Here is a 56,359-nt window from a genome sequence, read left to right as displayed (position 1 = left end):
GCAAATGAGCTTGATGACGAGTCTATCCTAAATTTTTATATTCAATCAAATGAATATGATAAAATTCTTTCTAAAAAGAATATCTTTGTAATTGGTCAGCGAGGATCAGGGAAAAGTATGATTCTAAAATATAATACACTTTCACTTCAACTAATGCAAAGCAAAAATAAAATCCCTGATATTATTGGTATTTATGTTCCCTGCAATAGACCTTATTTTAGAAAACAAGAATATATGCTTCTAGAAAGTACTTATGAAAAAGCTATAGTTTCTGAACATTTTCTAGTACTCTCAATTGCCAAACAACTTATAAATACTCTATTAGCTCATCAAAATATTTTACTCACAGAAAACGATATGATAGAAATTGCTGATGAATTAAATTTTCTCTTTGATATAGAGTGTACCGCCAATAATTGTTTAACTCAAATGAGACGATACCTAACAAAAAAATTTAAAGAAATGCAAGAGTTGCTTCTGACTCATCCAGAAAAACTTAAAATTAATGCTCTTTCTTTTGGAACATTAATTTTTCCTATTATTGAAATGATTAATAATTGTGAAAATCTACAAAATAAACATATTACATTTCTTATTGACGATGCCCAACAACTCAACCAAATGCAAATGCAAACCCTAAATACTTGGATTTCCTATAGAGATAACAGTTTGCTCAGTTTTAAAATTGCAATTACAGGCAAAGAAGAATATCTGTTTCACACTGAAACAGAAAATTCTATCATGGAAAATCATGATTTTCTCGAAATTCTTCTTGAAGAAAATATGTTCGGGAGCAAAGCAGATTTTAACCAATTTGCTAAAGAAGTTGTTCAAAAAAGATTAGAACTTGTACAATTTGGCATTACTGATCCAAATAAATATTTTGCTGCAGATAAAGATATTGCCAAAGAACTTCAAACAATTAAACAAAAGTATATAAAAGGTCAATACCCTGAGTCAAAAAAATTTCAACCCGAGCAAAGAAGAAAAAATGCCAGCAAAATACATCGAGCTATATATTTTAGGGAAATACTATCAAAACATAAAGCGAACAAACCTAAAAAAATATATACTGGATTTGATACAATTACAGGAATATCCACTGGTGTTATTCGAAACCTTTTAATCATGTGTTCAGAAATGTATAGCCGAGACGATGAACACTTTGAACGAAAATCAAAAAACAAACCACCTCAGATTCGTACATCAACCCAATATGAAGCAATACTTGACTTAAGCAAAAAAAAATGGATGGATCTTAAGACTATAGACAGAAGAGTTAGTCATTGCAGTAAAGAGGATGCAGAAAAACTTCATTTATTTTTTGAAAACTTTGGCAATATGCTTTTAGAAAAAATATTAAATCCAGAAAGTACAGAAAAAAGAATATTATCATTCTATATTACAGATACTCAAATTAACAGATCCTATGTACAAGAAATGGATAGATTATTTTCTATTGCAAAACAAGATGGTTATTTATATACAAGGCTTGGACCAGATAAGTCTGGAGGAAAAACAGTTTGGTATACCCCAAATAGACTTCTTTGGCCAAATCTTGGGTTAGATCCTCTTGGAGAAAATGGAAGATTTTCTTTAGGTATAACAACGATTCAAAGTATGTTTGAAACAAAAATTTCATCAACAAAGTTTCAAGACGGAGGATTATTTAATGTCACATAATACTTATATCACCTGTGCAAGCTGGGAAGAAAGATTTCTACAAAGTATTTATGATGATTATGATAAATACAAATTTGACAAAATAATTCTTTTTTATTTTCAAGAAGATCGTTTTTTTAGTCTTTCTTCTAGCAATATAGAAAAAATTGAAACTTTTGCAAAAAAAAACCATATAGAAATAGAAAAAATAGCTTTAACATTTAATGATCAAATTACAATTTATAGTGAAGCTGAGCGTATACTTTCAACTTTAGGTAAAAGCAATCATTATCTTAATATTGCGACAATGCCAAGACATCTAATATATATTTGTTTAGACTTACTGACCACTCATAAATATACATTTGAAGTTTTATATTACATCCCAGATAGCTATGGAAATGAGATAGCAAAAAACCCTGATATCCCCCAGCTCCTAATTAAGCATTCTGGTATTTTTGAAGCAGACAAAGAAACGCTTCTTATAGTTTCTGCAGGTCTTGACAAAGAACGAATCTTTCAGCTGTATTATTATTTTGAGCCCTATAAGACAATCATTTTAGAAGAAAAACAAAATTACTCTGAAATTAAAAAAGAAGAGCGGTTGGATTTTCAAAAAAGCTTATCAGAAATTCATAATTTAGATTTTTTTGAAATTGATTCTTTTACTGAGAACAATATATTTAATTTTATGGAAACAAAGTTAACTTCAGATATTGAAGAGTATAACACACTTTTATGTGCAATTGGACCAAAAATTGCCTCTTTGGAGTTTTTTAAATTTAACAAATTACATCCAAATACAGGAATTGTTTATGCTCTTTCCCAAGATTACAGCAAAAATTATTCAGTGGGAATAGATAAAAAACATGTTTTTTCAAGAACATCAAAATTTTTTAATTAACTAGTTACTCTCTAATCAACCGTGATACTTGTGAATAAATTGTCGTAAGCAGAATATCTTTATTCTGTCCATAATGTAACTCTCTATGGCAGTTAGGACATATTGCTATAGCATTTGTTATACTATCTGATCCATCATCTGCCAACCTTCTTAAATGGTGTACTTCCAAAAAAGGTACTCCGTCATCTTTAACAAAAGGAGCTTCTTTATTGCAACATTCACATATTCCTTTTGCATTCATCAAAACCCAAGCAACAATCTGAGGATCCCTGTCATATTTTGTTATAGCAATATCGTACCGCTTTGGCTCTAAAACAGCTTTAGGCTTATCCTGTAATTTTTTATGAACCAACTTATCAACTTCAGCCTGAAAAGAAACTGGCTCAGATAAAGCTTGATTTTCTATTTCTTTAATTATCTCTTCAATTTCTGATGCTACCCTTGTCCCAACATTTTTTGCAGGTCTCAATCCTTTCAGCCAATCTCTGCCCATTAGCGAATACACATAAGAAATATTCTGCATTCTATACTCATATGACTTTATAGTTCTGCCAAATCTGTGTGATAAATCTTCATAATATTGTTTTTTCTTGAAGCTTTCTCCATTAAGACTTTTTGTCCTCATTTCTATATATGCAATTACGGCTGCTTTCAACTCTTCTTTTGTCCAATTGTTTTGCATTAAATTCCCAGTCCTATTTCTTCAAGATTATGCAATGCATTTACAATAATCAATGCCTGTTTTTCCGAAGGTATTTTATTGGGTATTGCACAAGCCAAATCCATTAAATCTGCTTCCAAAGGAGAGAACATATCATTCTCTATTCCAAACTGTTTAATCTCACACCATTTCTTTTTTTCAGCCAATTCAAATACAAGTTTTTGTGCTTCAATACCATTATCGATTCTTTGAATTTTTTTTGCCTGCTTTTTTTCAGTATCCATATCCTGCTTTTCCAGAAGTTCATCATAAAATTCCTGGGGAAGATCTATCTTTAGCTTTTGGACAGCAAGCCAGCATCCTTCTTTTTTTGCCCATTGACCAACGTTTGTAATACCCGCAGGAGGATTGGTTAGTTCTCTATATACCTCTTCTGTAATAATATCCAATGCCTCTTGTGTGGCAGGAGAAACCTTTTGGTGATTCCAGACATATAAAAAATTAAAAAACTTTTTTTCATCCTTTATCATCTGTGCCATATATGATATTGAGTATGCTACAGCCTGAGCCCTGTAATCTCGAATAAACCAGGAAGAATTGGAAATGGTGGACTCTGTAGTTTTAAAAATGATGGCTTTTGCAATGGCACTTTTATAATACAGTTCGTTATACTCTTTCTCGTATTTTTCCCATCTTTTTCCAATCTCTCTGGCATATTCTATGAAACTATACTGGGCTCCTTTGGCTACTGTATGAGGAATGCATTCCCATACATTTTCAAACTTGGACAAATCTGTTTTGGTAATTAACTGCTGCTTTGGATATTCAAGCTGAAGTTTCTTTTTTTCTGCTTTAGTTTTATGTGCCAACATATCCTGATACTGTCCCCTTGCACGTTCATAAAACCATTTGCTCTGTTTGCCCATTTCATCTGCCGGAGCATATACTCTTCTTGAGAAGTCTTCTATCCGGATATGAAACGGATGGTTTGAGAAAAAGTCTGCTGCATTGACTTTATTTTGAGTATTTGCATATTCTGAAATCTTTGGTACCAGATCATTTACTTGTTCCGGTGCTACTATCGTCAATTTGACCTGTACAAAAATTTTACTGAGATCAGCTTTGTCTTTTCTCATTGCACTGTAAATAGAAGCTGTTGTTTGACCACCATTGACTATCTGAAGATTTTTTAAGGACTTAATTTTCAACCCATAAGATGTCTCTTCCAGCTCAATATCTTCTGCCGTAGTTGTCAGTCCGTTATTGTATGCAAAAAACTTTTCCGGCTGATTGATAATGGTGTTTCGAAGTCCCTTATTGACCTTTCCTCTTGCCTGCAAAAAAGTCCTTACGTTTTGCTCCAGAAGTCTTGCTCCATATTTATGATAAAGCATTGCCAGCAAAGTACCGGGAATGACAAGGAGATAGGACTTGTAATCCTGAGTATCCAGATGTGCAGGGAGGCAGTATAAAGATTCCTTCGAAATCTCATCAAAATTTATAAAAATATCTTCTTTCTGCTGATTGGATGCATCCATTCTGAACAATCTTGATATATCCCAGATATTATAGGTAAAACTGATTGTTTCGCCTTGCTTTGGAGGTATTGCTTCAGCACGGTCACTCAGTATCTTGTTGCTGAGAAGGTAATATTTGACTGTAGATATATTTGATTTGTTTTTATGTATTTGGTATGCAAGATCATATACTGGTGTTGACTCTTCAAGTTTAGAATAATAGGTCTTTGAAAAAGATCTTTGAAAAAAGTTTTCTATTCGTTTAAATGCCTGATTTATTTCTGTTTGCGTCAAGCTCTTATTCTCTATATCCGCAGAGAAAACTGATACAAACAGATTAAGTATTCCATCATCTTCATTATAGCTGTATCCATCTACTTTAATACCGGTTTCACCCCAGTGGCAAAGTTCAAGTTCATTGTCAATCTCTCCGGACTCAAGAAGATCTTTCGCATACAATTCTATAAATGACGATTCATAAAAGTTTTCTCCTGCTTGTGCTGCGGTAAATACTTCCTGTAGAAAACTCTCTCTGAAACTTTCCAAGTGTTCACTCATTGTTTAGCCTTGTATTAAAATCATCCAATGTAATCTCAAAAGGCTTGCATTCTTTGAGTTCTATTTTGTATTGTACAGAAACAACGCCATTGGGTACGCTGTCCCCAAGCAGTCTAGGGAATTCGTCCCTAACCTCAAACATAGATTCTTTTGATATCAGATAATGTTTCTCGTCATATTCCGGAAGATCCATATATCCTGCCTCTGCCAGTAAGTTTTCAAATATATCAACCTCATTTGCATTCAGTAACAATTCTTTGATTTCATGGATAATTGTATTAAGGCTTATTGTATTTTCTGCACTCTTGGGTGCCGCATTGAGGGTGATTACATACAAGAAACAGCTTTCTGTATTGCAGCTAAGCTGATCTATTGAGCTTATTTGTATATACGGGGCAGAAGTTCCCTGTTTGGACTTCACTTCCACAGCTGTATCCCCAATACCAAAATCCTGCTGTTCTCCAAAAGGTCCCTTCCAAAAAGAGAGTGCTTCATTTGCAGAAAAGATATTTAGCAAATGGTTCTTTAAAAAATACAATTCCCCCATTAAGCCTTGTTGTTCCTGCTCAGTCAAAAGTTTTTTACCAAATTTTCTAAACAGTTTTTGCCATCTTTGAAGTCTATTATGAATAATCGAGAGCATAGTTTTCTGTGTTGCCGCCTCATCTGTTGCCTGAAGAAGGTCATGGCATAATATGTAAAAAATATCCCAGTCACTTGGCTCATTCAGCATCAAAGAGAGACGATAGCCTTTTGATGTCTGAAATTGTTGAATATCAATACCAGACAAGGCAATTTTTTTTGTCGGCCAGTCTTCAATATGGTCATGCTCTATAATAAATAGATACTCTCCGTTTTTTCCCAAAGCCCAAAAAAAATCAAACGGATTATCAGGATTTACACGGACTGAATCAATTCCCTGTTTATTATGAGGTATAGCTGCCCAGGGATTATTCTTCATCATCTTCAAACTCCTGATAATAGTTTTTCACAAAGGTAGTATTCACTGCATATTCAACCGGTTCAATATATATATCATCTCTTTTTGGGAAGCTGATACCGTATGCAGGAAGTTGACTCTCAACAAGTGTTGCTTCATCTTTAATATCTTTATAAGCATTCACAAGATGCAGCATTAAAAGCGGTCTTCTTCTGGCTCTTCTGAGATATCGTCCGGGAATACTGCTTATTTTTAGATCCTTTTCCAAAATCTCTTTGGCTTTTTCACTATTTCCATTTTCTTTTTCTTTGTCAGCTTTTCCTTGTCGTTCTCGTTTCCATCTTTCCAAAGCCTCCGCTATTTCATCTTCAGCCATTCCGGCACGTTCAGCATCATTTGTACCTGATGCGACTCTTCTTCTGGTACTTATTTCTATATAGTTGTCTTTCTCATACTGTCCCTTGGGATTGCATGTTCTTTTTTGAATCCCAATGTCAATATCTCCATTGGCTGCAGAATATCTCTCTTTTGAACTTCTTGAACTAATAAAAACAATATCCCATTTCGGGAAATGTTCCGAGGCTCTTTCCAGATAGCTCAAAATAGGTTTAGTTTGTGTCATTTGTGCACGCGGATGGTTATCAAATCTTTTAACAAACTCCTCCACAATGTTTGCAGAAACATATTTCCATACATAATTGTTGCTGCTTGCTTCACTGTATTCAGCTTTTTCTATTTTCTGAAGTTTTTCAGAAATTTCATTAAACAAGTCCAAATTGTTTTTTCTATGTTCTGGTTTTAGATCTACAACATACGTTTCGACTAATCGACCGCTTAAATCAGTCCTGTGAAGCAGTGTTTCAGAAGCTCTCATTTTGTTTCTTGCTGTAATCAGCAATGATCCAGGGTGTGTCCTGACCTTTAATCCAAACTCCTTAGGTGTCAAGTTGGCAGCAAACATTTCCTTGAGTTCTTCTCTAAGCTCTTCCACAGCATTGGAAATATGTGCAAAGTAGCTTTCTGTCATCGGTGTTAGATATATTCTGCAAAGATCCGCAAAACCATCTCTGTATCCAAACCAGCGTCCCATCTGCATCAAAGTATCATACATCGAAGTACTGCGATAAAAATAGCTCGTTGCCAGCCCTTCCAGCGTCAAACCTCTTGAGAGTTTATCCCCTCCTACAGCAATAACATTCAAGCCATTTTTATAAGCTTTGTAATCCAAACTATCCGGGGAATCCCCGTTAATCAGCATAACCTGCATTGAGGCAGCTGCCTCCAAAAGTTTTTCTTGAATATCACTCCACTCGGAGTACATAGCAGCAAAATCGTTCTCCCACATAGAATATAAGTCTGCCATATAGGGATTATTTAATGCTTCTTCCTTCTGAAGCTTATAGTAGTACCTTACTCCTTTTTCTATATCCTGTCTAAACTGGACAATAAGATCAAAAACCTCTTTTTGTACATCTTTATATCGGGAAAGATGTACCAGCATAGAATGATGTTTGTTAGACTGTCCTCTTAATATCCTTATAGCTTTTGAAATAATATGTGAATTAACAGCTTTTTTCAGACTTTCTGGCAAACAAGAGATTGTCTGATCTTTCTTATGTTTTAGTGGTATGATATCTTCAATATCACCTATATCTCTGACAATATCAATTGCCTCATCGTCATTGCCAAAAATTTTCTCAGACCCAACATAATTGCTTGGTGGATCCAAGCTGATAATAAAGTCTTTGGGAAAGAGGTTATCCTTATACATATCATCTTCACTAGAAGGATCAATAAAGATATTAGCAAAAGGTGTTGCTGTATATGCCAAATAGCATTTTCGGTGAAACAGATTTAAAATTTCTCTGATTCGTTTATTGATTGTTGTTGGATCCTTGTCAGAATCATTTGTATTCACTGAGGCATGATCCGCCTCATCATCTATCAACAGAAGCGGTAAATTAGAAATTGTTCCATCTATACTGGAATTATTTTTCTTGAGCCAGTCTCTTAGTTTTTCAAGAACCCTCGCATTCTTCTTCACAACCAATACGGTAGCATCATCATATTTTTTTACTACAAAATTACTTCTGTCATCAAAATCTTTATGCTTTGTTGTAAAGGAATAGGGTATCTTGTCGTGGTTAAGGTTACCTACCCCTATTAAAGACTCAGCAAAATCTACCGAATTTTTTTTACTGCTGTCTTGCCCAATATATCCTTCATCAACACGTTCTTGGGTTTGTGATCTTAGGGTTTCCTGCATTCCGGCAAGAATAACAATAAGTTCATATCCAACATCTGATGCCTTATTGACAACCCCAATAAAATTTGCTGTTTTACCTGACTGTACATGTCCTACAACCATGCCTCTTCTGTCCCAGGGGCCTTCTTTGTCTGGATCTTCCAGCCTTGCAACAATTTTATTTGTAACATTATCTATAGAAGAAACGACAGGAGGAGCAAAACCATTTTGCAACAACAATGTTTCATATCGGTTCCAAAAGTAAGGTTCGAAATTTTCAGAAGATTTTTTATTATGAAGCCATGGTTCAAAATTTTCATCATCAACAATAAGTGTTCCTTCTTCCATAGTTAGACCAAACTGATGTTCTACTTCTTTTGCAATATGTTCTATCTGATCTGAGGTAAGTATTACCGGCTCAAGAGGATTAGACGATTCGAAGGCTATCAACTGTCTAATAGTTTCTGGAGTTTTATTCTCAGGTTGCTGAGAAAGTTTGTAAATCACATCATTGGTTATTTTTTCAATTATTTCCATCTTATACCGCCTTTGTTTTTATAAAAGATTCGCAAAAATCTGTAAATTTGCTAAATGGTTCTGTTTGCCTAAATTTTTCAGCTACTATGGCTGCATCATTCCCCATATTCACCATTATTTCCCAATACTGTTCTGCATAATCTTTTAACTTTTCCTCTGTTACTCCGTCCTGTTTTACATTTTCAGGCTCGGTAGCAAGATCTGCAAAAATAGAATCCAGGGGCAGTGCACTCTCAACAAGAGATAAGATTTCCTTAACTTTGCTTTCAGTTTCTGTATCCAAAGAAGTCAATAAAGAGCTGATTAAAGGATTTTCATAATTAATTCTATAGCTTTTTTCATTATGCTGATGCTGTTCTGTCCAAATCGGTACATAATTTTTTTTGGAAATACGGGCGCCTCTGTTTTTATATACCATTGTCGAAGAGGAGGTTATTTTGTCAATGGTTCTTTTTAGTTCTGTTCTAATTGCTTCCGGAGGAGTAGCTCTCGATTTTTTAACATCAATAGACCATAAGAAATCTTCAGAGTTTGGCAAATCTATTTTTACTCTGGCAAGCTTTGTAGCTTCAGTTTGTTTTGCAAGCCTGAACCATGTGCCGTGAATCATTAGCCTGCTATTTCGATATACATAAAAACCCTGGGATTTCATGTACCCATTTCTGCCTTCAAGCTTTTTGTACTGTTCTGCTGTTGTTTTGCTCTGATGAGGCAAAAGATACGCTTGTATTTTAATCTTTCCAATCGTCTCTTCCGGGAAATGCTTTCCTGCTCCTTCAAAAGGATCAAATGGTATGATAGGATCCCCATTAACAAAAATAGACAGTTTTTTTAGTCCAGCTTCACCAGAAAGATATCGATGAAATACTAAGCCCAAGTGTTCCCTTGCTGCATCTATTTTTTCCCAAAATATATCTTCCGGATTTCGCTTACCCCCTGTATCAATCAATCGATCTAGTTTCTCCCACAATACAAGCGTACCAGTCTTTTCCAATGTATTTATTTTTGGTATCTGTTTAGCCTGCTCGGAACTATATACTGCAACTTCCCATTTTTTAGCATTGGAGACATGCTCCAAATCCCAGCATCTTGCATTGATTTCTTTTTCTTGTTTTGATACAACTGTTAATTTACTTGACTGAGAAAAAGAAGCTGTCTTAAGTCCCAAACCAAATCGCCCAAGATCTTTATGCTCTCGCTCAAGCAAAGGATCAAAAGAACCAAGACTCATAGCATTGCGAAGATCCTCCTTGTTCATCCCAATTCCGTTATCAACAATTGCGATATAGCTGTCCTGCATTTGAAATGAAATATAAATATGTACTTCTGAAGCTTGCGCAGTGATACTGTTGTCAACAATATCTGCCAATGCGGTTTCCAAAGAGTAGCCTATATCACGCAATGCATGAATCAAATTCTTTGGATTTGGCAAAGTAAGTTCGTAGTTCGTTTGGGACATCAGAAAATTCTTTAAAATAGTTTAATTATTATAATGAATACTGACTGTTATACATCTTTAATACTTTATAGTCTTTTTAATGCACCTTCTATTATGTCAGCACATTTTTTTGTACTCTTTCTAATATCTGATTCCCAAAAACGAAGTACTGTCCACCCTTCTTCTTCCAAAAAGGAAACAACCTCTTTGTCCCGTTCAATATTTCGTGTAATTTTTTTCACCCAATATTCTGTATTAGTTTTTGGAATATACTTTTTTTCCATTAAATATTTTCCATGCCAAAACTCAGAATCTGTAAAAACTGCCAGTTTTTTACCCTTGAAAACGATATCAGGTTTGCCAAAAACATCTTTTACATTTTTGCGATAACGCAATCCTCTCTTCCAGAGCTCTTTTCTGAGAAGAATTTCAATAGATGTATCTTTTGATTTTATACGGCGCATATTTTCTGAACGGCTAATAGGTTTCTTATTTTTCATACTTTAATTGTATCAAAATATAACACTACTCATTTAAGAAAATCCTCAAGCTGCTTTATTTTAGAATCTGTATCTGCCGTCCACTCTCTAAGTGGTTTTTGTCCTTGGGGTACAGCAGTATGAGGTTGTATATACACAAAGGCTCTCACCGTACCTCTATGCGTCTTTACAAGGATCTTTTTTCTCTCGTAGTATTCAGGATACCCTTCAAATCTATCCAGCTTCTCTAAAAGCTCTTTTCGGTGAAGCTCATAAAGTTCTCCATGTATCCTTATCTGTGGTACCGGGATTAAATAGGGATAGTTCCCGAAGCTGTCTTCGAACATCCCGAACTTACTTATGGTAATAGCTTTTCCAACCCTTTTGGCATGTTTACTTAACAGATGATGGTTGTCAAAACCTTTTTTGAGAGAGCCGTAAACAAAAAGCATTTCCCTAAAAGGCTTTATGCGCTTAAATTCTCCTCGCCCAGTGATTGTAATAATCCCTCTATCGTGGAGGCGGTGCAGTATCTTTCTAAGGGTATCTGTTGAAACATCTTTTGTTTTCACCCTGGAAAAAGGCACTATAGTATTTATAGAAAGTCTATTTATTTTTCGCTCAATCTTCTCTATGTACTTGTTTATAGTGCTTTCTCCTTTATAGTATCGTGACAATATTATAGCATTTTTTTATAATTTTGTCACGATATATTCCAAAACTAGATTCTGAGGCTGCAAAAGCTTGTTTTTTCATGATATATCAAAGAAGTGTTACTTTTCGTAAAAAGGTCAAAAAAGAGCCTCTTCTTTTTTTCATAGCAGTAGATATTTTTCTCTGTCAACTGTTGTCAAATTGTGTCAATTCATACTTTTTCATTTTTGACAAAAAACAATCTTTGGAGAATAATCTTAGTAATGATTTTTCGTGTGATTTTCAATAATACGGAAAGAAGTAGCAAGCCAAAGATGCACCTGAATTGATACCTCAATCATCTTTGACTTACGTTGAAAGAAGTATAGCAAAAAAATACTTCTTAATCAACACCTTGTCACTGTTAAGTTCTACTTCATCAAAATTCCAAAAAAATTACATAACACCCTCCGGGGGTTCAGCCTTATCCGGATCTAAGTCAAAGATATGATCCGGGCTGGCATTGTGAGCGTGAAAGCGTTCTAGAGTTGATAGCACATACGCCGTGTTTTCAGCCGAGTCTATCAGGGGACTCTTTTGGGTTACCAGAATGTAATAGCTTAACACAGATTGAAACGCATCCCATCAAAAAGCCGACTCAAGACCTCTCAAGAGGCGAAAGCCCTCTCTAATCAAACCGGAACACCTGAACTAAGAGACCTGTAAAGGATAAGGAGTTGTATATCAGCTATCGATCGATATACATCTGATGATAACCGACATGTGACGGATCGTTCAATCAGTGTTTTGAGCCCTGTGTTTCTACATAGGGCTCAAGTGCTCTTCAAATTTCACTCGATGCTCTGGATTGTACTTTGGTGTGGGGAATATGTGGGGAGAATGAGAATAGTAAAATCGTTGAAATGCTCTCAAGTTACGCTGTCTTGGGACTTAGTTTGGATTGTTTAAAATGTATGGCCGGGAGAGGGGGATTCGAACCCCCGGAGGTATTACCCTCACCGGTTTTCAAGACCGGCACATTCAACCGCTCTGACATCTCCCGACAGTATGTAGAAATAGAATTCTATCCAAAAAAGATAAAACCTGGATTTAATGGAGGAACCAGCCGGACTCGAACCGGCGAATAGCAGCTTTGCAGGCTGCGGCCTTACCAACTTGGCGATGGTTCCATTAAATATAAGTGGTACCCGGAGCCGGACTTGAACCGGCACGGTCACAATGACCGGGGGATTTTAAGTCCCCTGTGTCTACCATTCCACCACCCGGGCATTGTAGGTACCATGTTTATTAAATATTTAGTTTTTATTTTTTATGGAGCGGGCGAACGGGATCGAACCGTCGACCCTAACCTTGGCAAGGTTATGCTCTACCGCTGAGCTACGCCCGCGCATCCATACCATTAAAGAGTTTTACCCTGAAATTGGAGTGAGATTATAGCTAAAAAAGTTTTTAAAGTAAAGAGGAAGTAGGATTTTTGAATATAAAAGTGCTATAATCTCTTAAAATAAAAATAATTAATTTCTCAATACTGAGAAATATAAAAGGGATTTGTCCCTTTTGAAGGAGAACTGTATGATGAGAAGTGACGAGATAAAAAAAGGGTACAATCGTGCTCCACATAGAAGTCTACTGCGTGCCACCGGACTCAAAGATGAAGATTTTGATAAGCCGTTCATTGGTGTTGCCAATTCTTTTATTGAATTGATCCCTGGGCACTATTTTCTGAATAAAGTAGCCGAGGTTATTAAAAATGAAATCCGTGCCAATGGGTGTGTCCCTTTTGAGTTCAATACCATCGGTGTGGATGACGGGATCGCTATGGGGCATGACGGGATGCTTTATTCTTTGCCGAGCCGTGAGATCATCGCCAATTCTATAGAAACGGTGATGAATGCGCATAAACTCGATGCAATGATCGCTATCCCCAATTGTGACAAGATCGTTCCGGGGATGATCATGGGAGCGCTGCGTGTAGATGTACCTACAGTATTTGTCTCAGGCGGGCCGATGGCTGCCGGACATATGGATGACGGTACACCTATCGACCTTGCTACTGTCTTTGAAGGGGTAGGGGAGTACGAAGCGGGAGAGATCACAGAGGAAACGCTCGCGGAAATGGAATGCAATGCCTGCCCGAGCGGCGGATCGTGTTCGGGAATGTTTACGGCGAACTCCATGAATACGCTCATGGAAGCGATGGGGATTGCTCTGCCGGGTAACGGTACGATCCTTGCTTTGACCCCGGAGAGAACGGAACTTTACAAGAAAGCGGCAAGACGCATCTGTGAAATTGCAAAATCCGAAGCGGCAGAGCGTGAAAAATTCCGTATGAGAAATATTCTGAATGAAAATGCTGTAAGAAACGCTTTTGCTGTGGATATGGCGATGGGAGGAAGCTCCAACACGGTACTTCATATGCTTGCCATTGCCAAAGAGGCCGAAGTGGACTTCAATCTTGAAGATATCAATATGATCAGTAAACGTGTTTCTCATATCGCCAAGATCTCTCCATCACTGACAACCGTTCATATGGAAGATATCAATACAGCCGGCGGCGTCAGTTCCGTGATGCACGAAATGCATAAACGCGGAGATGATATTCTAATAGACAACCCTACCATAACGGGGGAGAGCCTTTATGAGCGCATTAAAGATGCCAGGATCCTCGATACGAATATTATCCATACGATAGACAACCCTTTCTCTGAAGTAGGAGGTTTGGCGATCCTTTACGGAAACCTTGCAGAACAGGGTGCGGTTATCAAAACAGCAGGGATCACGGGGGACAGAGCCTTTACAGGGACAGCCGTCTGTTTTGATTCGCAGGATGAAGCTATTGAAGGTATTTTGAGCGGTAAAGTTAAAGCCGGGAACGTAGTGGTCATTCGCTATGAGGGCCCCAAAGGCGGACCGGGTATGCAGGAGATGCTCAGTCCTACCAGCCTCATCATGGGTATGGGTCTAGGCGATAAAGTTGCACTGATCACCGATGGTAGATTCTCGGGAGCAACCAGAGGAGCAAGTATCGGTCATGTGAGTCCTGAAGCGGCAGAAGGTGGTTTGATCGGCCTGCTTGAAGACGGTGATGAAATTCATCTCGATGTAGACAATTATATCCTGGAAGCAAAACTTACGTTTGAAGAGATCGCAGAGAGGAAAGACAAATTCAAACCAGTCGTTAAACCGCTCAAGAGCAAGTGGCTCAGACAGTACAGAGCATTGGTGACCAATGCCAGCAATGGAGCGGTTCTCGAAGCGGAATAAAAAAAGGGGGATTCCGGATCAAGTCCGGAATGACGTAGTTAGGGAACTGTCAGGGTTTGACAGTTTATTTCTTCAGTGGTGTAACATACATATTGATATAGCGGCCTTCCTGCTTGGCAGGAGATTCAAGCTGTGCGATATCTTCAAGCATCGGCCAGACGCGGTTGAGCACTTCGACACCCCATTCAGGGTTTGCCATTTCCCTTCCTCTAAGGAAGACTCTCAGTTTGACATGTTTCCCTTTTTCAAGGAACTCACGTGCATGTTTCACTTTGTATGCAATGTCATTGTCCGCGATCTTGCAGGAGAACTTTACCTCTTTGACCTCGATCTTCTTCTGGTTCTTGCGCGCCTCTTTTTTCTTCTTTTCGAGCTGGTATTTGTGCTTACCGTAGTCCATTACTTTGGCAACAGGCGGTTTGGCATCAGGTGATACAAGTACCAGATCCAAACCTTTGTCTTCCGCGATCTTCAGTGCTTCGTCCCTGGAAATGATACCGTACTGTTCACCGTCATCTCCCAACACTCTCAGTTCGCTCGCTCTGATGGCATCATTCATAATAGTGCTGTCAGCTTTCTTTCTACCCCTGTTGTTTCTGTCGTTTTGTCTACTCAAATTTTTCCTTCTTGAAGTTGTTTGGTTAATTCTACCATAAATTCGTCTTGTGTAAGATTATACTGTTCGCGGGTCCTTCTGTTCCTAATGGCCACGGTATTGTTCTGTACCTCTTCATCACCGATGATCACAACATACGGAACACGCTGCTTTTCAGCCGTTCTGATACGCTTGTTGAGTGAGTCGTTCTTGTCGGACACTTCGGAGTCGATCCCTTCAAGCATCAGCTTTTTCTTAAGCCCGTAGGCATAACCGGCATGGCCTTCGCTGATAGGAACGAAGATGACCTGAGTCGGTGCGATGAAGAAAGGGAACTCTCCTGCATAGTGCTCTGTCAGGATACCGATGAAGCGCTCGAACGATCCGAGGATCGCACGGTGGAGCATTACCGGGCGTTTACGGCTGTTGTCTTCTGCAACATACTCCACGTCGAAACGTTCGGGCAGGTTGAAGTCGACCTGAATAGTCCCGCACTGCCATTTTCTACCGATCGCATCGGTGATCTTAATGTCGATCTTCGGCCCGTAGAACGCTCCGCCACCCTCGTCGATGGTGTAGGGAAGGTCATTGCCCTTGAGCGCGTCTTTCAGCCCCTGCGTTGCCGTTTCCCACACCTCATCGTCACCGATGGCCTTTTCCGGTTTGGTGGAAATTTCCATTGTATATTCGAATTCAAAGAGTTTCATAACAGAGTCTACGAATTCCACTACCTCGAGAACTTCCGAAGCGATCTGCTCCGGTGCACAGAAGATATGTGCGTCATCCTGGGTGAATTCCCTTACACGCAGCAGTCCGTGGAGTACACCCGACTTCTCATGTCGGTGTACCACACCGTACTCATAATATTTTACCGGCAGGTCACGGTAGCTTTTCTGTGTCTGTTTGAAGATCTGGATATGCCCGATACAGTTCATCGGCTTGATGCCGTACTCCTGACCGTCGATCTCTGTAAGATACATATTCTCGCCGTAGCAGGCATAGTGCCCGGAAGTCCGCCACATGTCGGCTTTGAGGATCTCTGGACCGCGTACAGGTTCGTAATCTCTTACCAGGTGAGCCTTGTGAAGTATCTGCTCAAGTTTATAGCGGAGCTTGGCTCCCTGGGGCATCCAGAAAGGCAGGCCTGCACCGGATTCTTCGTTGAACATGAAGAGTTCCATCTCCGTACCGATCTTTCTGTGGTCGCGCTTCTTGGCCTCTTCCATCATTTTGAGGTAACTCTTCAGCGACTCTTTATCTGCAAAAGCGATACCATAGATACGGGTAAGCATCTCCGCATTCTCGTCACCGCCGAGATAGGCACCTGCCACCCTTGTCAGTTTGAAATTGTGCAGAAATCTGAGAGCGGGTACGTGAGGCCCTCTACAGAGGTCTTCGAAATCACCCTGTTTGTAGATGGAAACGGTCTCGTCTGGTATTCGTGAAAGTACCGCCTGCTTGAGGTCGTCATTGGCGAACTTTTTCAGTGCTTCGTCCTTACTGATCTCATATTTTTCGATCTTGTATTTCTTCTTGATGAGCTCTTTCATCTTCTTTTCGATTGTTTTAAGGTCTTCTTCACCGATCTTCTCATTGACCCTGAAGTCGTAATAGAATCCCTCGTCCACGACCGGCCCGACAAAGAACTGTGCATCAGGGTAGAGCTCTTTGATCGCTTGTGCCATGAGGTGCGCGGTGGAGTGCCTGATGATCTCCAGTGATTTCTCCGAATTATCAAATTCTATCGGTCTCGCCGTACAGTTCTCTCCTGCACTCTGTGTGTCTATGATGTTACCCTGGTCGTCTATGTAACCAATTAGATTTTCACTCACAATAACCCTTTTCTGTCATATGCGACCAGTCTGATCATGCTGAAATGCATAGAATGGCCGTGTTAAAAATGGGCATATTATACCAAAATTAACTTGCATTCCCACGATAAAAGAGATGGTGAATGTTTTGTTTCTCTTTGACCGCATGCATGGCTTCATCGGCACATTTACCGATAGCCATTTCATTTTGACCATCTTCAGGATAGAGTGCTATACCGATATTGGGTTCAATATGGACATTTCTGCCGTTGACCTTGTGTGTAGAAATAATAGCATTCTCAAGTTTCTGCAGATATTTTCGGAGGAAAGCACGTGGTTTTTTACTGATAATAGCAAATTCGCTACCACTCAGTCTGACAAAGAGATCATCTTGATCAAGAATCTTGTTGATCTTATCTACTATATCCTGTAGGAGCGTTTCGTTAACATTCTCCTCTTTTTTTCCGTCAAAGTTTTGCTGCAGTGAAATGAAAAGAAGGCTAAATGTTGCTTTTTCTTTCACAAGCTCTTTGAGGGTATTTTTGTAAGTATCTCTGTTTTCTATACCAGTGAGTTCTATATTTATATTCTCTTCGAGTTGGTCCACATAAGCGATCTTCTCTTCAGCTTCATTGAGTTTTTTATCCAGTCTGAGTTGCGTTTTGATATAGAAAAGCGGTACAAGCAGTGTGGTGATACCAAAAGCCACAATGATATCATATTGTCCCTTCCAGTAGGAGGAAAAGGTTACGAGATAGGCCAATGAGGCTATGGCAATCACGGCACCGCTGACATAGTAGTTCAGACCGTAGCTTACACTGCTCTGCATAACAATAATCGCATAGAGTGGCAGAAGATAGATGCCGTTCTCTCCCAGTGCATCTATAAAGAATGTCAGTATGAAAAAGTCCATCAAAAGAAGAAGATTTTTCCTGATAATAACAAAACGATCTGGCATATAAGTGATTAGTGCATGGTAGGCCAAAGAAATAATCATTAGTGTACCAAGAACCAGTTGTAGGAGCTGTATCTTTGGTATGAAATTTGGACTGATAAAAAAACTTAAAAAGGTCAATACCAACAGAACACTCATTCTCATCATACTATAGAAGTGTTCTTCCTGATACTCCAGTTGTGATTCCAGTTGTGATTCCGGCATATATATCTCCCTTTTTGGCAATAGATTATAATTCTACCATATAATTTTAATAGTTATCCGATAATGATTGTCCCAAATCGCGAAATAGAAATTCACCACTCTTCACAATCATCGCATTCATGGGCTTCGCTTCCTGCTCATCACCGCACCTACGGGTACGCCTCAAACATGAAAACAAACCCCATGGACACGAGCATGGCAAAGATTACAAGAATTCTATTTCGAGATTTGGGATTGTTTTGGAAAAGTGAAGTAGGAATTTGATTCGCCAATTCAACCAAAAGTGCAATTTCTGAGAGAGTTACGTGAAAGAGAGGGTTAACCGATCATAGGTTATCCTTTTTTCACCACAAATCCAGGAAAGCACTATGAAATACAAACAATTAACCCTCAAAGAACGATACCATATTTCGATTTTATTGGGGAGAGGATACAAACAAAAAGAAATTGCGGAACATATCGGAGTTCATCCTTCAACGATAAATAGTCAACCCTGAAAAATCTACTTCTCAGACAGACCAACTATTCTATACCATCAATTCTACCACAACCTGTAAAGTATCAGATAAAGATCAGCATATTTTCGTCTTTCTTCGGCTCTGATATGCAGCATAAAGTAAATGACATATGCAATTTTGACTAAAAAAAGCACCACCGAGAAGTTATTCATCCACTTCTTGAGATTGAATGCCGTTGCAGCCAGTAAAAGGTTGATCTGATCTTCCACAAATCCTTTCAAATAGTTCCTTTGCAACCTATGGTCTGATTTTATGTGACCAATGATGGGTTCAATGGCAGCCCGTCTTCTGAACTTCTTTCGTTTTTGTTCTTTCTGGTATTTGGTATCCCTTTTAAGGGGTGTACCCGGAATGCAGATTTTTGTACCGTCTACCTCTTTTGATTGATCACTTTTGTATAGAGATCAAATGCTTCTTTATGTTTTTCAAGTTATGCTTCATCGAGGTTTCTTGAAATATCCCTGATAAGAATACCAACAATGGTTCCAAGTTTTTTCATGGCAGCTCTGGCTTTCTTGATCTTCTTTGGATGTCTGAAAAATCTAAGGGAAATCCTGTGACCTTTGATCTCTTTGACATAGGTTCTTCTTAATTGTATGCATTCTTCTTTTGCAATGTTGTGTAAATGATGGATCATCTTGATAGCCAGTTTACCATCTGTGGGGTATGTAATATTCTTTTCCTGTACAGTGGTATCGATGATGACCTGTTTCTCCTGGGCATCTTTACCATGAAGTGCAACACTCATTGCAAAGATTGACTCTACCCCTTCTGTTCCGATACGCTGACGGAACTTGACAAGTTCTGTTGCATCACAAGGCAGTGCCGGAACATATTCTGTCATACCGCAGAAGTATTGGTAGTAAGGGTTACGTTTCCATTGTAGAACCACATTCTCATCAGAGAGATTCTCCAACTGTTTTAACAGCAGCAGTCCGACCATCAGGCGGATCGGCTTTGCCGGTCTGCCTTCATCACTGTAGTATTTGGCAAAGGACTCATCGAAGAATTCCCAGTTTATGGTATCTGCAAGGGCAATGAGAGGATCATTGCTGTCAAGCATATCTCGAAGCTGTGAATGAAAAAGATTGGGTTGTGTATTTTTTGGAGTTTGTGGAAGCAATTTTAACACCTGTTTCGACCAGGAAGTGACCTGTTTTTACTATGTTTATTGGTTGAAATTATACCCTTTTATCGCTTCCAAAGTGCCTGTTTTAAGGAGGTGTTTGGGTTTTTAAGGGGTGACTAAGTAGAGAGATCAGAAGAAACTGGGATAAGCATTCCAACAGATATGAATATTCTACAGCACATTTGAATACCAGACAGAGGCATCAGTTCAAACCAAAGTATACAGTTATTAATCAAGGTGTAGAAAAATATATTCGAACCAAGCTCAAAGTAGGATGGTCTCCCGAGCAGATCGCAGGGAGAATGAAACATGATGGTATTGGCACCATTCCCCATGAAACGATCTATCAATTCATTTACCGAGACAAAGCCCATAAAGGCAGACTCTACAAATACCTCAGACACAAGAACAAGAAGTATCATAAACGATCCGGAAATTATCAGCGCAGGGGCATGATCATTGACCGTACCATGATTGACAAACGTCCAAAGATCGTTGAGAAGAAGAAACGTATAGGAGACCTTGAGATCGATACGGTTATCGGTAAAGACCATATTGGTGCTTTGGTGACAGTGGTTGATAGAAAGTCAAAGTTCACTCTGATAAAGAAAGTTTCATTTAAGCATACCCAGATAGTAACCCATGCGCTCATTGAGATGCTTGAACCCATCAAATCGATTGTAAAAACAATTACATCAGACAATGGAAAAGAATTCGCCTACCACAAAGAAGTATCTGAAGTACTTGATACAGATTTCTATTTCGCCAATCCATATCACTCATGAGAAAGAGGCTTGAATGAACATACAAATGGTTTGATAAGACAGTACATTCCTAAGAAGAGTGACTTTACGCAGATATCTAAGGAGGAAATCATTACCATACAAGAGAAGCTGAATCACAGGCCGCAAAAAGTACTGAACTACAGAACACCGTATGAAGTATTTTTCGAAGAATTTGCTAAGGAATTAACTGCCTGATTGAGGTGGAATTGCACTTATGATTTAATGGGTGGATGATAAATATGCTTTAAATCCCATATTTAAGGGGCTTTGTTAGGTTTTACTGGATTGGGTTAAATTGTGGAGTGGTGATCACGATTACTCTCGAATGAGCCTATTTTATGGGGTCATAAAGGCATAGTCTTTAAAGTTATCCCTAAAACTATCCCTAAAATCTAAAGGTAAGTGCTGTCTTGGTGCTGACTATTTACCAGTTTTCAGCTACCCGGTTTATGCCTCTCATATTTTCCCAATTTTTTTGTTAGATTTTTTATTGTGCCACAGATTGGCTTTATGATAATTTGCTACATAGTCATGCAATCTCGTGCCAACTTTAGTTAGGTCGATATTTGTTAGCAGATCACAGAAACTCTCTTGCAACTTATTTAGGGGGTATGGCTATAAAATAAATCCTTTGCCGGTTCTATTAGCTCTATTACTGCATCACATAGATGTTCTATCTCATCCTGGGTCAACGCAACATGCTCATTGTATTGGTTCCCTATCGCACTGTATTTCACCGCTTTGAGTGCTGCTGTAGCCTGTTCAAGCTTTTGCACCCTTTTCCAAAACTCGTTATGCTCTATTTCCATGATCTCTGTTTTCATCTTCTACCCTTTCATATTTTTTGTGTGTTGAGGTCAAACGACCTCATATCTTACACCGCCCACCTTGAGCGTGAGCAGCGTTTCCAAGTTCACCATACGATAGCCATTTGCTACCATATCCCACACGGTGATTAAGCTGTTCTTTTCACTTGCACCATTGTTACCTCCTTTCAAGTCTTTTTGAACCCCTAATCGGGCTAACATCATTCTAAGCGTTCCGTCTTTCTTTGTGAACTGCACCGCGAATATTTTACCGTTCGTGTCGTTGATGATCTTCAATACTTTAAACCGTGATACCTGCATTATGCTACCTCTCTTATGTCATACGCTTCTATCTCATCATCCAACATCATTAACGTGTCATTCATAAAGCTATTGGCTTCCTCTTCACTCATGCTGTTTAGTATGGCTTGTAGCAGCAATGTTTTACCGTACGCATCGCCTGTGTTTTCAATTCCATTGTCTAATGCGATTAAGTCTAACTTTTTCATCTTATGCCTTTTTACATCTTTATGATGTTTAATATTAGTAATTATACATCATATAAATATAAAAGTCAAGTGATAATGTATTATTTAGATGTTTTTATGTAAAATATTACATCATAAAGATATAAATATAAGGTTATTAATGAATAAGGAACAATTAACAAGTATGCTTAAAGGCATAGGATTAAGCAAAAAGGATTTTGCAGAATTAGCAAATATTAGTTACAACACTGTGAACAATTGGAATGATGATAATAAGCCTATCCCATCATGGGTGGAGTCGTGGCTTGATCTATACATAGACAATAAAGAGTGCAAAGAGTTGAAGCAGCTATTGCAAGAAACAGTGTGTCAAAAATAGGGTAGACCTTTTACACTTTGGGAAAACTTTAAAAATAGAGGTACTTTGGGGTTAGCACCCCCCGTTTATGCGCAAATATCACAGCAGAACCTATCGATTTTATTCACAGCAGCCTTTAGTGAAACCTATTTTAGGTTTTTTGAAATTGGTACGCACAAAATCAAGGCTGGGGCATCGGTGTACGGCTATGAGGATTGTAGAGATGTGAACGCCCCCGTTACTTGTCTGAAATATCATCCACCTCATCCAATGCTTTATCCAACCACTCCGGTATCTCTATGGTTTCTCCTGCCTTGAGCTTTGCCCTAACGATCTTCTGTGCTCTCTTAGCACTCGCTAAAGCCTCGTTAACGGCTTCTTTTGGCATATCTGACATAGATACTGTCTTTGTAATGCTTTTGCCTTTATCATCCATCGTAAAACCTCCTGTATTAAGATGAAACACCATTATATCTTTTTAATACCCTTTGGGTTATATGATTGGCCATTTCCTTACTGTTTTCTTTAGTGTCTGCATGGTGTGAAAAAACTCTTTTAAATGTCAACTTTTATCAACATCTAAATGCTAAGTTTTGCTAAGGTTCATACCTTGAAAAACCTTGTCACTAAATCTAAAAAGTGGGTAGTTAGCTGTTGTATAACACTATCCTGTTTTTTGCCACTTTTGCACTTCTCAACTTTACGCTGTGGCGGGGCTTTGTGAGAAAGTGGGTAGTTAGCTGTTGTATCATGGTAAGAGGTGGAGGGCTACACATATTTGGCTACTGTCTTTCGTGTCATATTCATAGCTTTAGCAAGAGCGGTCAGATTGGCTTTTCCGTTAGGTTTCAAGAAGTCACCACTCTTTAAAAGTTGCTGCACTCTCTCTTTCGTTTGCTGCACTCTTTGATCTCTCCTAAGTTGTCCACCTTTTGAGTGAGCTTCTTTTAATTGAACATCATTAAGTCTGACTCGAAACCTGTCTCTATTCTGATCGATGAACATATAGGCACCCAGTGCTTTTTTATGCAGTTCTTTGGGTTGATACTTTTTATCTAACTTGTCATTCATCTGTAGAGCTGCTGAGGTCATAGCCTCTTTGGTAAATGCTCTTTGGTGTATTAGTCTTTGACCATACCAACATAAACGCTTATAAAGCTCTTGTTTCGTTGAGGGGTACATTATATCAGGGTAGATGATCATCGGGGCTTTAAATGCCTTTGAGAGTTCGGATATGGTGTAGATATTGCCTCTAACTTCTGTCGTGTCTGTGATATGGAATTCATCAACATATTTAAAAGCCACACATAGAAATGCTTGAAGCCCTAATTTGATATTGCTTATCCATCGGTACTGATTTGGTGAAGTGATGTAGCCTTCTATCTCATAGATCAATATAAGGGTTTGTGAGTTTCTTGAATAAAGCGTATCAGTATAACTTGGTGATGGGAGTAGCCCCTTTACCTTGCTGTAGTCGCTTTGGCATATACTTATACCGATAAAAGGACGGTGCAAAGGTTCAGGGGTCATTTAGCCTCTATGCAGCTTGATCTTCGTAGGATGCTATGATGAGATTGATGCTCTTTTTTGCATTCTCCCAGCTCAGGTTTAGGAGATAGTCCCGTATCTTAGCTCTGTCTGCTTCGTCTGTGACTACTGTAGCGATACGCTCGATCTTATCAAGACTCAGTTTTGTATGCCTTTGCTCTACAATAGTGGCAACTGAGGGGCTGTTTTGTTCAGCGATATTGATAAGCTTTTCTTGCTTATGCTCGGGTAGCTTTCTCCAGCCTCTATAATAAGCCATTGCTGTGAAGAGTTTAATCCATTGCTCATTGATCGGTAATGCCTCGATGATGTTGGCTATGGTTTCCATCTCTTTGGTACGTTTTTCGTATAGTTCGTGTTGTTCTATTGTCATTGTGAACTCCTTGAATTTGACAAAAATCAGAGTGAGCTTTATCCTCCTGCATTAGGTGCATTTTTCAAAAGCCCAAAAGTGGGTTGAGGTCGGTACTTTAAGAGGAATAAGAGAGTGAAGTGTGGTATAATTGAGTTCCTGCACTCGATACCTCATCACCTCTTTACTCTGTTAAAGTTTTGGTGAATGTATCCTACATATTACACCTCCTGGGAGAGATAACCATTATGCGGTTATTCCAAGATTGTCCAGCTCATCTTTTTTGAATACTGTAATGCGTGGGGATAGTTTGATAGGTGTTAAGCGTCCTTGCTTTGCATATAGCCAGATCGTCGATAGGGCTACTCCAAGATACTCGGCTGCTTCTTTGGCTCTGTAGTTTTGTTTACGGGGTTGTTCTTCTCTCATTGTCTTAACCTTTTAATATTTGATATAGGGTTTTATAACGTTATATGAGAGAATTATGACATAGATATAAGTGAGTTAAAATACCATAAACTGGGCTTTTGAAGAGAGGTATTAGCTTAATATTTTAGTAGCATTTTAATAGCACAATATTAGTAGTAAATTAATACCTTTTAAGTACTTACTTAATATCTTTTTAGTACTTAAAAGGGAATTTCAACATTTTCTTCAAGTTTTTTTATTTTTTCTTTCACATCCTTTTTGTCCAAGAAAACATCATTAAAAAGGTAGTAGTATATTTTCAATTTTTCTTGAGTATAGTTTTCCATATGCTCGTATATTGTGGAGTAAAGCTCCTCGTAGCCACTCCAGCTTGTAGTTAACTCTATCCCTACAAAATTTTTATTTGCATCATATGTCTTTAAATAAATTTCATATGCTCTTAAATAATCTTGTTTTGCTTGTTGGTAAAAAGCATTCTTATGATTTTTCACTGTTGCGTCTGATGTATCCCTCTGAATACTAATCTCAATAATTGCATGGGCTAAATCATATTCACCGCTCATAATCAGATTATACACATCAATAGCTACTTCATCTTTTTTATTACCTTTTTTTTGTTTTCTCCTTGCTTGTTTATTATAAGATTTGAGGTATTCCCGGATAACATCAATGCCATATGTATTTACTATTGCATCCAGCTCTCTAATAGCTTCTTCATTGTTTGTATTAGCATTCATTTATTAATCCTTTCTTTAATTTTTACATTTTCCAAATAATCAGCATACCACTCAACGATCTCTCTTTTTTCCGCATCATATGCTGCACGGTTGTATGCTTTTTTGACTTGGTTCGCTTCTTGGTGGGCTAACAGATCCTCGATCACTTCACTCCTGAACTTACCACTCTCATAAGCTAATGTACTGAACATAGCTCTAAATCCGTGTGAAACTATCTCACCGCCAAAATCAAGGCGTTTAAGTGCCATATTGAGCGTGTTCTCCGAAATAGCCTTTAAACGGCTTATAGGGCTGTGGAATACATACTTTGCATCATTGGTATAAGGGTATATCTCTTTAAGGATTTTTACCGCCTGTGGTGCAAGTGGTAGCTTATGTTCCTTTTTCATTTTCATTTTTTCTGCTGGGATAGTCCATATCCCATTTTCGAGATCAAACTCTGACCACTCAGCATAACGGATATTGTGAGGTCGGACAAAAGTAAGGGGTAGTAACCTTAATGCTGATTTGGTTGTAAACTCTCCAGTGTAATTGTCAATAGCATTCATAAGTTCACCGATACGCACCTCATCGGTTATGGTTTTAAAGCTTTTATTCTTATAGGATCGCAATACATCCTTTTTGGAAATATCGCTGACAATGTTATGACCTACTTTGTCAAACTGTAAGGCATACCGCCAAATACGGTTACATAATCCTAATGAACGGTGGGCGGTTTCTACTGCACCTCTGTCCTGTATGACCTGAGCTATGGTGATGAGGTCGTGACGGGTGATGTCATTCATGCTCTTATCTCCCAGAGGAGCATAAAAGTCTTTCTCCAGAGTCCTTTCATACTTAGAGAGTGTGGCTTCTGCCATTTGTGGACGTTGAAGCTCTATCCATTCAAGGCAAATGCTTTTAAAGGTGTTCCGGCTCTTGAAAACCTCAGCTTTGACCGCTTCCTTTTTCTCTTTACGTTCTCGTGATGGGTCGATACCTTTAGCTATTTGTGTTTTAAAATCTTCTCTTTGCTGCCTTGCATCCTGGAGAGAGGTATTAGGGTACACTCCTAATGAGATACGCTTCTCTTTTCCATCAAAGCGATATTTCAAACGCCACCACTTCTGACCTTTTGGAGTAATTGATAGGTAAAGACCTCCTCCATCAAAGAGTTTGTACTCTTTTTCCTTTGGTTTCGCAGCCTTGATCTCTTTGTCTGTCAGGGGGTTAGTGATACGTGCCATAGGGATAACTCTCCTTTAGGGATAACCCTATTTTAGCACTTGTCCCTATAATTATCCCTAAAATTATTAGTTGTCCCTAAATTGTATTGGAGTGTATTAGATGATAAATATGCTTTAAATCCCGTATTTAAGGGGCTTTGTTAGGTTTTGTTAGATTGGGTTAAATTGTGGAGTGGTGATCACGATTGGACTTGAACCAACGACCACTACCATGTCAAGGTAGTGCTCTACCAACTGAGCTACGCGATCACATTTTGTAGGGTGAAATTATAGCCAAGAGATACTTAAAATATCTCTTAATCGTTTTGGCAGGCCCAGTTGCTCTCTTTACAGAGTCGCTCAAGGTAGACAGAGGCTTCTGTCTTACCCTGTTTGAGTGCCTGCTTCAGATTCTTGTAGGCTTTGACCTTGTCATTGGGGATTCCCTCACCCCAGGCATACATCAGCGCAAGATTGATCTGTGCCGAAGTATCACCCAGTTGTGCGGCTTTTTTGAAAAGCTCGAAGGCTTTGCGTTTGTTTTGTTTGACGCCATTACCTTTCAAATAGAGTAGTGCAAGGTCGTTCATCGCCTCTTTTTGGCCTCCCTCGGCAGCTTTTTCATACCAGTATATTATCTGTTCATTCACATGGGAATTTTTCTTGTCAGTTTTTTGTGCGATCAGTTTTGCCAGGTTGTACTGTGCAGCAGTATTACCCTGCTCCGCAGCTTTCTTATACCACTCCTTTGCCTGATAGATGTCTTTGTTCACCCCTTTGCCATTGGCATAGATCAGCCCTACATTGAACTGTGCTTTGGGATGTCCCTCTTTTGCCAGAACATAAAAGGTATCGAGTGCCTTGATATAGTTCCCCTGGTTATATTCAGCTACAGCCTCCTCAAATTCACCTGCAGTAAGTCCGGCAGCAAGCAATATGATCCATAATAATTTCATTTTTTCCTCCTATATCAGTGTTTCGGCGATGAACGTTTTGGTAACCTTCCCGCCAAAACGGTACACGCCATTTTCATAGCTTACATAGAGTTCGTCACCGCTTTTTGGGTGTACTTTGACCTGGTCAGGTACTTTCCCTTCTTTGTGCAGACGGATGTAGCAGGCGACCATTCCTGTTCCGCAGGCCAGTGTTTCGTCTTCCACTCCGCGTTCATAGGTCCTGACATAAAGGGTGTCACCGTCCAGACGACAGATATTGACATTTGCGTTGTACTTCTCTCTGAGCCTGCGTGCCTCGGTGAGATCGAAGCTGTCGATGTTCTCTTGGATGGCGACCAGGTGAGGGACACCGGAATCGATAAGCCACCACCTCTCCCCGTTTTCGTCGATGTCATCACGCTGGATATCGGGTTCGACCATATCGCTGACGACATAGAGGCCGTTGATCGTGGCACGAATAACTCCTGCTCCGGTCAGGAATTCCGCTTTCCCGTCCTTGGAGATGCCTTTTTCATGGGCAAAATGGGCCACGGCACGGCTGGCATTGCCGCACATGTCTGCTTCGGAACCATCGGAGTTGTAGAACTCCCATTCGAAATCATATTTTTTGTGCGGCAGGACCACTACCATACCATCGGCACCAACGCCATTCTGGCGGTGACAGAGTTTTTTGGCAAGTTCGGACCTGTCGGCATGCTCCTGTGCAATGAAAATGACAAAGTCGTTCCCGTTGGCGGAATATTTGGTCACGGTCATGAAAAATCCTTTTGTATCTTGTAGATGACCCGCATCGTCTCCTGACGAAGCTGTGATTCATCCCGGCTATTGTCTATGAGGTAGGTTGCTTTGGTTTTCTTTTCTTCTATGTCGATCTGGGCTGCGATACGGTGCTCCACCTCCTCTTTGGGGAGAGCGTCTCTTCGTATGGCCCGTTCGATCTGTTGTCTTTGCATAGCGTAAACCACAATGACCTTGTAAGTATTATAGCGAGCTGTCTCAAAAAAAAGAGGTATGTCTATCAGATAAGGCTTCTTTTTTTTATCCTCTATCTTGGAAAGCCGCAGGATCTCCTCGTAGATAAGAGGATGCAGCAGTGCTTCAAGGGCTTTGCGTTTTTGAGTATCTTTGAATATGATGGCACCCAGCACTTTTCTGTCTACCCCGTTTTCCAGAAGCAACTCTTTTCCAAAGAGTTCGGCAACCTCATCGGTGGACGCATCTAAAACCTGATGGGCAATCTTATCTGCATCGATGACGGTAAAGCCTTCCTCTTCAAAGATCTTTGAAACGGTACTTTTACCGGTAGCGATCCCTCCAGTGAGGGCAATGGCGTATTTGAAGGACATAAATTACCATCTACGTACTGAAGCGATCATCAGTTCGTCGTATTTGTAGACATCATCCCTGAATTGCAGTTTCCCGTCGTAGTCGACCCAGGCGGTGAGGTAGACCACATCGATGGGGATGGTGTTCTCCAGAGAGAAATAGGTGTTCTTCTTGCTCTTGAGGATCTTGTACGCTTTGTCCAGTTCGAGACTGGGGTTGAAAGAGGCGATGGTCTCCATCATCAGCTTGGGTTTCTCCAGCCGGATGCAGCCGTGACTGTAGGACCTTTTATCCCGTTTGAACAGGTATTTGGTCGGTGTATCGTGCATGTAGACATGGAACTGGTTGGGGAAGAGGAACTTGATGCGCCCCAGGGCGTTCCTGTTTCCGGGTCTCTGGGCAAAACGGTAGGGAACGGTCTTGCTGTAGCGGTACTGCGCCCAGTTGACCGAGCCTCCACTTACCTTTTTGGCATCTTTCCCCCATCCGGTGTAAATGTCGATACCCTGCCCCGCCATGGCATGCGGATTTCTCAGTAGTTTGGGGATCATCTCTTTCTGGATAATACTCTTGGGTACGTTCCAGTAGGGATTGAGTACGACGCTTTTGACACGGTTTGAGAAGATCGGTGTGGGGTTCTTACGTTTTCCTACAATGACCTTCATCGTCATTTTCAGTTTCCCGTTCACTTCATAGTAAAGCCGGTAATCGGGGATGTTGATGATGATATGCCTGTTGTCCGGACGCTCATGCAGCCATTTGATCCGGTCCAGGTTAATTTTAATGATGGTAATACGTTCATCTACGGTTTGGTTGAGTGCTTTGAGCGTGTTCTTGCCTATGACACCTTTGGCGCTCAGCCCGTTGCGTTTCTGAAAGCGTATGACCGCCTTTTTGAGACAGTTGTCATAAAGGTCGCTCTCATCACTCTCATCGCAGGGAATGTAGTCCCCGGTGATCAGCAGGCGTTCTCTGAGGTCCGGTACGGCGGGGTTCCTGTGGCCCGGTCGGAGAACACCTTTGATGTTGACGGTCGGCCAGCCGCCGTTCTCTTTGATGGCGATATATTTGTCAAGATATTTCCTGAGGGCTCTGTAATGGTACTTTCGGGGTTCTGCTTCCTGAAATGCTTTCTTCAGGCTTCCCATAAGCACGGCATTTTCCGCAACTTGCAGAGGACTGCTGTCGGGTTTGTAGGTGATCCACCCCGCAGTGATGGCGGAGACACGCAGGTTTGAGAGCCTCGCCTGCAGGGCACCCCAGTTGATACTGCCGTAAATGACGTAGTTGGCATACTCTTCATAGAGCTGGCTCATCTTGAACTCCCAGTTGATCTTCTGCACGATACTGCTTGGGTAGTCGTAGAGCTGATGCATCTCTTCTTCGAGGGAGAGGGCATTCTGGTAGAGGTTCGTCGTTCTCTCCAGGGATCTGTCAGATTTGATGATGTCAAAGAGCTCCTGGCTTACTTTGGAGGGCTTGTCTTTTTTGATCCAGATGGGAAGGTAGAAAAGCTCTGTATAGAGCTGCTTGAGAAAGCTTTTGTCGGGTTCCGGTTTCAGTGCCTGGATCATCATGTCCGAAGCCTTCTCGCTGAAAGCGATATCCGCCGTTTTGGCTGCTGCACTTCCTGAAAAGAGAAAAAGGGAGATGACGGCAGTGCCGAGCAAGAGATGAATCAGTTTTTGTAAGCGTTTCATGGGCAGATTCCAAAATAAAAAATATTGATCAGAGTATAGCAAAATTTTTACAGATTTTCTTTGAGAGAGAGCATACGGACGCTATATAACGCTTTATCTGGACTTATATTCATATTTAACCTCCTGTTAACAGAGTGCTGATAAAATCAATGTATGCATTTTACATTCGGCTCACCTTTTTTCCTCTTGTTGCTGTTGCTGCTACCCTGTTTTCTGTGGTGCAGAGAGCATAACAGGACCTATTACTTTCCCAAGCTTGAGTGGGCAGGCAGGGAAAGTGCCCTGCTGAGCTGGGAGCCCTGGCTGAAAATGCTGATCTATACTTTTCTTGTGGTTGCCCTGGCAAAGCCTTTTGTCTACGATGCCGCTGGAAACCAGCACAAAAAAGGACGTGATCTCGTTCTGGCGATCGATGCCAGCGGATCGATGGCGCAGAGCGGCTTCGATGAGAAGGACCGCTTCAAGACCAAATATGAAACGACTCTCGATCTCTCGGCAGATTTCATCAAACACCGCTTCGACGATAATATGGGTGTCGTGATCTTCGGTACATTTGCCTATACGGCTTCGCCTCTGACCTATGACCTCGAGGCGATGGAAAGTATGTTGAAGATGACCACGGTAGGCATTGCGGGAGAGAGTACGGCCATCGGGGATGCGTTGATGCAGGCGATGCGTACACTTTCCTACGGAGAAGCACAGAGCAAGGCGATCATCCTTTTAACGGACGGGTACCACAATGCCGGAAGGTCCTCTCCCAAAGCTGCCGTAGCGAAAGCAAAAGAAAAAGGGATAAAGATCTACACCATCGGGGTGGGAAAGTCGTCGGACTACGATGCGGCACTGCTGGATACCATCGCCAAAGAGAGCGGCGGGAAAAGTTATGCCGCTGCATCAGCTGCACAGCTCAAAGAAGTCTACAAGGAGATCGACAAACTGGAGCCCAGTCCGGTCAGGGGAGAGAACTACCTCAACCAGAGACTGTTGATCTTCTTCCCTCTTCTGGCGGCATTCCTGCTGCTGCTGGGATGGGTACTCTACCCAAAAAGAAGCGTGCTTCCGGGAGGTGAAAAATGAGTATACTCCATCCCGGTTTTCTCTGGCTGCTCATTCCTCTGGGCATTCTCTTTTTTTACAGAGAGAAGAAGCTTACCGAGACAGTGCATCTGATCATCCTTTTCCTTATCGTGCTGGCACTCAGTCGTCCCGTTTTCATACAGGGGGTGGAAGAGAGTCTCATTGAGGCACAGGAGTATGTCATCGCACTGGATGTCTCCTATTCCATGCGTGCGAAAGACCTGAAGCCTGACCGTTATATCTTTGCCAAAGGGACCATCGATTCACTGCTGAAAAAGAATGAGGCGGATAACATCATGCTGATCGCTTTTACAAGCAATCCTCTGCTGCTCTCCCCTCCCACGACGGACCACAGGATGATAGAGGTCGCACTCAAGAGCCTGAACCCGGAGTATATCCTGACCAAAGGGACCTCCCTTAAAAAGCTTTTCAAAAAAGTTGCCTCGATGCCGGAAAGCGAGAAGAATCTGCTGCTGATGACAGATGGCGGGGAAGAAAGTGACCTTGAGGGGCTTGCCGAACAGGTCAGGCGTTCGGGCATAAAGCTGACGATACTGGCACTGGGTACCAAGGAGGGTATGACGGTGGAGAACCCTGACGGTTCCCTTCTGAAAGACAAAGAGGGACACCTGGTCATTTCCCGTATCAATCCGATACTGGAAACTCTGGCTTCCGAGACAGACGGAACGTATCTGACCGCTGCTTCCACCCCGGAAGCCACGGCTGACAGGGTATACAAAGCCCTGAAAGCACAGACAGAAAGTACAGAGATGATCACGAAGAAACAGCATCGCTACACGGAACTCTATCAGGTTCCGCTCTTCCTTGCTGTAGTGCTCTTTATGATGCTGCATACTCGCGCTGTGCGTTTTCTGGTGATCGCCCTGGCCCTTTTGGGTATACATGCGGAAGCTTCCATGCTGGACGGATACCGTTTGAACAAGGCATACAGCAGTTACCGTGCAGGAGACTTCAATGCGTCGAAAGCCTACCTCAAAAATGTGGAGACACCTTCTCTGCAGAGCCGTTTTGCTCTGGGAAATATTTATTACAGAGAGGGGGCGTATGACAAAGCACTGAAGGCCTATGCCTCTATCCGAAGCACTTCCGTACAGGTGAAACAGAAGCTGTATTACAATACGGCCAACTGCTATGCCAGGAAACAGGCGTATGAAAAAGCCAAAATATACTATACTAAGGCTTTGCAGCTTGGAGACGATAAGGATGCCAAAGAGAACCTGAAACTTGTGGCCCTGCTGGCGGACAAAAAGTCCGCCGGTCTGGGTATTGCCCATCCCAAGTCGCAGAACAGCGGAGCCTCCAAAAGCGGAGAGCAGGAAGAGAGTAGCAAAAAGAGCCGGGATGAGGACCAGCCCAGTTCAGGCAGCGGCAGCGGAGGAGAGAACAGCAAGAGCAAAAAAGAGCAGGCGAAGCGCAAACTGCTGCTCGATTCCAAGGCAGAACAGCAGCCGCTGAGTTCCAAGGTCTATGAGCTTATCAATAAAGGATACATTCATGAAACACATCCCTGGTAGGGCCGTATTCCTCTTTCTGTCCGCTTTCGTGCTGCTTCATGGAGAGAACTTCGTTTACGACTTTCATATCAGCAAGCAGAACGCGTATGAGAAAGAACCCCTGCTGCTCAGTATCGACCTAAACCAGACCAATGAGGATGTGGTACTTTTCTTTCATTTCGGCATTGAAAAGAACGATGCCTTCCTCGTGGAGCAGATCGACTCGACACAGGACAATACCCTGCACCATGCCAGGATACACTACCGTTATATACTCTATCCGTTAAGGACAGGGGATATTAATGTCTCTTTCGATCTTGTCGAGCGGGTGACCGATGAGGAGAAAGTGGCCTACTCCTTTTCCGGAGACCGTGACGATTTCAAAAAGCTCGAGACCAAGGACCGCAAGGTCGATGTGTCTCCGATCGCGCTACATGTCAATGCACTGCCAAAAAGCACACAGCTTGTCGGTGATTTCAAACTTTCCTATGATATCAAAAAACATCAGGCACAAAGCTATGAACCCATTGCGATGAAAATCATTTTGGAAGGCGAGGGGTACCCTCCCGTACTGGAACGGCTCTATCCGGACGGAGATGACTTCACACTTTTTACGCAAAAACCCCTTGTGCAGAAAATACCGCTGAAAGATCATCTGAAATACAGGGTCACTTATATTATGGCACTCTCCCATGATAAAAGTTTCGACCTTCCGCCGCTCCAGCTTCATGCCTTTGACCCGAGATTAAAAAAAGCGTATCAGCTGACCATACCCAAACAGCATTTTGATATCACTCCGGCAGAGGTAAAGGATCTGGTTGACAAAACAGACAATCCCCAGCCCCTGCACTTTGACTTCTCCTGGCTCGGTTCTCTGCTGGGGTACATCGTGGTCTTTTTTGCAGGCTACATGACCGCCATATCACTGAAATGGAAACGTAAAGTCACGGCTGAGAAGATTGATCCTCTAATAGGGAAGGTGGAAGCCTGCAAAGATGAGAAAGCACTGATGCAACTGCTGATGGCAGTGGACAGTAAACGGTTTGAAAAGGCTATCAATGCTTTGGAAAAAAGCCTGTATGGCAAAGGAAAGACCAATTTCAAACAAATCAAACAGGAAGTATTGGAGAGCATGAAATGAATAAAAAAATAGCATTACTTAAAACAGAACTGGGCAAAGCAGTCATCGGTCAGGACGTCATGATAGAAGGGCTGCTTGTCGGTTTGCTTTGTGACGGGCATATCCTGGTCGAGGGGGTACCTGGACTGGCGAAGACTACTACGATCAATGCCCTTGCCAAGGCGATCGGCCTCGACTTCAAACGGATTCAGTTCACGCCCGACCTTCTTCCCTCGGACATCATCGGTGCACAGATCTACAACCCTCAGGACCATACATTCAGTATCAAGAAAGGCCCGCTTTTTACCAATCTTCTGCTTGCCGATGAGATCAACCGTGCTCCGGCCAAAGTGCAGTCCGCTCTGCTTGAAGTGATGCAGGAACGCCAGGTGACCATTGCCGAAGAGACTTTCAAACTTGAATCTCCCTTCCTGGTTATGGCGACACAGAACCCCATCGAGCAGGAGGGTGTCTATGCGCTGCCCGAAGCGCAGCTCGACAGATTTATGATGAAGATCGTCGTGCACCATAACTCCGAAGAGGAGGAGCTGGAGATTATGCGCAAGGGTGCCCAGAACGGTTTTGGAGAAGTGCAGCAGGTAATTGAGAAAGCGGAGATCTCCCAGCTGCAGAAAGCTATCTATGACATTCACATAGACAAAGAACTGGAACAGTACATTGTCCAGCTCATCTCTGCGACCAGGGCCCCAAAGAAGTTCGGTCTTGAAAAAATTGCAGATGATATTATGTACGGTGTCAGCCCCAGGGCCTCCATAGACCTTTACAAAGCCGCCAAAGCGAAAGCCTTTCTGCGCGGGAACGATTTCGTTACCCCTGCAGACATAGGATACATGATACACAATGTCCTGCGTCACCGCATCGTACTTTCCTACGAGGCAAGGGCCAAAGGCGTGAGTACGGATGAGGTTATCAGTGCGATCGTTGAGACACTGCCAATACCTTGATGGAGATTTTCATTAAAAAGGTATTCGCATGAATACCGCGTTAAAGGCACTCCAGCTTAAAGCCCGTCATCAGGTCTATACGCTTTTGAGCGGTAACAATCTCTCCAAACTGCATGGGGAAGGATATGATTTCTCGGAACTGCGTGAGTATCAGATGGGAGATGATATCCGGAAGATCAACTGGACCATTACGGCTAAACTGGGAAAGCCCTACATTAAAGAGCTGCATGCCAACCGTGAACTCTCTGTGGTGGTAGCTGCTTTGATGGATGGTTCGCTCTATTTTGGAACGGATAACGACAAACAGAAGAAACTTACCGAGACAGCCGTCCTGCTTTCCTATGCGGCACAGGTTAACGGGGATATCTTTACCGGTATCGGCTATACCCAGAAAGAGACCCTGCTGACCCCTCCGACTAAACAGCTCTTTCACGTGGAACACTTTTCCGAGAGACTGTATGAAACTCCTCTGCTCGGTACAGAAATAGATGTAGAACATGCTCTGAAGGATCTCTTTGCCCGTCTGCACAAAGCCTCCTTGGTATTCATACTGGGAGATTTCCTCGAAAAACTCGATCTTTCTTTACTGGCACAGAAACATGAAGTGATCGCTGTGATCATACGACATCGAGAAGAGGAATTCCCCAAAAAGCTGGGAGAAGTGACCCTGCGTGATCCCAAAAGTTCGGAACAGACCGATACCTATTTTGGCAGAAAAAGCATTCTGCGTTACAGCGCAAGACTGGAAGAGAACGATACAAGACTGGCGGAACATTTTGCCCGTTACGATATACGTTCAGTGAAAATCTTTACCGATGAAGAGCCTTTGGGGAAACTGATGACACTTTTCCGATAAGGCTTGCTTTAGAGGTTCCCTTTAGAAATACCCTTTATACGAACAGCAAAAAGACAAATACGACAAAGAGGATGAAGTGCAGGAATCCTTCCAGGACATTCGTCTCTCCGTCATTGAAATTGACCATGCTCACCAGAAGGGTCAGTGCTATCATCATAGTCTGTACCGGGGTCAAAGAGAGGTTGAGTTCCAGACCGAGGTATTTCGATACGATGATGACGGCAGGAATGGTCAGAAGCACGGTAGCGAGAGAGGCACCCAGGGCAATGTTGATGACCGTCTGCATGCGGTTGTCGATGGCGGCCCTTACGGCGGTAATCAGTTCCGGTGCCGCCGAAATGACGGCAACGCCAACGGCTCCGATAGCCATGGGAAGGCCAAACGTATCGAGGGTGTTTCCCATGAATACGGAGAGTATTTCGGCCAGGATACCGATGACGATGATGGAAATGACCAGATTGACGGAGTGATACCATGCATTTATTTCGGGGTGCACTTCACATTCTTCCCCCTCTTCACAGTGACCTTCTCCTTTGTATTCAAAGAAGTACTTGTGTGACATAAGCTGTACACGGGTAAAGATGATATAGAGGAAAATGAAGACCACGACATTGAACATCATGAATCTGTTGTGGTATACAGGGTCAATGAACTCGGGCAATACCATAGCCACACCAATGGCGGTCAGGAGCATGGCGAGGTAGGAGTTGGATGAGTCGACATTGTAGGGCTGTTCGCCGTACTTGAGGCCTCCGATGATAGCGGCAAGTCCCAGAAGTCCGTTGATGTCAAGCATCATCGCCGAGTAGATGGTGTCACGGGCAAGATCCGGGTTATGTGCATGCATCATCATTATGACAATGATGACGATCTCCACGATCACTGCCGACATGGTCAGGATAAGCGTACCGTAGGGTTCTCCGAACTTCTCTGCAAGCATTTCTGCATGGTGTGCAACTGACATGGCCGCATAGATGATGACCACAAAAAGGATACCAAATCCGATGAGGTTGCCTGCCGTGCTCTGTACCAGGGTGTGTTCGAAGTGACTGATACCTATGAAAGTGACTATGGCAAGAAAGAGGCTGTACTCTTTGGAGAACTGCTTGAGAAGCTGCATCAGTTTATTAGATCCCTGTAGTCTACAGCAGTGTTGATCTTGATCTTGCCTTTCTCTTTGGCCAGACGTTTATCGCCTTTCTTATAGGCTTTTTTCAGTGCTTTTGTCATTTTTTCCTGCTGTTTCTCTTTGGTGATACCCAGCTGTTTGAAGAACTTCTTGATGCCGATCCATGCTTCCTCTACTAGAGATTCCTCAGGGGTGGCTTCATGTTCTTCAACATCAATGGCTTCACTGTTCTCTGTATGCCCGAGCTGGTGGACATAGAGTGTACGCATTTCATGGAAAGCTTCCTTGAGAAGGTCGATCTCGCTTCTGAGAGTGGTCGAGATCTGCTTGTTGCTCTCTTTGAGGTCTTTGACCGTATCTTTGAGTACAGCGATCGTTTCATCTTTGGCGTCAAGCAGTGCCTTATAGTCCGTTTGCTTGTCTGCCAGATTTGCTGTGGCAGATTTGGAAGTTGTCGTTTTTTTGATTTCGGCAGCTGCAGGTGTTTTCTCTTTTTTGGCTTCTTTGTCAACAACGATGTAAAGTTTACCGTCAACATTCTTCGCTGTCAGTATGCCCCGTTTGATCTTTGCGTAAACCGCCTGTCTTGAAATACCGAGTTCTTTGGCATACTCCGCAGGTTTCATCAATTTTTCCATACGCTTCCCTGTTTACAGTTTTATAAATCATAGCATAATTTTTATGAAAGGTTGACATTTAGAGGTGCCCTATATTTTATCGTGTAAAGGGAAAGTCAGGGGAATGTTTACTTCTGTGTACCGTCAAGTACGGGTACAAAAAGACAGGGTTCTATGGTTTCGGAAGTGATGCGCCCGTTCTTTTTGTAGAAACGTGTAATGATGTGGTAGTCCGGCCCCTGTTCTATAGGTGCAATGAGTATGCCGCCTTCTGCCAGCTGTTCGAAGAGTACTTCGGGGACCTCTTTTGCCGTTGCGGAGAAGAGGATGCGTTCAAAAGGTGCATACTGTTTCCATCCGCGCTGTCCGTCGTCGAAACGGGTGAAGATATTGTGAATTTCAAGCTGGGAGAATTTGGCTTTGGCTTCTTTGAGGAGTTCATCGATACGTTCGATAGTAAAGACCCTTCGACAGATCTTGCTGAGGATTGCCGCCTGGTAGCCGCTCCCACAACCGACCTCAAGTACGGAGTCTACCCCTTTGAGCTCGAGATGCTGTGTCACTTTTGCAACGGTCAGGGGTGAGGAGATCCACTGGCTTGCCGCCAGAGGGAGGGCATCAAGATTGTAGGAAAGGTGTTTGAACTCTTTGGGTACAAAGGCTTCTCTGTCTACATTCAAAAATGCTTCTTTGACATGTTCATCCAGTAGAAAATGTTTATCTATTTCCGAGACAAGATGCTGCCGGTTCCTTGCTTTGATCATTTACTCTTTGTCCTTAGCCCTAATAATGTGCGAATTTTAGCCAAAATGTGATTAGAGGAGCCCTTAATCCATTACGATGTATCGGCGCATCTTCTTTATTTCCCTGAAATCAACGGTGCCTTCGACGGCTTCTTTGCTGTCATCCATGACCACATTGCCGTTGGGAGCAATGATGGCAGATGATTTTGCCATATCGCTGTCGGCACTGTTGGAGAGGAGGACATAGCACTGATTCATCACTGCCAGGGCCCGTGAAAGTATCTCGAGGTGTAGTTTGCGCTGTTTGCCCCATCTGGCAGTTACCAGCACAATATCGGCACCCTCTATGCGTTTCCACAGATCCTTGAAACGCAGTTCAAAGCAGATCAGCAGGGCATATTTCACCCCGTCGATCTCAAAAGGTTTGATCTTCTTTTCTCTTCCGGCCTGAAGATAGAGGTCTTCGTCTCCAAGTTTGAAAAGTTTGACCTTGTTCTGTCTGTGTACGACTTTGTGTTGATGGATCACCACGGCCTGATTGACATACTCGTCACCCTCTTTGAGGATCAGTGTGAGTACAAGGATCTGTTCATTGATCTCTTTTTTCAGTGTTTTAAGTGCCTTGGCAGAGAACATGGCTGCTGTTTCCAAATGTTCGTAATCATAGGCGGTGAGACAGACTTCGGGCGCTACAATGATCTGCTTGTCGTGATGCAGGCCGATCAGTTCGATCAGCTTGTCAAGATTTTCCTGATAGCGTTTTTTACTGGGAAGCTGTAGGACAACGGCTTCCATGGTCTTTGGTATTCTGCTGAACATAGGTGTTTCCTAAAAGTCGTCCAGATCCAGACTTCCTTTGGAGTAGTTGGTTACATTCCCCTCAAAGAAGTTGGTCTTCTGGTCATTGAATTGCGAGAAATTGTCAACCCATTTGATGGGATGTTCCACATTATAGATCTTTTCAAGCCCCACGGCATGCAGTCTTTTGTCGGCAAGGTACTGGATATACTGCTCGATGATCTCATTGGTCAGGCCCAGTATCTGTCCCTGAGTGATATAGGTGCCCCATTCGCATTCCAGCTTGACAGCATCTCTGAACATCTGGTACACGTCGTCTATCAACTCTTTGGTGAAAAGTTCAGGGCGCTCTCTTTTCGTTGCATTGATCATATTCTGGAAGAGCAGCAGGTGTGTCACCTCATCTCTCTGGATGAAACGGATCATCTGAGCGGTTCCGAGCATCTTGTCCGAACGTGCCAAGGTATAAAGGTAGGTAAATCCGCTGTAGAAGTAGATCCCCTCAAGGATCTGGTTGGCGAACATCGCTTTGACGATATTCTCATCTGTAGGATTCTCGGACAGTTCCTCATAAACTTTTGCAATGGCGTCATTCTTGGACTTGAGCTTCATGTCTCTTCGCCAAAGTTCGTAGATCTCTTCGGAGTTGGTGGAAATACTGTCAACCATGACCGCATAGCTTTGTGAGTGCAACGCTTCTTCGAATGCCTGCCTTACCAGAATGAGGTTGACCTCAGGAGCAGTAATGAAGGGGTTTAGGTTGTCAATGATATTGTTGGTCTGTAAAGAGTCCATAAAGATCAGCTGTGCAAGCACTTTGTCGTAAGCCTGTTTCTCGGCATCTGTCAACCGTTTATAGTCGTTGACATCTCTTGTCATGTCCACCTCTTTGGGGAACCAGGTATTGTTGAGCATCATCTCCCAGAGGTTGTATGCCCACTGGTATTTGATATCATTGAGTTCAAATATCCCTGTAGGGTCACCGCCGAAGATCTTCCTGTCACTGGTTCTCTCTTCGGATTCTGGGTTATATATCTTTTTACGTAACATTCATGAAATCCTTGATGCGTTTTTTGAAAACATTATACTGATTTAGACTGATTTTTTGCTACACTGCAACTATGAAAAAAATTGAAAGAACAAAACTGGAACAATTGCTGCAGATCATCCCGGATCACCCGATGATCTGCATGGCACATTTTGCTGACAGCGGTGAGGAGATGACAGAGGTATTGGCCGATTTCTGTCAACAAAAAGGGTATGAATATCAGATCAACTGCACCGAGCTTGCCTTTTATGAGAAAATGTCAGAAAAATACCGGGAAAATGAGAATGTCAAAACACTCAAATTTGCACTTGAAAGACCCCGATATATGATACAGGGGAAACTGTATGATTTTGTTTTTGTAACGGCAAAGATAGAGGATGATATGCTTGAGGACTTTGTGAAGCGATGTCACCCCATCATTAAAAATGCAGGCAACATCCTTATCTTCCTTCCCAAAAAGAGTCATACGGAACGCTATGAGTGGATGAGACTGCTCGAAGAACACTACTATGTCGCAAGCAGTACCATAGACGATATGTTCGAACATTATGATGTACTGATATCGAAGAAGATGCATGGATGGGGTGATCTCCGTTAAGCAAACGTGAACTGCTTCACGTTTGTAGGAGAGAAACCGAAGCGGTGAAGCAAAGCGACCCGCGAAGGCAGAACGATACAACAACTGCTTGTTGTTTTTAGCTACAAAGAAAATTCGTTAGGAAAACTTGAAGTACAGGGTGACCTTTCCATGAGTTTATCAAAAAGTGCTGAGGAGGTTGCACTGACTTATATAAAATGAAAAATCACCCGTTTACTTTAGAAGGTTAATCCCTGTTGCCGGGGTTGAGTGCTAAAAGGGAGAAGGGGGAGGAGGCACTCTTTTTAACCTTCTTGCTGCAAGTATATCTTTCTTTTGTGTAGTCAGTGTGTAATACCGGAACCACTTTGGATGATAGGCATTACAAATAGCTGCAGCAGTAATCCGTCACGCGCTTTACTTTTACCTGGAACTTGCTGTCTGCCGGTACGTTGAAAGATTCTCCGCCCTTGATGCTGAGCCATTCGTCACTGCCCGGCAGTTTAACATCGAGTTCACCGGAGGTGATCTCCATAAGTTCTGCAGCGGCTGTACCGAACTCGTACTCGCCGGGAAGCATGAAACCAAGTGTTTTTCTGCTGCCGTCTGGGAAGTTGACCGTACGGCTTGTGACAGCTCCGTCAAAATAGCTGTTGCCTTCAAGTTCTACATTTACATTTTCAAATTGTTTCATTGTATCTCCTTCGTTTTGGGCGTATTATATCGCTATAGTCTTAGTGGTGGTAGTAATAGTGTTCCTTGAAATAATTAGAATATACTCCACACAGATTCTACAAAATAGAAATATGATAGTATATAGAAAAATCATTATTAGGAAGGAGTCTGTCATGAATAAAGCAACGGTCACACTCACGGATAACAGAAGCGGACAAAGTTATGAATATGACATCATGGACGGGACACGCGGCCCTTCAGTGGTGGACTTGCGGAGTTTTTTTGCCGATACGGGTATGTTTACCTACGATCCGGGGTATACCTCTACGGCAAGCTGTTCTTCCCAGATCACTTTTATTGACGGTGCAAAGGGGGAGCTTCGGTACCGGGGCATACCTATCGAGAAACTGGCGACGGAACACAGCTATCTGGAGACCTGTTATCTACTTTTGAACGGAGAACTTCCCTCGAAAGAGGCTTTGCAGGATTTCGACCTTGAACTGCGCCACCGCGCCTACATTCATGAAAACCTGCGGCTTCTCTTCGATGCGTTTCCGAACAATGCGCATCCCATGGCTACCCTTTCGGCAACTATCACTGCACTGGCCTCCTTCCACAAGGAGCATCTCACTCTCGACAACGATGCGGACTATCATACCATGGCCAGCCGACTCCTTGCAAAGATGCCGACCATCGCCGCCTTTGCCTACCGGCATTCGCTGGGCATTCCCTTCATCCAGCCCGATATCGACCTGAGCTTCACGAAAAATTTCCTGACGATGATGCGCGCCTATCCGGGAGGGAAGATGCACCTTGGCCCCAATGGCCATGAGGAGATCAAAGAGGTCGAGGTCAGGGCACTCGACACCATCTTCACCCTGCATGCCGACCATGAACAGAATGCTTCGACTACGGTGGTAAGGGGAGTAGCTTCCACCGGGGCGCACCCTTACGTCGCCATCTCTTCGGGGATCGCTGCACTGTGGGGGCGTGCGCACGGAGGTGCGAACGAGTCGGTCATTGCACAGCTTGAGATGATCGGTTCGGTTGAGAATGTGGAAAAATACATTGCCAGAGCCAAGGACCCCGATGACGACTTCAGGCTGATGGGATTCGGACACCGCGTCTACAAGAACTTCGACCCGCGTGCAAAGATACTCAAAACACTGCAGGATGAGCTCAAAGAAGAACTTCAGCTCGACTCGCGCCTGATGGAGATCGCAGGGAAGATAGAAGAGATCGCCCTGCGCGACGAGTACTTCGTCTCAAGGAACCTCTACCCCAATATCGACTTCTACACCGGTATCATCCTGACGGCACTCCAGATCCCGAAAAATATGTTCACGCCGATTTTTGTCATCGGAAGAACGGTGGGGTGGATCACGCAGTGGATCGAGTTCAAAAAGGACCCTCAGTCGAAGATCGCCAGACCGAGACAGCTCTATACCGGAGCATGAAGCTAACGTACGGAAACCTTCTGCAGCGCTTTAAGCTTCTCCTCGTACAGTTTGCTTTTTTCCGTATCGCCCGTCTGTTTGTAGTAATAGCGTAACGCAGAGACGATTTGTTGGTCTCCACGGTGCCTTTTATAGGCTTTTTCAAGTACTTCAATGGCTTTTTTCGGGTCATTTTCCGCCAGGGCTACAGCATAGACGTAGGCGAAACGGGCATTGTCCGGTGAAAGTTCCAAAGCTTTCCTGAGTTCCTCCAGCGCTTTGCCGGATTCCTTGTTGCGCACATACCATAGACCGAGTGCATGATGCAATACGCCCATTTTCGGCAACAGTGCAAGTCCTTTTTTCAGAATGTCGAAAGCTTCTCTGTTTTTCCCCTGCTGCAGTAAAAAATTGCTGTAGTTGATGTAGCCCGGCACGAACTGTGGTTGCAGACGAAGGGCTTCTTTATAGGCCTTTTCCGCTTTTCCCGGCATTTTCCGATTGCTGTAGAATACCCCCAGTGACAGTTGAGACTCCGGACGTTCGGCAGTGAACAGGAGAGTCTTTTCATATTCGTCAAAGGCCTTTTCGAGTATCCGGGCAGTGTCACTGTCTACTTTTCCCAGAGGGAATGTCGAGAGTTGCCGTGCTGCTTCTATCCTGACGATCTTGATAGGGTCCTGAAGCATTTCAAAGGTCTGTTTCATCCGCAGTTTCGGGGGGAAAGCCTCCAGTGCCTGCAGCGCCGCTCTGCGTACTTTGGCATCCGAGCGTCTCAGCATCTGCAGGGTGGTTGTATAGGTCTGTTTCGAAGGGTAGTTCCCCAGGTAGGCAGTGACGGTCGCTTTGGCAATGTCCGGAGCGTTACTCGTCAGTACAGCATACAGTGTTTTGGGGGCATCCTGGGCATTTGTCCGTAGTGCCTGCAGTGCATGGGAAAAGTTCTGTTTGCCTACTGGTATCTTTCCGTACCATTTTTTCACGGCGTCAGCAGCCCATTTGGCTGTTTTGTCCGTATGGCAGAGATTACAGGCATTGGGCACCTCTTTCATTTCTACGGAAATGTCCGGTCTCGGAATACGGAACGAATGGTCGTTGCGGCTGTCCACCCCCATATAGGTGCGTGCCGGCATGTGACAGCTTACACATGAACTTCCGCTGCTTCCCTCTTTGTGTTTATGGTGTGAGGTCGCCGTATAACGCTTTTCGCTATGGCACTGGAAACAGACCCTGTCACCTGCCGCCCTGCGTTTCAGGGTATGCGGGTTGTGGCAGTCGGTGCAGGTCACTCCCTTTGCATACATCTTGCTCTGCAGAAAGGAGTCGTAGACATAGACCTCATCCTCTATTTTTCCGTCAGGAAAATAGAGCCCCTCATCAAGTAAAACTGCGAGGTAGTGGTCCGAGAATTTGTCGCCGGGAGTGAAATCATCGTCGAGCTGCGAACGTCTTGAGTGGCATTTTGCACAGACTTCTATCTCTTTGTCCGTCAAGGTTGTCCTGTGAGAGGTGCTGTTGATATCCCACTTGCCTGCTTTGTATTTCAAAGAGAGAGGAAAGCCTTTGTTGGAGATGTTCAATTCCTGGTTCTGCGTCCAGTCCAAATGTATGGAGGCAGGACCATGACAGGCTTCGCAGGAGACATTGATGCTGCTCCAGGTCGTATGGTATGACCTGCTTTTTTCATCGTAGTTCTTTTTCAGGTCCGTGGAGTGGCAGTCTGCACACATATAGTTCCAGTTCATATTCGGCCCCGTCCAGTGCAGCACATCCCCGGCTGTCACATTCTCATCGGCATGAATGTGGTACCATCGTTGCCCGCCTTCCTCTCTGCTCCGGTTGTCCCAGGTAGGGTCGAGTACCTGTATCCTGCCGCCCGGAAACTTTATCATGTACTGCTGCAGCGGGTAGATACCGAAAGTATAGGCGATCTCATAGTCATGCAGTTTCCCGTCGGGCCCGTCGGTACGCACCATGAACTTGCCCTCTTTTCTGTAGAAGGTAGAGATGATGCCGTGATAGTCGAAAGTCGTGTTGTTGAAGTCTGCTTTGACCGAGTTCTCGTCCGCTACCATCATTGCATTGGCATGGTCAGACCCCTGCCATTCGTGCACCTCTTTGGTATGACAGGCACTACAGGTTTTGTCACCGATGTATGTCGCATTATTACCCGCGAAGAGTGGGCCGGAAAGCAGCAGCATCAAGAGATTTTTTTTCATGGAATTTACTTTATATTGAGAGAGGATAAACTATCCGTATTGTTGTGCGGCAGCAGAACGATACGGTTCTGCTGCCGTTTCACAGGGGTGGCTTACAGCCCCTTGAGCATTTTTTCGATCGCGTATTTCATGCGCTCGCGTTTTGCTTCGATCGGCAGGTTCTTATAGTCTGCTTCGGCAGTGGACATCCAGAGGATGGAGCCGGTATCGGCATCCACGAGCATGAGGACCATAGCGGCTGCAGGCACGTTTTTGATCGTTGTTGCCCCCTCCTTATCGAGTTTGATCTCCAAAGCGTCCATATCCGTACCGAAGAGATACGCCACATAGAAGTCAGGGTCGGCCTTGACTTCCGTTTTTCCCTTTTTCGCCAGCGTCTCTTTGATCATCTTTTTTATACCGGCATCTACATCGACACCTTTGAGTGCCGGATCTTTCTTGGTCGTATCGACCGCCCCGCTCTCTTTGATAATCTCATAGGTCTTGTATCCTTTGAGGTTCGCTTTTTCGGATTTGACGGTCTCCACTTTGATATCGTTTGTTGAGACGCAGCCTGTCAGTCCGGTGATCATCACTGCCGCGATCGCTGTTTTTAAGAGTTTTGACATAAATTTTCCTTTTTTCTGAATTGTAGGATTATTATACAGTAGCATAGGTTAATCGGTACCTGCCCTGCTTCACCCCAAATCGCGAAATAGAAATTCACCACTCTTCACAATCATTGCATTCATGGGCTTCGCTTCCTGCTCATCACCGCACCTACGGGCACGCCTCAAACATGAAAACAAACCCCATGGACACGAGCATGGCAAAGATTACAAGAATTCTATTTCGAGATTTGGGTATATGCGGTTATGGATTGATCGTTTTTGCCAGACCGTTGTTCTTGAGCTGTTTGCTGACAAGCAGTTGTTCTCTTAAGTGCTTGAACATCTCTTCGAGCTTTCTTTTATCCAATGTTTCATCCTGCCTGGCCAATGCGTTCTCGAAGTCGTCCAATGTGTCCGTGAACTCCGGATAGTCCCTTCGGAGTTTGACAAATCCGACTCTTGCCAACTGCACATCCACACACTCAAGCCAGCGGTAGAATGCGCCATAAACTTCCCGTATGGACGCTTTGTGAAGTGTTTTGATCAGGGTATCGAACTTCCCTTTTTCACTCTCTTCGTATCGGTGTCTGTATTCGCTGATGTAACATTGGATCCTTGGGTAGAGGATCACAGCCATGATGAGTAGTAACAGGAATATCGCACCGGCGGTCAGCATCAGTTTGTGACGGGCTTTCTTTTGGGCGTCGATGGCGATCTGTGGGTCAGTGCTGATCTCCAGGCTTATGGCCGGGACGGTCTCTCTTTTGATCTTCTCATTTTTGCTGTCCCACCACAGCAGTGTGTGCGCCTCCAGGGTAATGTTCCCCTCCTGCATGGCGACGAAGGTGAACCGGTCCATTCTGGAGGCGTCATACTTTCCTTTGAGGTCCTCCTTGAGCAGAGGCTCTTTGTCATAGACGCGCAGCAGCGGTGAAGAACGGTAGTGCACGGCAGGCAGGAGTATGTCCGGTACGCCTTTGGCTTGCTGTGTAACGGTGAATTCCAGGGCATTGCCCACAATGAGTTTGTGTTTTGCGGGTTTGAGCTTGGAAGTGACCCGGTACTCCTCTGTAGAGAGTACGAAGCTGCCTTTTTTGACTCCTGTTTGCATATCTACACGCAGTTGCAACGGTTCGGTGGTAAAGGTGAAGTGCTCTTTCTTCTGTCCGTACCCCATGGAGGCGGAGAAGCTGATCTTGAAAGGTTTGATCTCCAAAGTGCCGCTGCGAAGTGGATAGAGGGCGTACTCATAGTGTACCTTCTGCCACTCTTCTCCGTCAACTTCTATGGTCTGAAGGTAGCCCGCGCTTTTGGGTGCCTGTACAATGTAGTCTGCCGTATTCTCCAACCCTATTTTCGCGTCGGTAATGGAGAAGGCACTGCTGAGCAGTTCTATGTTGACAACGACTTTCTCGGACGTGTAAAGCTTCTCATAAGGCGCGACAGACACTTTGAAATCGCCTTTGATCGCCCCTTCGGCAGCAAAGAGCATCAGACTCATCAGAGCCCAGAGCAGTAGCAGCTTTTTCATTGCTTCTCCTCCCCGAACTTGTACTGGAACGCGAATTTGTTCTTCAGGAACTCTTTGGGACCCGTTTGAAGCCTGTCAAGCCACTGTGGATTATTCTGCGCGGATTGTACTTCGCCTCTCTCCTCGACCTCTACACCTTTGTTCTCCTTGTTGTCAAAGACGATCTTGTCCGCACCCAGTTTCCCTACACCCTCTTCGCCGCTGTTTTCTACCTCTTTGAGTTTCTTTCGGGCTTCGGCGATGACAAGGTTCTCCTGCGCTTCCTTAAAGTCCGGATCGATCTTAAGTGCAAGCTCGTATGCCTTGATGGCATTGTCATAGAGTCCCAGCATCACCAGTGTATTCCCAAGGTTGAACTTGCCCTCTTTGGAAGTACGTGTCTGGTAAATGGCTTTGGCTTTTTTGAACTCGCCTGCCCTGAAGAGGGCGGCACCTTTCCAGTCACTGTTCTCAAAAAGAGCAGCGGCCTTTTTGTATTCACCTTTGTTGTAGGCACGCTGTCCCGCCTGGTCAGGTGTGATAAAGAGCCCCGAAACGCTGCCGTTGTACCCAAAAAAAAGCCACAGTACGCTAAGAAGCGCTATAACGGCGAAGGGTATCAGTGTCGGATTATACTTGAAATACATTCTCATGAGACCCTCCACAGTTCGGCGATGAAGCCCTGTCTTGCCCACAGAATCAGCAGCAGGAAGATCAACGGCACCAGCACATACCCGCCATCTTCATAGCGTGTGGCATCTTCTTTGTGTGCGTTGTGAAAGTGCTTCTCTATCATTTCGTCAATGGTTTTGACATCCTGCATATCGGGTGTGTAGCCTACATACTCACCGTCTATCAGTGATGCGGCACGTTCAAACTCCTGAGGGCTCGAGAGCTCTTTGGATGCGATACGCCAGAAGATCACCTTTTGCGACTTGGGAAAGCCTGCCTTCAGTGCTGCCTGGACAGCGGAGGGACTGACGGCATCTATCAGTATGATGATCGTACCGCTCTGGTCCTTGAGCTCTTTGCCCGCCAGCAGGAGCGCGTCCTGCAGATTGTCTCCCTCCATCGGCATAATGGCAGGTTCCAGTGCCTGGGCGAAGCTTTTTAGGATCATGTGGTCTTTGGTGGCGGGCAGTACCAGGTGAGCCGTACCGCTGTAGGCGACGAGCGCCGCGGCCGTATCTTTTCTCAGTCCCAAGAGATCCTGCATTTTGATGCCGGCTCTGGCCAGACGTGTAGGGGTGATGTCGGTGGTCAGCATACTTGGCGCCACCTTCTGTACCAGCACGACCCTGGTCAGGTCATCGGCGAAGGGGTTGGGTTTGAGTTTCCAGCTTGGTCCGCTCACTGCCAGTACCATCAGGGTCAGTACTGCGCCCAGATGCCATGGAGCGGCGATTTTGGAATGCTGCCTGTCGGGGTTGAGCAGCAAATGTTTCAGCAGCTTGGGATTGATGATCTTCTGCCATTTCCCCATGTCGTCCTGATTTTTCAGCAGCCAGTAGACCAGTGCCCAGGAGGGGATGAGCAGCAGGAGCCACTCTGGTCTTAGGAAATGAAAAGCTTCAAAGAAACTCATGCACCCCTCCTTTTATGCTGCCAGAAGACCCACGCACCCTGTAAAAGCAGCAGCAGGATCGCTGCCAGCAGCGGATAGGCAAAGAGTTCTTTGACCGGCCTGTAGCTCAACACTTTGATCTCCTTGGGTTTGAGCTTGTCTATCTGCTTGTAGATATCCTGAAGGTCATCAAGGTTCCAGGCATAGTAGAATTTGCCACCGGTAATGGCTGCGATCTCTTTAAGTGTATCCGTGTCGATAGGATGCTCTCCGGCGTTCTTGGGATCACCGATGCCGATGGTAAAGACATTCACCCCGTTCTTTGCCGCGAGCTCGGCCGAGGTCTTCGGAGGCACTTTGGAGCCCGTATCATCTCCGTCGCTCATCACGATGAGCATACGGTCTGTCACGTTGCTTTCACGAAACATTTTCACAGCCAGCCCTATGGAGTCCCCCATTGCGGTCTGCGGCCCGGCCATGCCGACACGCAGGCTGTCGAGCAGGTGTTCGAGTGCATCAAGGTCCTGGGTAAAAGGTGCCTGGACAAATGCGGCATTTCCGAAAAGGATCAGCCCTATCTTTTCACCTTTGCGTTCTTTCAGGAAATCGCGCAGTACCATCTTGACCGCTTCGAGACGATCAATGGCCTTGCCCTCTTTGTTGACGAAATCCTTGGTCATCATAGAGCCTGAGAGGTCCACGGAGATGAGCAGCTCTCTTTGCGATACATCCTTGGTGACGGGTTCGCCTATGAGGTTTGGTTTGGCCAATGCGCTCAGCACCAGAACGTAAAGAATGAAGAGAAGGAACTTCTCTCCTTTGGTCGCCCTTGAGATACCGCTGACCTCCTGCCTACTCTCCATCGCCGCATCGATGTCCTCTTTAAAGCTGATGCGCAGCGCCATTCTTTTGGAAATGTAATAGAGCGGTGCCCTGTTGATGATGAAAGGCAGAACGGTCAGTATAAAGACCCAGGGGTAGGCAAATTCTATCATGCTTTGCCTCCTTTGTGGGTACTTATCCATACCTTGGTCACCTTGTAAAGTGCGCTATGGTCTTCCGGGGAGATTTCATAGCCCGGCAGGTAAAGTACTTTGTCCGCTTCGTCGCGCAGGGATTGCGGGACTTGTGTTTGGGAATATGTTTCCATGAAGTTCCACCATGCCTCGCCGGAAAGTCTGGCGACCTGTTCCCTGCCATAGGCGGAGAGTGCCACACGCTTGGCAAGAGAGAGCAACTCCGAAGCGCTTTTCTCACTCCCGAGTTCATTCAGTGCGTCTCTTCGGTAACGGTTCCTCTGGTAGGCTTTGTAGCGCAGGAAACCGACATGAAAGAGCCAGGCCGCCAGCAGTGCCAAGAGGATGTACCATCCCGATGCCAAAGGGAAAAACCCAACGGGTTCGGGGGTGATAATATCATGTAACTTGTCGAGCGATCCCAATGCTTCGAGCGTTTTGTTCACATCGGTAGACATCAGCGTGCCCCCTGCATGTTCAACTGTCTGTAGAGCTGGTCGGCGACCGGTTCAGCCGTGGAGATACTCAGCACAGGAATGGCATTCTTTCGTGAGAGGTGCTGCATCTGCTCTTTGCGCAGCTCAAGCCTCTGGTCGAACTTCTTTTTGAAGCTGCCTGAGGTGGAATCCACATCGACCGTTTCGACACCGTCAGAGAAGAAAAGCGAAGGTGATTCCACGATCTGTTCTTCCATAGGGTCATAGACGAGTACGGCCATCACGTCGTTGTGGGCAGAGATGCGTGTCACATGTCTTCTTGTCTCTGCATCGAGCGCACGGCCGTCACCTATCATGAGGACAAGGTCGTCATGTTTGGCAAGCGAGCTGACGATCTTGAGCGCTTCGTTGAGCGTTTTGGGGGAATTGTTGACATTGGTCGCTTTGAGAAGGCGGTTCTGACGCTCCACTTCGGTGAGTATTTGCACCACCCCTTTTTTGCTGGCTGTTGCTTTGAAGAACTTTACCTCATCGTTGTTGTAGACCACCGCACCCACACGGTCTCCGGCCTGCAGAGTCTTGAAAGCTGCCAGTGCGGCAGTGTGCGCAGCGGAGACGGACTTCATGCGTTCTGTACTGCCGAAGAACATAGAGTTCATCTGTGAAACGAGCAGCCAGACATTGCGGTCGCGCTCCTCGTTGTAGACACGGATATAGGGTTTCCCGGTACGCCTTGTAGCCTTCCAGTCCATGTTGCGCGTGTCATCTCCCTGCACGTAGTGCTTGAGCTCGGAGAAGTCCATACCGCGTCCGCGCATGGCAGACCTGTTGCGTCCGCTCAGCTGAGAAGCGACAGGCGCAGTGGGGCGGATGTTGAAGGGCATTGGCATATAGCCAAAGCGGAGCAGTTCGCTCAAACTGACATAGATACCGGTCGTCTCCTCGGTAGTGTGCTGCATGGTCTTACGCCGGCAGTGCTACTAGGTCCAGAATGATATCGATGATCTCATCGTTGCTCACCCTGTCAGACTGTGCCTCATAGCTTGGCGTGATGCGGTGACGGAAGACATCATGCACAACAGCCCTGACATCTTCGGGAGTAACATAGTCACGCCCCTGCATCCATGCGTAGGTCCGGGAAGTCTGGTCAAGCGAGAGTGAAGCCCTCGGGCTCACTCCGACATCAATGTATGAGGCAAGCTTCTCGTCGTATTTCTCAGGGAAACGCGTTGCAAAGACCAGGTCGACGATGTAGTCAATGATGCTTTTGGAAGTCTGCACCTTGGCGACTTCGTCTCTTGCTGCAAAGATGGTCTCCTGTGTGATGAGATCCTCTTTTTCTTTGGGCTTTTTGGCGCTTTTTTCAGCCCGTACCAGTTCGATGACCTGTGCTTCGGAGGCTTTGTCGGGGTACTCAATGTTCACATGCATCAGAAACCTGTCCTTCTGCGCTTCCGGCAGAGGATAGGTCCCCTCCTGCTCTATGGGGTTCTGTGTCGCCATGACGATGAAGAGCTTTGGCAGCTTGTGTGTCGTGCCAGCTACGGTGATCTGACGCTCCTCCATCGCTTCGAGCATGGCCGACTGCACTTTGGCGGGAGCCCTGTTGATCTCATCGGCAAGAATGATGTTTCCGAAGATGGGACCGGGTTCGAACTTGAAGGTGTACTCCCCGTTCTCTTCGTACATATTCTCAGTACCCGTCACATCCGAAGGCAGCAGGTCCGGGGTAAACTGGATACGCGAGAACTCCGACTCGATGGCATCTGCCATGGCACGAACCGCCCTGGTCTTGGCCAGTCCTGGAAGCCCTTCTACCAGCAGATTCCCGTTGGAGAGCAACCCGATGATAAGCCTCTCTACAATGTTCTCCTGCCCAATGATAGAGGCATTCATTTTTTCCTGAAGTAGTTGGATGGATTCGAAAGGGGTCATAGTGTATTCCTTAAAATATCAATAGTGTAAATTATATCAGATTAACGTGAAAGTATTTTATCCATCAATCTTAAAATAAAAAAATAACAAATTAGAATTCAAATTCAATTCCCAAGAAAAATGCATCTCCTCTAAGACCTCGTATAGACGAGTATTCATACTCTACAAGTGCTGCCATTTTTTCATTGATCTCATAAGTAAGTCCAGCTGCTGCATCAACACCATGTTCTTTTTCATCAATATTAAAATCATCAATTGTTTCATGCTCTTTTTCATAACCTGCTTTTATAAAATACCCAAACTCTTCATTGATAGGATGTTTAAAAATAAGGTTTATTGCATAAGAGACATAAGTCGCTTTTGCTTTATCTACTTCGATCTCTCCGTGCATCTCTTCTGTACGGGTAATATCGTTTTTCCCATAGACTGTTGAAAACTCTATACCAAAATGTTCATGGAACATATATCCGATATCAAGACCCACGCCATAAGCGTTATCCCCCTCCAGTAAGGCTTCTTCTTCTCTCATATCTCCGCCCGGTGTTACCATCCCTTTGGTAACAATATAGAATGGAGATTCACTTTCCGTCTCTACTTCTATCATATTATTTTCATTCATCTCTTCAGCATAGGTCATAGTAAGTAGAACCAATGATGTCATAGTTACTTTTAATAGTTTTTGCATTTATTTCTCCTAAAATTTTTCATTCAGACTTATACTTATATTAAAAACTCATAGCCAGTCCAATAGCATATCCTGAGACATTTTCACCGAATGTGTATCGAAGAAGTACTCTTGTACGTGTGATGAAAACCGGGTAGTCACTGGAATCCAGTTCAAGGCCAACACCTACAGTGGTAAGATAATTGAATCCCAGTGCATCGCGCTGTGCTCCCAAAAAAGTGGTATTACTTCCTTCCAGGACATAGCGAAGAGGATTATTGAGCATCGTCAAACCTGTAGGTGCCCGCCACCGTGTCCAAAGGCTTATAATATTTGCGTCCGATGATCCTTCAATTGCACCATAGTCAGATCCAAAACTTCTGAGTTGTATGTTGGTATACCGTAATTCCACATCCACTTCATAGTCTTCACGGTAATGCTCCCAGTCGAGCATGATTGCTCCGCCATACCCATACGTATTCATTCGTCCATTATTTAAGAATGCAAGACTGTCAGAGTCGAGATTGAAGTGTTCTCTAAGATAACGTCCGACAAGAGAGATATCACTCTCTACATGCCCAAAGGTAAAGTTGAAGATAGGCCGCAATTTGAGTTCTTTGTTCTCGGTCAGCGGAAAATCCCATCCGATTCCTCCGGTAATGGACAAGCTGTTCCATTTCACCGGGATAGATATTTTTTCATCACCGTTGGAAGCAGCAAATTTAGGATCATAACGTGAATAGCCGACAGTACCTTCAAGATAAAGCGGGAAATCCTGACTGATCGTAAATCCGCCACCCAGTGTTGTTTGTTTAAAATCTGTATTACCCGATGCAGCATCATTGATGGAAAGTGAACTGGTAGTGACATCAGGGAGTACCGTAAAACCCATGAGGGTAAGTATGCCGTCTTTGCGTTCTTTTACTTTAGCATCATCGAGCATCAGAGGAAATTGACCTGAGGCATATGATGACAAGATGAAAACCAATACACCAGATACTACACCAAGACGCATAGATACGCTACTTTTTCAACTCGAACGGATAGACCACTTTCCAGTCATTTTTCATATCGACAATCGTCCAGTTATGCTCTTTTGCATAGTCCAGGCCTTTGTCAAGCTTTCCTACGTGTGATTTTCTGTCATACGCCCACTCTCTTTTTTCATCGGTATGATGTACATACAGTTCAAAGGTTTTGTACTGTTTATTGGCTTCTGTATATTCCATCATCGCAAAGTCACCATCAGAGTTTCCAAATGCTGCTACCGGGCGTTGACCTATATGGTAATGTATATGGACGGGCTTGCCTTCTTTGTCATCAATGGCACCCAGTTTTGCTTCTCTATAAATATGTTTATCTTTATATGTTACCTTCATGGAAGACCCTACAATCTGATAAGACGGTATGCCATACACTTCAGATGCAAACGGACGCATAAAGTCTATACCACCACCTGAGACGATGAATGTTTTAAAACCGTTGGCACGCAGATACGTTAAAAGTTCTAACATGGGTTGAAAGACCAAATCTTTATAGAGACGGTTAAAACGTGGGTGTTTCGCACTGTTTATCCACTCTTTGACTTCTTTGTCAAATGCTTCATCCGTCATGCCGCTGTGAGTAGCTACTACCAATTCAAGAAGACCTTTTGTGCCTCCTGCCATCAATGCTTTCATGTCATTTTCAAGCACAGCTTGGAAAGGTTGTGTTGTTTTCCACTCCGGGTGTTGGGAGGCTAAAGCTTTGACTCTATCCATAGCAAAGAAGAGCTGGAAATAGGCAGGTTGTTCAGACCACAATGTACCATCATTGTCAAATACTGCAATACGATCTTCTTTGGGAATAAAATCAGGGCTGTTCTTATCTGTAGTGCTTTTTACATACTCGACAATACTATTTTTGGCCGCCCCCTCGTTCCATGACGGTAACACACTCACATTTGTAGCGAACACAGACACACTTAACACACATAACGTAAACAATACTTTTTTCATACTAACTCCTTAAAAATGAAATACAAGACCGATTTTAGGGCCATAGAGGTCAAAGTCATTGACGAAGTTCTCTTCACCAAAGCTATAATGCATATAACGGTAGGTCAGCAATACATCACCCCAGTTGAACATATATCCGACACTGGCACTTGCCTGCCATGTCAAGTCGGAATCACCTGCCCCAATATCAAAATGATAAGGTAAATACCAATTTTCATCGATAGTATATGTCCCTCGAATACCCACAACACCGTCATAGTTTTCTATAGAAGGTGATACACCAATACTTCTGCCATTTAAAGAGAATGAAGCATCCAACCCTAAAGAGAAGTAACGAAGACCACCTATAGCGTCCATTTTAAATGTACCATTATCCAGTACATTGTATCCACCGTAGAATCCAAGTAACCAGGCAGTCAATTCCTGTTCTGCTCTAACATTCACATCAGGTATAGCAGGAAAATTCGGTGTACTGATCGTTGTTTCCTGTGAGGCAGACATTTTCAAGTAAACCATGTCGGCAAGGAATGAAAATTTATCTTTTCTCAACTCATAATTTCCCATTAAAACCATATCAAGTGCATCTGCAATGCCGGATTCTCCCTCTCGGTCAGGTTCACTGCCACTTCCAGGTATGGTATATTTCAAATTCCCATCTAAACTTGGCAGCCAACCATAAATTGATAAACTCTGCTGCAATTCATTACTTTCATCAGCCTGTGCTAAATTCATTGATGCTGTACCCAATACAAGTGACGCAAGTAGTAGTCTCACAATCTTTTTTTTCATATGCTTATTCCTTTGTTGTTTTGAACGATTTCTAAGATGATAAAAAGTATCGTAATACTCTTTATGATTTTAGACGAAGTAACCATTCCCGTCAGAAGACGGAAATGGTCTATACATTAGTTAAGTGTAGTAGCGTCCATTAGTTTTTTCAAACCACCTTTAGCTTTTTGCATCTCAATCGTGCCATATCCGATGTTACCAGCAGAAAGTGAAGATCCTGACTGGAATGGATAATCAGGAATCGTGTCAAAGAATTTTTTAACAAATGATTGAGCCGGAACCATCATCCACATATTGTCTGCATACCATTTGAGGTACATTC

Annotated in this window: 58 protein-coding genes, 5 tRNA genes and 1 pseudogene (2 of these 64 running past the window's edge); 14 read left to right on the top strand and 50 right to left on the bottom strand. The window is 43.4% G+C overall.

The window, feature by feature from the left end; genetic code table 11:
* Window positions 1-1,683 carry the 3' portion of a hypothetical protein gene (locus SUN_RS12705; protein ID WP_012084214.1) on the top strand. The gene continues 33 nt to the left of window position 1, outside the view, so only the last 1,683 of its 1,716 coding nucleotides appear in the window; the start codon falls outside the window, past its left edge; its stop codon occupies window positions 1,681-1,683.
* Window positions 1,673-2,566, top strand: coding sequence for a hypothetical protein (locus tag SUN_RS12700; protein ID WP_012084213.1), 894 nt, complete (start codon window positions 1,673-1,675; stop codon window positions 2,564-2,566). Before SUN_RS12705 ends, SUN_RS12700 begins: the two co-directional genes overlap by 11 nt.
* 4 nt (window positions 2,567-2,570) lie before the next feature.
* Here SUN_RS12700 and SUN_RS12695 read toward each other — a convergent pair whose 3' ends face one another.
* The 11 genes from SUN_RS12695 to SUN_RS12645 all read right to left on the bottom strand — a co-directional run bounded on the left by SUN_RS12695 (window position 2,571) and on the right by SUN_RS12645 (window position 12,982).
* Window positions 2,571-3,248, bottom strand: a complete 678-nt coding sequence (locus SUN_RS12695) for an HNH endonuclease (protein ID WP_012084212.1) — start codon at window positions 3,246-3,248, stop codon at window positions 2,571-2,573.
* Entirely contained in the window at window positions 3,248-5,302 is a 2,055-nt protein-coding gene (locus SUN_RS12690) for an AIPR family protein (protein WP_012084211.1), read from the bottom strand. Before SUN_RS12690 ends, SUN_RS12695 begins: the two co-directional genes overlap by 1 nt.
* Entirely contained in the window at window positions 5,295-6,266 is a 972-nt protein-coding gene (locus SUN_RS12685; RefSeq protein ID WP_012084210.1) for a PD-(D/E)XK motif protein, read from the bottom strand. Before SUN_RS12685 ends, SUN_RS12690 begins: the two co-directional genes overlap by 8 nt.
* Entirely contained in the window at window positions 6,253-9,024 is a 2,772-nt protein-coding gene (locus tag SUN_RS12680; RefSeq protein ID WP_012084209.1) for a Z1 domain-containing protein, read from the bottom strand. The genes SUN_RS12685 and SUN_RS12680 overlap by 14 nt, the downstream gene beginning before the upstream one ends.
* A gap of 1 nt (window position 9,025) precedes the next feature.
* Complete coding sequence (locus tag SUN_RS12675; RefSeq protein ID WP_012084208.1) at window positions 9,026-10,483, bottom strand: ATP-binding protein; 1,458 nt, start codon at window positions 10,481-10,483, stop codon at window positions 9,026-9,028.
* Window positions 10,484-10,548: 65 nt separating this feature from the next.
* Window positions 10,549-10,962 (bottom strand): very short patch repair endonuclease, encoded by a 414-nt coding sequence (locus tag SUN_RS12670; protein ID WP_012084207.1) that lies wholly within the window; start codon window positions 10,960-10,962, stop codon window positions 10,549-10,551.
* Window positions 10,963-10,991: 29 nt separating this feature from the next.
* On the bottom strand, window positions 10,992-11,618 hold the full coding sequence (locus SUN_RS13545; protein ID WP_148154717.1) for a gamma-glutamylcyclotransferase family protein: 627 nt from the start codon (window positions 11,616-11,618) through the stop codon (window positions 10,992-10,994).
* A gap of 931 nt (window positions 11,619-12,549) precedes the next feature.
* Window positions 12,550-12,637 (bottom strand) — tRNA-Ser (locus tag SUN_RS12660).
* 51 nt (window positions 12,638-12,688) lie between these two features.
* Window positions 12,689-12,764: transfer RNA gene (locus tag SUN_RS12655), tRNA-Cys, on the bottom strand.
* 12 nt (window positions 12,765-12,776) lie between these two features.
* Window positions 12,777-12,863, bottom strand: a tRNA-Leu gene (locus SUN_RS12650).
* A 44-nt stretch (window positions 12,864-12,907) separates the two neighbouring features.
* Window positions 12,908-12,982: transfer RNA gene (locus tag SUN_RS12645), tRNA-Gly, on the bottom strand.
* A 188-nt stretch (window positions 12,983-13,170) separates the two neighbouring features.
* On the opposite strand from SUN_RS12645, the gene ilvD reads away from it, so the two are divergent.
* Window positions 13,171-14,859: a dihydroxy-acid dehydratase gene (gene ilvD, locus SUN_RS12640; protein ID WP_041673146.1), complete on the top strand. Its 1,689-nt coding sequence runs from the start codon at window positions 13,171-13,173 to the stop codon at window positions 14,857-14,859.
* A gap of 64 nt (window positions 14,860-14,923) precedes the next feature.
* Here the strand turns inward: ilvD and infC are convergent, their stop codons facing one another.
* The 3 genes from infC to SUN_RS12625 form a co-directional block, all read right to left on the bottom strand.
* Entirely contained in the window at window positions 14,924-15,418 is a 495-nt protein-coding gene (gene infC / locus SUN_RS12635; protein WP_041673145.1) for a translation initiation factor IF-3, read from the bottom strand.
* A 53-nt stretch (window positions 15,419-15,471) separates the two neighbouring features.
* Window positions 15,472-17,286, bottom strand: a complete 1,815-nt coding sequence (gene thrS / locus SUN_RS12630) for a threonine--tRNA ligase (protein WP_012084203.1) — start codon at window positions 17,284-17,286, stop codon at window positions 15,472-15,474.
* An 88-nt stretch (window positions 17,287-17,374) separates the two neighbouring features.
* Window positions 17,375-18,424, bottom strand: a complete 1,050-nt coding sequence (locus tag SUN_RS12625; RefSeq protein WP_012084202.1) for a GGDEF domain-containing protein — start codon at window positions 18,422-18,424, stop codon at window positions 17,375-17,377.
* A 368-nt stretch (window positions 18,425-18,792) separates the two neighbouring features.
* Here SUN_RS12625 and SUN_RS13420 point away from each other — a divergent pair, with 368 nt between their 5' ends.
* Window positions 18,793-18,921 (top strand): helix-turn-helix domain-containing protein, encoded by a 129-nt coding sequence (locus tag SUN_RS13420; protein ID WP_083760495.1) that lies wholly within the window; start codon window positions 18,793-18,795, stop codon window positions 18,919-18,921.
* Window positions 18,922-19,091: 170 nt separating this feature from the next.
* Here SUN_RS13420 and SUN_RS13835 read toward each other — a convergent pair.
* Together SUN_RS13835 and SUN_RS12620 are read right to left on the bottom strand one after the other, a co-directional pair.
* Window positions 19,092-19,253, bottom strand: a pseudogene (locus tag SUN_RS13835) (transposase); the annotation flags it as partial.
* Window positions 19,254-19,372: 119 nt separating this feature from the next.
* A complete protein-coding gene (locus SUN_RS12620; RefSeq protein WP_050748034.1) occupies window positions 19,373-20,065 on the bottom strand; it encodes a transposase in 693 nt (230 codons plus the stop codon).
* 134 nt (window positions 20,066-20,199) lie between these two features.
* On the opposite strand from SUN_RS12620, the gene SUN_RS13285 reads away from it, so the two are divergent.
* Window positions 20,200-20,856 carry an IS30 family transposase gene (locus tag SUN_RS13285; protein ID WP_232501365.1) on the top strand — a complete coding sequence of 219 codons (657 nt, stop codon included), beginning with the start codon at window positions 20,200-20,202 and terminating at the stop codon, window positions 20,854-20,856.
* Window positions 20,857-20,865: 9 nt separating this feature from the next.
* Window positions 20,866-21,051 (top strand): hypothetical protein, encoded by a 186-nt coding sequence (locus SUN_RS13830; protein ID WP_041672797.1) that lies wholly within the window; start codon window positions 20,866-20,868, stop codon window positions 21,049-21,051.
* A 407-nt stretch (window positions 21,052-21,458) separates the two neighbouring features.
* On the opposite strand, the gene SUN_RS12605 is transcribed toward SUN_RS13830, so the two are convergent.
* Genes SUN_RS12605 through SUN_RS12595 form a run of 3 tightly spaced genes read right to left on the bottom strand, consistent with a single transcriptional unit; the run spans window position 21,459 to window position 22,171 of the window.
* Window positions 21,459-21,680 (bottom strand): hypothetical protein, encoded by a 222-nt coding sequence (locus tag SUN_RS12605; RefSeq protein WP_012084201.1) that lies wholly within the window; start codon window positions 21,678-21,680, stop codon window positions 21,459-21,461.
* A 33-nt stretch (window positions 21,681-21,713) separates the two neighbouring features.
* Entirely contained in the window at window positions 21,714-21,983 is a 270-nt protein-coding gene (locus SUN_RS12600; protein ID WP_012084200.1) for an SH3 beta-barrel fold-containing protein, read from the bottom strand.
* Window positions 21,983-22,171 carry a hypothetical protein gene (locus tag SUN_RS12595; RefSeq protein WP_012084199.1) on the bottom strand — a complete coding sequence of 63 codons (189 nt, stop codon included), beginning with the start codon at window positions 22,169-22,171 and terminating at the stop codon, window positions 21,983-21,985. Before SUN_RS12595 ends, SUN_RS12600 begins: the two co-directional genes overlap by 1 nt.
* 139 nt (window positions 22,172-22,310) lie before the next feature.
* Between SUN_RS12595 and SUN_RS12590 the strand changes: the two genes are divergently transcribed.
* Window positions 22,311-22,529, top strand: coding sequence for a helix-turn-helix transcriptional regulator (locus SUN_RS12590; protein ID WP_012084198.1), 219 nt, complete (start codon window positions 22,311-22,313; stop codon window positions 22,527-22,529).
* A gap of 217 nt (window positions 22,530-22,746) precedes the next feature.
* On the opposite strand, the gene SUN_RS12585 is transcribed toward SUN_RS12590, so the two are convergent.
* From SUN_RS12585 to SUN_RS12535, 11 genes are all read right to left on the bottom strand, one after another.
* Complete coding sequence (locus SUN_RS12585) at window positions 22,747-22,944, bottom strand: hypothetical protein (protein WP_041672796.1); 198 nt, start codon at window positions 22,942-22,944, stop codon at window positions 22,747-22,749.
* 332 nt (window positions 22,945-23,276) lie between these two features.
* On the bottom strand, window positions 23,277-24,038 hold the full coding sequence (locus SUN_RS12580) for a hypothetical protein (RefSeq protein ID WP_012084196.1): 762 nt from the start codon (window positions 24,036-24,038) through the stop codon (window positions 23,277-23,279).
* Window positions 24,039-24,045: 7 nt separating this feature from the next.
* Complete coding sequence (locus tag SUN_RS12575) at window positions 24,046-24,429, bottom strand: hypothetical protein (RefSeq protein WP_012084195.1); 384 nt, start codon at window positions 24,427-24,429, stop codon at window positions 24,046-24,048.
* 225 nt (window positions 24,430-24,654) lie between these two features.
* Window positions 24,655-24,837 carry a helix-turn-helix transcriptional regulator gene (locus SUN_RS12570; RefSeq protein WP_012084194.1) on the bottom strand — a complete coding sequence of 61 codons (183 nt, stop codon included), beginning with the start codon at window positions 24,835-24,837 and terminating at the stop codon, window positions 24,655-24,657.
* A gap of 200 nt (window positions 24,838-25,037) precedes the next feature.
* Complete coding sequence (locus tag SUN_RS12565) at window positions 25,038-25,574, bottom strand: hypothetical protein (RefSeq protein WP_012084193.1); 537 nt, start codon at window positions 25,572-25,574, stop codon at window positions 25,038-25,040.
* The gene (locus SUN_RS12560; RefSeq protein ID WP_012084191.1) at window positions 25,571-26,800 is read right to left on the bottom strand and encodes a tyrosine-type recombinase/integrase; all 1,230 of its coding nucleotides are present in this window, start codon (window positions 26,798-26,800) and stop codon (window positions 25,571-25,573) included. The genes SUN_RS12565 and SUN_RS12560 overlap by 4 nt, the downstream gene beginning before the upstream one ends.
* 173 nt (window positions 26,801-26,973) lie before the next feature.
* A tRNA-Val gene (locus SUN_RS12555) sits at window positions 26,974-27,049 on the bottom strand.
* A 47-nt stretch (window positions 27,050-27,096) separates the two neighbouring features.
* Window positions 27,097-27,735, bottom strand: coding sequence for a tetratricopeptide repeat protein (locus SUN_RS12550; RefSeq protein ID WP_012084190.1), 639 nt, complete (start codon window positions 27,733-27,735; stop codon window positions 27,097-27,099).
* 9 nt (window positions 27,736-27,744) lie between these two features.
* On the bottom strand, window positions 27,745-28,491 hold the full coding sequence (dapF, locus tag SUN_RS12545) for a diaminopimelate epimerase (RefSeq protein WP_012084189.1): 747 nt from the start codon (window positions 28,489-28,491) through the stop codon (window positions 27,745-27,747).
* Window positions 28,488-29,081 (bottom strand): dephospho-CoA kinase, encoded by a 594-nt coding sequence (gene coaE, locus SUN_RS12540; protein WP_012084188.1) that lies wholly within the window; start codon window positions 29,079-29,081, stop codon window positions 28,488-28,490. The genes dapF and coaE overlap by 4 nt, the downstream gene beginning before the upstream one ends.
* 3 nt (window positions 29,082-29,084) lie before the next feature.
* Complete coding sequence (locus tag SUN_RS12535) at window positions 29,085-30,761, bottom strand: L,D-transpeptidase family protein (RefSeq protein WP_012084187.1); 1,677 nt, start codon at window positions 30,759-30,761, stop codon at window positions 29,085-29,087.
* Between the two features lie 153 nt (window positions 30,762-30,914).
* Between SUN_RS12535 and SUN_RS12530 the strand changes: the two genes are divergently transcribed.
* From SUN_RS12530 to SUN_RS12510, 5 genes are read left to right on the top strand one after another with little or no spacing between them, the layout of a single operon-like run.
* Entirely contained in the window at window positions 30,915-31,838 is a 924-nt protein-coding gene (locus SUN_RS12530) for a vWA domain-containing protein (RefSeq protein WP_012084186.1), read from the top strand.
* Entirely contained in the window at window positions 31,835-33,373 is a 1,539-nt protein-coding gene (locus SUN_RS12525) for a vWA domain-containing protein (RefSeq protein ID WP_012084185.1), read from the top strand. Before SUN_RS12530 ends, SUN_RS12525 begins: the two co-directional genes overlap by 4 nt.
* Window positions 33,354-34,493 (top strand): BatD family protein, encoded by a 1,140-nt coding sequence (locus SUN_RS12520; RefSeq protein ID WP_012084184.1) that lies wholly within the window; start codon window positions 33,354-33,356, stop codon window positions 34,491-34,493. Before SUN_RS12525 ends, SUN_RS12520 begins: the two co-directional genes overlap by 20 nt.
* Window positions 34,490-35,437, top strand: a complete 948-nt coding sequence (locus tag SUN_RS12515) for an AAA family ATPase (protein ID WP_012084183.1) — start codon at window positions 34,490-34,492, stop codon at window positions 35,435-35,437. The genes SUN_RS12520 and SUN_RS12515 overlap by 4 nt, the downstream gene beginning before the upstream one ends.
* Before the next feature lie 28 nt (window positions 35,438-35,465).
* Window positions 35,466-36,293: a DUF58 domain-containing protein gene (locus SUN_RS12510; RefSeq protein ID WP_012084182.1), complete on the top strand. Its 828-nt coding sequence runs from the start codon at window positions 35,466-35,468 to the stop codon at window positions 36,291-36,293.
* A gap of 34 nt (window positions 36,294-36,327) precedes the next feature.
* Here SUN_RS12510 and SUN_RS12505 read toward each other — a convergent pair whose 3' ends face one another.
* The 5 genes from SUN_RS12505 to SUN_RS12485 form a co-directional block, all read right to left on the bottom strand.
* Window positions 36,328-37,413 (bottom strand): calcium:proton antiporter, encoded by a 1,086-nt coding sequence (locus tag SUN_RS12505; protein WP_012084181.1) that lies wholly within the window; start codon window positions 37,411-37,413, stop codon window positions 36,328-36,330.
* Complete coding sequence (locus SUN_RS12500; protein ID WP_148154709.1) at window positions 37,413-38,060, bottom strand: DUF3972 domain-containing protein; 648 nt, start codon at window positions 38,058-38,060, stop codon at window positions 37,413-37,415. Before SUN_RS12500 ends, SUN_RS12505 begins: the two co-directional genes overlap by 1 nt.
* Before the next feature lie 107 nt (window positions 38,061-38,167).
* Window positions 38,168-38,803 carry a protein-L-isoaspartate(D-aspartate) O-methyltransferase gene (locus SUN_RS12495; RefSeq protein WP_012084179.1) on the bottom strand — a complete coding sequence of 212 codons (636 nt, stop codon included), beginning with the start codon at window positions 38,801-38,803 and terminating at the stop codon, window positions 38,168-38,170.
* Window positions 38,804-38,866: 63 nt separating this feature from the next.
* Window positions 38,867-39,601 carry a carbon-nitrogen hydrolase family protein gene (locus SUN_RS12490; protein ID WP_012084177.1) on the bottom strand — a complete coding sequence of 245 codons (735 nt, stop codon included), beginning with the start codon at window positions 39,599-39,601 and terminating at the stop codon, window positions 38,867-38,869.
* Window positions 39,602-39,610: 9 nt separating this feature from the next.
* The gene (locus SUN_RS12485; RefSeq protein ID WP_012084176.1) at window positions 39,611-40,630 is read right to left on the bottom strand and encodes a ribonucleotide-diphosphate reductase subunit beta; all 1,020 of its coding nucleotides are present in this window, start codon (window positions 40,628-40,630) and stop codon (window positions 39,611-39,613) included.
* A 71-nt stretch (window positions 40,631-40,701) separates the two neighbouring features.
* Here SUN_RS12485 and SUN_RS12480 point away from each other — a divergent pair, with 71 nt between their 5' ends.
* Window positions 40,702-41,226 (top strand): hypothetical protein, encoded by a 525-nt coding sequence (locus SUN_RS12480; protein WP_012084175.1) that lies wholly within the window; start codon window positions 40,702-40,704, stop codon window positions 41,224-41,226.
* A gap of 361 nt (window positions 41,227-41,587) precedes the next feature.
* Here SUN_RS12480 and SUN_RS12475 read toward each other — a convergent pair whose 3' ends face one another.
* Complete coding sequence (locus tag SUN_RS12475) at window positions 41,588-41,899, bottom strand: pyrimidine/purine nucleoside phosphorylase (protein ID WP_012084174.1); 312 nt, start codon at window positions 41,897-41,899, stop codon at window positions 41,588-41,590.
* A gap of 154 nt (window positions 41,900-42,053) precedes the next feature.
* Here SUN_RS12475 and SUN_RS12470 point away from each other — a divergent pair, with 154 nt between their 5' ends.
* Window positions 42,054-43,337: a citrate synthase gene (locus SUN_RS12470; protein WP_012084173.1), complete on the top strand. Its 1,284-nt coding sequence runs from the start codon at window positions 42,054-42,056 to the stop codon at window positions 43,335-43,337.
* 2 nt (window positions 43,338-43,339) lie between these two features.
* Here the strand turns inward: SUN_RS12470 and SUN_RS12465 are convergent, their stop codons facing one another.
* The 14 genes from SUN_RS12465 to SUN_RS12400 form a co-directional block, all read right to left on the bottom strand.
* Entirely contained in the window at window positions 43,340-45,535 is a 2,196-nt protein-coding gene (locus SUN_RS12465) for a multiheme c-type cytochrome (protein WP_012084172.1), read from the bottom strand.
* A gap of 92 nt (window positions 45,536-45,627) precedes the next feature.
* Complete coding sequence (locus SUN_RS12460) at window positions 45,628-46,143, bottom strand: DUF4136 domain-containing protein (RefSeq protein ID WP_012084171.1); 516 nt, start codon at window positions 46,141-46,143, stop codon at window positions 45,628-45,630.
* Between the two features lie 244 nt (window positions 46,144-46,387).
* Window positions 46,388-47,656: a BatD family protein gene (locus SUN_RS12455; protein WP_012084170.1), complete on the bottom strand. Its 1,269-nt coding sequence runs from the start codon at window positions 47,654-47,656 to the stop codon at window positions 46,388-46,390.
* The gene (locus SUN_RS12450) at window positions 47,653-48,288 is read right to left on the bottom strand and encodes a tetratricopeptide repeat protein (protein WP_012084169.1); all 636 of its coding nucleotides are present in this window, start codon (window positions 48,286-48,288) and stop codon (window positions 47,653-47,655) included. The genes SUN_RS12455 and SUN_RS12450 overlap by 4 nt, the downstream gene beginning before the upstream one ends.
* Window positions 48,285-49,220 (bottom strand): VWA domain-containing protein, encoded by a 936-nt coding sequence (locus tag SUN_RS12445; protein ID WP_012084168.1) that lies wholly within the window; start codon window positions 49,218-49,220, stop codon window positions 48,285-48,287. The genes SUN_RS12450 and SUN_RS12445 overlap by 4 nt, the downstream gene beginning before the upstream one ends.
* Entirely contained in the window at window positions 49,217-50,194 is a 978-nt protein-coding gene (locus tag SUN_RS12440) for a VWA domain-containing protein (protein WP_012084167.1), read from the bottom strand. The genes SUN_RS12445 and SUN_RS12440 overlap by 4 nt, the downstream gene beginning before the upstream one ends.
* Window positions 50,191-50,673: a DUF4381 domain-containing protein gene (locus SUN_RS13230; protein WP_012084166.1), complete on the bottom strand. Its 483-nt coding sequence runs from the start codon at window positions 50,671-50,673 to the stop codon at window positions 50,191-50,193. The genes SUN_RS12440 and SUN_RS13230 overlap by 4 nt, the downstream gene beginning before the upstream one ends.
* Window positions 50,673-51,611 carry a DUF58 domain-containing protein gene (locus SUN_RS12430; RefSeq protein WP_012084165.1) on the bottom strand — a complete coding sequence of 313 codons (939 nt, stop codon included), beginning with the start codon at window positions 51,609-51,611 and terminating at the stop codon, window positions 50,673-50,675. Before SUN_RS12430 ends, SUN_RS13230 begins: the two co-directional genes overlap by 1 nt.
* A 4-nt stretch (window positions 51,612-51,615) precedes the next feature.
* Window positions 51,616-52,587: an AAA family ATPase gene (locus SUN_RS12425; protein ID WP_012084163.1), complete on the bottom strand. Its 972-nt coding sequence runs from the start codon at window positions 52,585-52,587 to the stop codon at window positions 51,616-51,618.
* Window positions 52,588-52,678: 91 nt separating this feature from the next.
* The gene (locus SUN_RS12420; protein ID WP_012084161.1) at window positions 52,679-53,272 is read right to left on the bottom strand and encodes a porin family protein; all 594 of its coding nucleotides are present in this window, start codon (window positions 53,270-53,272) and stop codon (window positions 52,679-52,681) included.
* 40 nt (window positions 53,273-53,312) lie between these two features.
* Window positions 53,313-54,266, bottom strand: a complete 954-nt coding sequence (locus SUN_RS12415) for an autotransporter domain-containing protein (protein WP_012084160.1) — start codon at window positions 54,264-54,266, stop codon at window positions 53,313-53,315.
* Window positions 54,267-54,273: 7 nt separating this feature from the next.
* Window positions 54,274-55,248, bottom strand: a complete 975-nt coding sequence (locus SUN_RS12410) for an HAD family hydrolase (RefSeq protein ID WP_012084159.1) — start codon at window positions 55,246-55,248, stop codon at window positions 54,274-54,276.
* A gap of 9 nt (window positions 55,249-55,257) precedes the next feature.
* Window positions 55,258-56,037 carry an outer membrane protein gene (locus SUN_RS12405; RefSeq protein ID WP_012084158.1) on the bottom strand — a complete coding sequence of 260 codons (780 nt, stop codon included), beginning with the start codon at window positions 56,035-56,037 and terminating at the stop codon, window positions 55,258-55,260.
* A gap of 116 nt (window positions 56,038-56,153) precedes the next feature.
* Window positions 56,154-56,359, bottom strand: the 3' portion of a protein-coding gene (locus tag SUN_RS12400; protein WP_012084157.1) for an arylsulfatase. The gene runs 1,372 nt beyond the window's last position; only the last 206 of its 1,578 coding nucleotides appear in the window; its start codon lies beyond the right edge, outside the window; the stop codon is at window positions 56,154-56,156.

Source organism: Sulfurovum sp. NBC37-1, from assembly GCF_000010345.1.
GTDB lineage: Bacteria > Campylobacterota > Campylobacteria > Campylobacterales > Sulfurovaceae > Sulfurovum.
This window is presented reverse-complemented; position numbering and strand designations above follow the sequence as displayed.

What these genes read in the sequence shown, in the direction of transcription:
- SUN_RS12700 (WP_012084213.1), top strand. Translation starts at nt 1,673, where the DNA reads ATGTCACATAATACTTATATCACCTGTGCAAGCTGGGAAGAAAGATTT.
- SUN_RS12695 (WP_012084212.1), bottom strand. Translation starts at nt 3,248, where the DNA reads ATGCAAAACAATTGGACAAAAGAAGAGTTGAAAGCAGCCGTAATTGCA.
- SUN_RS12690 (WP_012084211.1), bottom strand. Translation starts at nt 5,302, where the DNA reads ATGAGTGAACACTTGGAAAGTTTCAGAGAGAGTTTTCTACAGGAAGTA.
- SUN_RS12685 (WP_012084210.1), bottom strand. Translation starts at nt 6,266, where the DNA reads ATGATGAAGAATAATCCCTGGGCAGCTATACCTCATAATAAACAGGGA.
- SUN_RS12680 (WP_012084209.1), bottom strand. Translation starts at nt 9,024, where the DNA reads ATGGAAATAATTGAAAAAATAACCAATGATGTGATTTACAAACTTTCT.
- SUN_RS12675 (WP_012084208.1), bottom strand. Translation starts at nt 10,483, where the DNA reads ATGTCCCAAACGAACTACGAACTTACTTTGCCAAATCCAAAGAATTTG.
- SUN_RS12670 (WP_012084207.1), bottom strand. Translation starts at nt 10,962, where the DNA reads ATGAAAAATAAGAAACCTATTAGCCGTTCAGAAAATATGCGCCGTATA.
- ilvD (WP_041673146.1), top strand. Translation starts at nt 13,171, where the DNA reads ATGAGAAGTGACGAGATAAAAAAAGGGTACAATCGTGCTCCACATAGA.
- infC (WP_041673145.1), bottom strand. Translation starts at nt 15,418, where the DNA reads ATGAATGATGCCATCAGAGCGAGCGAACTGAGAGTGTTGGGAGATGAC.
- SUN_RS12625 (WP_012084202.1), bottom strand. Translation starts at nt 18,424, where the DNA reads ATGCCGGAATCACAACTGGAATCACAACTGGAGTATCAGGAAGAACAC.
- SUN_RS13420 (WP_083760495.1), top strand. Translation starts at nt 18,793, where the DNA reads ATGAAATACAAACAATTAACCCTCAAAGAACGATACCATATTTCGATT.
- SUN_RS12605 (WP_012084201.1), bottom strand. Translation starts at nt 21,680, where the DNA reads ATGAAAACAGAGATCATGGAAATAGAGCATAACGAGTTTTGGAAAAGG.
- SUN_RS12600 (WP_012084200.1), bottom strand. Translation starts at nt 21,983, where the DNA reads ATGCAGGTATCACGGTTTAAAGTATTGAAGATCATCAACGACACGAAC.
- SUN_RS12595 (WP_012084199.1), bottom strand. Translation starts at nt 22,171, where the DNA reads ATGAAAAAGTTAGACTTAATCGCATTAGACAATGGAATTGAAAACACA.
- SUN_RS12590 (WP_012084198.1), top strand. Translation starts at nt 22,311, where the DNA reads ATGAATAAGGAACAATTAACAAGTATGCTTAAAGGCATAGGATTAAGC.
- SUN_RS12585 (WP_041672796.1), bottom strand. Translation starts at nt 22,944, where the DNA reads ATGGATGATAAAGGCAAAAGCATTACAAAGACAGTATCTATGTCAGAT.
- SUN_RS12580 (WP_012084196.1), bottom strand. Translation starts at nt 24,038, where the DNA reads ATGACCCCTGAACCTTTGCACCGTCCTTTTATCGGTATAAGTATATGC.
- SUN_RS12575 (WP_012084195.1), bottom strand. Translation starts at nt 24,429, where the DNA reads ATGACAATAGAACAACACGAACTATACGAAAAACGTACCAAAGAGATG.
- SUN_RS12570 (WP_012084194.1), bottom strand. Translation starts at nt 24,837, where the DNA reads ATGAGAGAAGAACAACCCCGTAAACAAAACTACAGAGCCAAAGAAGCA.
- SUN_RS12565 (WP_012084193.1), bottom strand. Translation starts at nt 25,574, where the DNA reads ATGAATGCTAATACAAACAATGAAGAAGCTATTAGAGAGCTGGATGCA.
- SUN_RS12560 (WP_012084191.1), bottom strand. Translation starts at nt 26,800, where the DNA reads ATGGCACGTATCACTAACCCCCTGACAGACAAAGAGATCAAGGCTGCG.
- SUN_RS12550 (WP_012084190.1), bottom strand. Translation starts at nt 27,735, where the DNA reads ATGAAATTATTATGGATCATATTGCTTGCTGCCGGACTTACTGCAGGT.
- dapF (WP_012084189.1), bottom strand. Translation starts at nt 28,491, where the DNA reads ATGACCGTGACCAAATATTCCGCCAACGGGAACGACTTTGTCATTTTC.
- coaE (WP_012084188.1), bottom strand. Translation starts at nt 29,081, where the DNA reads ATGTCCTTCAAATACGCCATTGCCCTCACTGGAGGGATCGCTACCGGT.
- SUN_RS12535 (WP_012084187.1), bottom strand. Translation starts at nt 30,761, where the DNA reads ATGAAACGCTTACAAAAACTGATTCATCTCTTGCTCGGCACTGCCGTC.
- SUN_RS12530 (WP_012084186.1), top strand. Translation starts at nt 30,915, where the DNA reads ATGCATTTTACATTCGGCTCACCTTTTTTCCTCTTGTTGCTGTTGCTG.
- SUN_RS12525 (WP_012084185.1), top strand. Translation starts at nt 31,835, where the DNA reads ATGAGTATACTCCATCCCGGTTTTCTCTGGCTGCTCATTCCTCTGGGC.
- SUN_RS12520 (WP_012084184.1), top strand. Translation starts at nt 33,354, where the DNA reads ATGAAACACATCCCTGGTAGGGCCGTATTCCTCTTTCTGTCCGCTTTC.
- SUN_RS12515 (WP_012084183.1), top strand. Translation starts at nt 34,490, where the DNA reads ATGAATAAAAAAATAGCATTACTTAAAACAGAACTGGGCAAAGCAGTC.
- SUN_RS12510 (WP_012084182.1), top strand. Translation starts at nt 35,466, where the DNA reads ATGAATACCGCGTTAAAGGCACTCCAGCTTAAAGCCCGTCATCAGGTC.
- SUN_RS12505 (WP_012084181.1), bottom strand. Translation starts at nt 37,413, where the DNA reads ATGCAGCTTCTCAAGCAGTTCTCCAAAGAGTACAGCCTCTTTCTTGCC.
- SUN_RS12500 (WP_148154709.1), bottom strand. Translation starts at nt 38,060, where the DNA reads ATGGAAAAATTGATGAAACCTGCGGAGTATGCCAAAGAACTCGGTATT.
- SUN_RS12495 (WP_012084179.1), bottom strand. Translation starts at nt 38,803, where the DNA reads ATGATCAAAGCAAGGAACCGGCAGCATCTTGTCTCGGAAATAGATAAA.
- SUN_RS12490 (WP_012084177.1), bottom strand. Translation starts at nt 39,601, where the DNA reads ATGTTCAGCAGAATACCAAAGACCATGGAAGCCGTTGTCCTACAGCTT.
- SUN_RS12485 (WP_012084176.1), bottom strand. Translation starts at nt 40,630, where the DNA reads ATGTTACGTAAAAAGATATATAACCCAGAATCCGAAGAGAGAACCAGT.
- SUN_RS12480 (WP_012084175.1), top strand. Translation starts at nt 40,702, where the DNA reads ATGAAAAAAATTGAAAGAACAAAACTGGAACAATTGCTGCAGATCATC.
- SUN_RS12475 (WP_012084174.1), bottom strand. Translation starts at nt 41,899, where the DNA reads ATGAAACAATTTGAAAATGTAAATGTAGAACTTGAAGGCAACAGCTAT.
- SUN_RS12470 (WP_012084173.1), top strand. Translation starts at nt 42,054, where the DNA reads ATGAATAAAGCAACGGTCACACTCACGGATAACAGAAGCGGACAAAGT.
- SUN_RS12465 (WP_012084172.1), bottom strand. Translation starts at nt 45,535, where the DNA reads ATGAAAAAAAATCTCTTGATGCTGCTGCTTTCCGGCCCACTCTTCGCG.
- SUN_RS12460 (WP_012084171.1), bottom strand. Translation starts at nt 46,143, where the DNA reads ATGTCAAAACTCTTAAAAACAGCGATCGCGGCAGTGATGATCACCGGA.
- SUN_RS12455 (WP_012084170.1), bottom strand. Translation starts at nt 47,656, where the DNA reads ATGAAAAAGCTGCTACTGCTCTGGGCTCTGATGAGTCTGATGCTCTTT.
- SUN_RS12450 (WP_012084169.1), bottom strand. Translation starts at nt 48,288, where the DNA reads ATGAGAATGTATTTCAAGTATAATCCGACACTGATACCCTTCGCCGTT.
- SUN_RS12445 (WP_012084168.1), bottom strand. Translation starts at nt 49,220, where the DNA reads ATGAGTTTCTTTGAAGCTTTTCATTTCCTAAGACCAGAGTGGCTCCTG.
- SUN_RS12440 (WP_012084167.1), bottom strand. Translation starts at nt 50,194, where the DNA reads ATGATAGAATTTGCCTACCCCTGGGTCTTTATACTGACCGTTCTGCCT.
- SUN_RS13230 (WP_012084166.1), bottom strand. Translation starts at nt 50,673, where the DNA reads ATGTCTACCGATGTGAACAAAACGCTCGAAGCATTGGGATCGCTCGAC.
- SUN_RS12430 (WP_012084165.1), bottom strand. Translation starts at nt 51,611, where the DNA reads ATGCAGCACACTACCGAGGAGACGACCGGTATCTATGTCAGTTTGAGC.
- SUN_RS12425 (WP_012084163.1), bottom strand. Translation starts at nt 52,587, where the DNA reads ATGACCCCTTTCGAATCCATCCAACTACTTCAGGAAAAAATGAATGCC.
- SUN_RS12420 (WP_012084161.1), bottom strand. Translation starts at nt 53,272, where the DNA reads ATGCAAAAACTATTAAAAGTAACTATGACATCATTGGTTCTACTTACT.
- SUN_RS12415 (WP_012084160.1), bottom strand. Translation starts at nt 54,266, where the DNA reads ATGCGTCTTGGTGTAGTATCTGGTGTATTGGTTTTCATCTTGTCATCA.
- SUN_RS12410 (WP_012084159.1), bottom strand. Translation starts at nt 55,248, where the DNA reads ATGAAAAAAGTATTGTTTACGTTATGTGTGTTAAGTGTGTCTGTGTTC.
- SUN_RS12405 (WP_012084158.1), bottom strand. Translation starts at nt 56,037, where the DNA reads ATGAAAAAAAAGATTGTGAGACTACTACTTGCGTCACTTGTATTGGGT.